Source organism: Massilia sp. IC2-278 (assembly GCF_020708045.1).
Taxonomy (GTDB): Bacteria; Pseudomonadota; Gammaproteobacteria; order Burkholderiales; family Burkholderiaceae_D; genus Telluria.
Window position 1 is genome coordinate 1 of record NZ_JAJFES010000021.1, and the last position, 57,671, is coordinate 57,671.

Annotated in this window: 44 protein-coding genes, 1 pseudogene and 2 riboswitches (1 of these 47 running past the window's edge); of the genes and pseudogenes, 30 read left to right on the top strand and 15 right to left on the bottom strand. The window is 66.0% G+C overall.

The window, feature by feature from the left end:
* Window positions 1-357 (bottom strand): annotated as a pseudogene (locus LK540_RS23240) (hypothetical protein); the annotation flags it as partial.
* 234 nt (window positions 358-591) lie between these two features.
* Here LK540_RS23240 and LK540_RS23245 point away from each other — a divergent pair.
* On the top strand, window positions 592-2,310 hold the full coding sequence (locus LK540_RS23245; RefSeq protein WP_229439777.1) for a methyl-accepting chemotaxis protein: 1,719 nt from the start codon (window positions 592-594) through the stop codon (window positions 2,308-2,310).
* A gap of 558 nt (window positions 2,311-2,868) precedes the next feature.
* Here the strand turns inward: LK540_RS23245 and gcvP are convergent.
* The 3 genes from gcvP to gcvT all read right to left on the bottom strand — a co-directional run bounded on the left by gcvP (window position 2,869) and on the right by gcvT (window position 7,450).
* Window positions 2,869-5,751, bottom strand: coding sequence for an aminomethyl-transferring glycine dehydrogenase (gene gcvP, locus LK540_RS23250; RefSeq protein ID WP_229439778.1), 2,883 nt, complete (start codon window positions 5,749-5,751; stop codon window positions 2,869-2,871).
* Between the two features lie 120 nt (window positions 5,752-5,871).
* The gene (gene gcvH, locus LK540_RS23255) at window positions 5,872-6,252 is read right to left on the bottom strand and encodes a glycine cleavage system protein GcvH (RefSeq protein WP_229439779.1); all 381 of its coding nucleotides are present in this window, start codon (window positions 6,250-6,252) and stop codon (window positions 5,872-5,874) included.
* 55 nt (window positions 6,253-6,307) lie between these two features.
* On the bottom strand, window positions 6,308-7,450 hold the full coding sequence (gcvT, locus tag LK540_RS23260; RefSeq protein WP_229439780.1) for a glycine cleavage system aminomethyltransferase GcvT: 1,143 nt from the start codon (window positions 7,448-7,450) through the stop codon (window positions 6,308-6,310).
* A 63-nt stretch (window positions 7,451-7,513) separates the two neighbouring features.
* Window positions 7,514-7,608: riboswitch (glycine riboswitch) on the bottom strand.
* A gap of 16 nt (window positions 7,609-7,624) precedes the next feature.
* A riboswitch (glycine riboswitch) is annotated at window positions 7,625-7,712 on the bottom strand.
* 126 nt (window positions 7,713-7,838) lie between these two features.
* On the opposite strand from gcvT, the gene LK540_RS23265 reads away from it, so the two are divergent.
* Complete coding sequence (locus LK540_RS23265; RefSeq protein WP_229439781.1) at window positions 7,839-8,399, top strand: ATP-dependent Clp protease proteolytic subunit; 561 nt, start codon at window positions 7,839-7,841, stop codon at window positions 8,397-8,399.
* Between the two features lie 328 nt (window positions 8,400-8,727).
* Here LK540_RS23265 and LK540_RS23270 read toward each other — a convergent pair whose 3' ends face one another.
* Together LK540_RS23270 and LK540_RS23275 are read right to left on the bottom strand one after the other, a co-directional pair.
* Complete coding sequence (locus tag LK540_RS23270) at window positions 8,728-9,051, bottom strand: hypothetical protein (protein ID WP_229439782.1); 324 nt, start codon at window positions 9,049-9,051, stop codon at window positions 8,728-8,730.
* Between the two features lie 200 nt (window positions 9,052-9,251).
* Window positions 9,252-10,553: a methyl-accepting chemotaxis protein gene (locus LK540_RS23275; protein ID WP_307729201.1), complete on the bottom strand. Its 1,302-nt coding sequence runs from the start codon at window positions 10,551-10,553 to the stop codon at window positions 9,252-9,254.
* A gap of 245 nt (window positions 10,554-10,798) precedes the next feature.
* Between LK540_RS23275 and LK540_RS23280 the strand changes: the two genes are divergently transcribed.
* Window positions 10,799-13,612 (top strand): DUF1631 family protein, encoded by a 2,814-nt coding sequence (locus LK540_RS23280; RefSeq protein WP_229439783.1) that lies wholly within the window; start codon window positions 10,799-10,801, stop codon window positions 13,610-13,612.
* A 52-nt stretch (window positions 13,613-13,664) separates the two neighbouring features.
* Here LK540_RS23280 and LK540_RS23285 read toward each other — a convergent pair whose 3' ends face one another.
* On the bottom strand, window positions 13,665-14,597 hold the full coding sequence (locus LK540_RS23285; RefSeq protein WP_229439784.1) for a hypothetical protein: 933 nt from the start codon (window positions 14,595-14,597) through the stop codon (window positions 13,665-13,667).
* 183 nt (window positions 14,598-14,780) lie between these two features.
* Between LK540_RS23285 and LK540_RS23290 the strand changes: the two genes are divergently transcribed.
* The 7 genes from LK540_RS23290 to LK540_RS23320 all read left to right on the top strand — a co-directional run bounded on the left by LK540_RS23290 (window position 14,781) and on the right by LK540_RS23320 (window position 24,390).
* Window positions 14,781-15,251, top strand: coding sequence for a hypothetical protein (locus tag LK540_RS23290; protein WP_229439785.1), 471 nt, complete (start codon window positions 14,781-14,783; stop codon window positions 15,249-15,251).
* Window positions 15,252-15,373: 122 nt separating this feature from the next.
* Entirely contained in the window at window positions 15,374-18,898 is a 3,525-nt protein-coding gene (smc, locus tag LK540_RS23295) for a chromosome segregation protein SMC (RefSeq protein WP_229439786.1), read from the top strand.
* The gene (locus LK540_RS23300; protein ID WP_229439787.1) at window positions 18,895-20,094 is read left to right on the top strand and encodes a cell division protein ZipA C-terminal FtsZ-binding domain-containing protein; all 1,200 of its coding nucleotides are present in this window, start codon (window positions 18,895-18,897) and stop codon (window positions 20,092-20,094) included. Before smc ends, LK540_RS23300 begins: the two co-directional genes overlap by 4 nt.
* Window positions 20,095-20,101: 7 nt before the next feature.
* Window positions 20,102-22,456 carry an NAD-dependent DNA ligase LigA gene (ligA, locus tag LK540_RS23305; protein ID WP_229439788.1) on the top strand — a complete coding sequence of 785 codons (2,355 nt, stop codon included), beginning with the start codon at window positions 20,102-20,104 and terminating at the stop codon, window positions 22,454-22,456.
* A 16-nt stretch (window positions 22,457-22,472) separates the two neighbouring features.
* The gene (gene galU, locus LK540_RS23310; RefSeq protein WP_229439789.1) at window positions 22,473-23,360 is read left to right on the top strand and encodes a UTP--glucose-1-phosphate uridylyltransferase GalU; all 888 of its coding nucleotides are present in this window, start codon (window positions 22,473-22,475) and stop codon (window positions 23,358-23,360) included.
* 2 nt (window positions 23,361-23,362) lie between these two features.
* Window positions 23,363-23,899 (top strand): peptide deformylase, encoded by a 537-nt coding sequence (gene def, locus LK540_RS23315; RefSeq protein ID WP_229439790.1) that lies wholly within the window; start codon window positions 23,363-23,365, stop codon window positions 23,897-23,899.
* Complete coding sequence (locus tag LK540_RS23320; RefSeq protein ID WP_229439791.1) at window positions 23,896-24,390, top strand: hypothetical protein; 495 nt, start codon at window positions 23,896-23,898, stop codon at window positions 24,388-24,390. The genes def and LK540_RS23320 overlap by 4 nt, the downstream gene beginning before the upstream one ends.
* A 173-nt stretch (window positions 24,391-24,563) precedes the next feature.
* Here the strand turns inward: LK540_RS23320 and LK540_RS23325 are convergent, their stop codons facing one another.
* Window positions 24,564-26,324, bottom strand: coding sequence for a DUF885 family protein (locus LK540_RS23325; RefSeq protein WP_229439792.1), 1,761 nt, complete (start codon window positions 26,322-26,324; stop codon window positions 24,564-24,566).
* Between the two features lie 324 nt (window positions 26,325-26,648).
* Between LK540_RS23325 and LK540_RS23330 the strand changes: the two genes are divergently transcribed.
* From LK540_RS23330 to LK540_RS23340, 3 genes are read left to right on the top strand one after another with little or no spacing between them, the layout of a single operon-like run.
* Complete coding sequence (locus tag LK540_RS23330) at window positions 26,649-27,026, top strand: hypothetical protein (RefSeq protein WP_229439793.1); 378 nt, start codon at window positions 26,649-26,651, stop codon at window positions 27,024-27,026.
* Window positions 27,027-28,496 (top strand): ATPase domain-containing protein, encoded by a 1,470-nt coding sequence (locus LK540_RS23335; protein ID WP_229439794.1) that lies wholly within the window; start codon window positions 27,027-27,029, stop codon window positions 28,494-28,496. It abuts the gene before it with no gap.
* 12 nt (window positions 28,497-28,508) lie between these two features.
* Window positions 28,509-29,858 carry an ATP-binding protein gene (locus tag LK540_RS23340; RefSeq protein WP_229439795.1) on the top strand — a complete coding sequence of 450 codons (1,350 nt, stop codon included), beginning with the start codon at window positions 28,509-28,511 and terminating at the stop codon, window positions 29,856-29,858.
* On the opposite strand, the gene LK540_RS23345 is transcribed toward LK540_RS23340, so the two are convergent.
* From LK540_RS23345 to map, 7 genes are all read right to left on the bottom strand, one after another.
* The gene (locus LK540_RS23345) at window positions 29,855-30,385 is read right to left on the bottom strand and encodes a GNAT family N-acetyltransferase (RefSeq protein ID WP_229439796.1); all 531 of its coding nucleotides are present in this window, start codon (window positions 30,383-30,385) and stop codon (window positions 29,855-29,857) included. The two genes, LK540_RS23340 and LK540_RS23345, sit on opposite strands and share 4 nt — an antisense overlap.
* A 58-nt stretch (window positions 30,386-30,443) precedes the next feature.
* On the bottom strand, window positions 30,444-31,943 hold the full coding sequence (locus tag LK540_RS23350; protein WP_229439797.1) for a peptide MFS transporter: 1,500 nt from the start codon (window positions 31,941-31,943) through the stop codon (window positions 30,444-30,446).
* Window positions 31,944-32,275: 332 nt separating this feature from the next.
* Complete coding sequence (locus LK540_RS23355; RefSeq protein ID WP_229439798.1) at window positions 32,276-35,158, bottom strand: EAL domain-containing protein; 2,883 nt, start codon at window positions 35,156-35,158, stop codon at window positions 32,276-32,278.
* 13 nt (window positions 35,159-35,171) lie between these two features.
* Window positions 35,172-36,050: a phosphate/phosphite/phosphonate ABC transporter substrate-binding protein gene (locus tag LK540_RS23360; RefSeq protein ID WP_229439799.1), complete on the bottom strand. Its 879-nt coding sequence runs from the start codon at window positions 36,048-36,050 to the stop codon at window positions 35,172-35,174.
* A gap of 198 nt (window positions 36,051-36,248) precedes the next feature.
* Window positions 36,249-36,995: a pseudouridine synthase gene (locus LK540_RS23365; protein ID WP_229439800.1), complete on the bottom strand. Its 747-nt coding sequence runs from the start codon at window positions 36,993-36,995 to the stop codon at window positions 36,249-36,251.
* Window positions 36,996-37,016: 21 nt separating this feature from the next.
* A complete protein-coding gene (locus tag LK540_RS23370; protein WP_229439801.1) occupies window positions 37,017-39,620 on the bottom strand; it encodes a [protein-PII] uridylyltransferase in 2,604 nt (867 codons plus the stop codon).
* A 23-nt stretch (window positions 39,621-39,643) separates the two neighbouring features.
* The gene (gene map, locus LK540_RS23375) at window positions 39,644-40,468 is read right to left on the bottom strand and encodes a type I methionyl aminopeptidase (protein ID WP_229439802.1); all 825 of its coding nucleotides are present in this window, start codon (window positions 40,466-40,468) and stop codon (window positions 39,644-39,646) included.
* Between the two features lie 385 nt (window positions 40,469-40,853).
* On the opposite strand from map, the gene rpsB reads away from it, so the two are divergent.
* The 17 genes from rpsB to LK540_RS23460 form a co-directional block, all read left to right on the top strand.
* Entirely contained in the window at window positions 40,854-41,603 is a 750-nt protein-coding gene (rpsB, locus tag LK540_RS23380; protein ID WP_229439803.1) for a 30S ribosomal protein S2, read from the top strand.
* Window positions 41,604-41,763: 160 nt separating this feature from the next.
* Window positions 41,764-42,672: a translation elongation factor Ts gene (gene tsf / locus LK540_RS23385; protein ID WP_229439804.1), complete on the top strand. Its 909-nt coding sequence runs from the start codon at window positions 41,764-41,766 to the stop codon at window positions 42,670-42,672.
* Between the two features lie 417 nt (window positions 42,673-43,089).
* Window positions 43,090-43,806: a UMP kinase gene (pyrH, locus tag LK540_RS23390; protein WP_229439805.1), complete on the top strand. Its 717-nt coding sequence runs from the start codon at window positions 43,090-43,092 to the stop codon at window positions 43,804-43,806.
* A gap of 35 nt (window positions 43,807-43,841) precedes the next feature.
* Window positions 43,842-44,402: a ribosome recycling factor gene (frr, locus tag LK540_RS23395; RefSeq protein WP_229439806.1), complete on the top strand. Its 561-nt coding sequence runs from the start codon at window positions 43,842-43,844 to the stop codon at window positions 44,400-44,402.
* Window positions 44,403-44,526: 124 nt separating this feature from the next.
* Window positions 44,527-45,276 (top strand): polyprenyl diphosphate synthase, encoded by a 750-nt coding sequence (uppS, locus tag LK540_RS23400; RefSeq protein WP_229439807.1) that lies wholly within the window; start codon window positions 44,527-44,529, stop codon window positions 45,274-45,276.
* On the top strand, window positions 45,276-46,106 hold the full coding sequence (locus LK540_RS23405) for a phosphatidate cytidylyltransferase (RefSeq protein ID WP_229439808.1): 831 nt from the start codon (window positions 45,276-45,278) through the stop codon (window positions 46,104-46,106). The genes uppS and LK540_RS23405 overlap by 1 nt, the downstream gene beginning before the upstream one ends.
* Before the next feature lie 64 nt (window positions 46,107-46,170).
* A complete protein-coding gene (gene ispC / locus LK540_RS23410) occupies window positions 46,171-47,361 on the top strand; it encodes a 1-deoxy-D-xylulose-5-phosphate reductoisomerase (protein WP_229439809.1) in 1,191 nt (396 codons plus the stop codon).
* 4 nt (window positions 47,362-47,365) lie between these two features.
* On the top strand, window positions 47,366-48,730 hold the full coding sequence (gene rseP / locus LK540_RS23415) for an RIP metalloprotease RseP (protein ID WP_229439810.1): 1,365 nt from the start codon (window positions 47,366-47,368) through the stop codon (window positions 48,728-48,730).
* 65 nt (window positions 48,731-48,795) lie between these two features.
* Window positions 48,796-51,144 carry an outer membrane protein assembly factor BamA gene (gene bamA, locus LK540_RS23420; RefSeq protein ID WP_229439811.1) on the top strand — a complete coding sequence of 783 codons (2,349 nt, stop codon included), beginning with the start codon at window positions 48,796-48,798 and terminating at the stop codon, window positions 51,142-51,144.
* Between the two features lie 52 nt (window positions 51,145-51,196).
* On the top strand, window positions 51,197-51,709 hold the full coding sequence (locus LK540_RS23425) for an OmpH family outer membrane protein (protein ID WP_229439812.1): 513 nt from the start codon (window positions 51,197-51,199) through the stop codon (window positions 51,707-51,709).
* A 4-nt stretch (window positions 51,710-51,713) separates the two neighbouring features.
* The gene (gene lpxD / locus LK540_RS23430; RefSeq protein ID WP_229439813.1) at window positions 51,714-52,802 is read left to right on the top strand and encodes a UDP-3-O-(3-hydroxymyristoyl)glucosamine N-acyltransferase; all 1,089 of its coding nucleotides are present in this window, start codon (window positions 51,714-51,716) and stop codon (window positions 52,800-52,802) included.
* The gene (fabZ, locus tag LK540_RS23435; RefSeq protein WP_229439814.1) at window positions 52,799-53,311 is read left to right on the top strand and encodes a 3-hydroxyacyl-ACP dehydratase FabZ; all 513 of its coding nucleotides are present in this window, start codon (window positions 52,799-52,801) and stop codon (window positions 53,309-53,311) included. Before lpxD ends, fabZ begins: the two co-directional genes overlap by 4 nt.
* Window positions 53,312-54,100 carry an acyl-ACP--UDP-N-acetylglucosamine O-acyltransferase gene (gene lpxA, locus LK540_RS23440; RefSeq protein WP_229439815.1) on the top strand — a complete coding sequence of 263 codons (789 nt, stop codon included), beginning with the start codon at window positions 53,312-53,314 and terminating at the stop codon, window positions 54,098-54,100.
* Window positions 54,084-55,259, top strand: coding sequence for a lipid-A-disaccharide synthase (gene lpxB / locus LK540_RS23445; protein ID WP_229439816.1), 1,176 nt, complete (start codon window positions 54,084-54,086; stop codon window positions 55,257-55,259). The genes lpxA and lpxB overlap by 17 nt, the downstream gene beginning before the upstream one ends.
* Before the next feature lie 331 nt (window positions 55,260-55,590).
* Window positions 55,591-56,256, top strand: a complete 666-nt coding sequence (gene rnhB, locus LK540_RS23450) for a ribonuclease HII (protein WP_229439817.1) — start codon at window positions 55,591-55,593, stop codon at window positions 56,254-56,256.
* Entirely contained in the window at window positions 56,253-57,044 is a 792-nt protein-coding gene (locus tag LK540_RS23455; RefSeq protein ID WP_229439818.1) for an RNA methyltransferase, read from the top strand. The genes rnhB and LK540_RS23455 overlap by 4 nt, the downstream gene beginning before the upstream one ends.
* Window positions 57,045-57,096: 52 nt before the next feature.
* A protein-coding gene (locus LK540_RS23460) for an EAL domain-containing protein (RefSeq protein ID WP_229439819.1) crosses the window boundary here: on the top strand, window positions 57,097-57,671 show its 5' portion. 622 nt of this gene lie beyond the right edge of the window; only the first 575 of its 1,197 coding nucleotides appear in the window; its start codon is at window positions 57,097-57,099; the stop codon falls past the right edge of the window.

The window sequence follows — 57,671 nt, forward strand, 5'->3', positions numbered from 1 at the left end:
GACAGGGGTGGGGGACCCGGAAGCGGAACTGACTTGCGCATCGGCCGGCGCCAGAGATTGCAGCTGCGGCAGGGCCGGCGCCGGGGCGGCAGGCGCCGAGTTGGCCTGGGCTGGCGGCCTTGTCGTTGCCTGGGGCGCGGCTGCGCGCGCCGCCGGCTGCGGCTGCAGCTGCGGTTGCGCCGCAACCGTGGCCGAGCGCTCCAGGCGCAGGGCGAGCGGCATGCCCTGCGTCTGGCGCGGCGCGGCGTCGGGACGGCTGCCGATCCAGGCCAGGACCAGCAGGTGCAGCAGCAGGGACAGCCCGCCCAGCGCCAGCAGGCGCCGGTGCCGGACCAGGTGGACGGCGAATGTCTTCATGGCGTTAGTTTAACTGTGGCGCCGGAATTGTCCACGGCGCCACAGCCGGGATGCGCGGCGCGGAGGGTCTTGATTTTGCGCAAGAGCGCGCCCGGACGGATGACTTAGATTGGTCAAATGCGCTGAAGAAATTTTGCGTGTTGATCACATCGAGGGCCTCATGATGACTCTTCCGTTTTCCCCCGTTGCGGCCGGCCCGGCCGTGCCGTCCTTCTCCTCTTTCCCTGCCCGCCCATGCTAGCCCGCCTGAAGATCGGCCCCAAGCTGCTGCTCGCGCCGGCCGTCGTGCTGGTCCTACTGGTGCTGCTGTCCACCGGCGGCTACTACGCGATGGTGCGCCAGAACGCGTCGCTGGAAGTGATCGTCAACCAGCGCGCCAGTCACATGCGCGCCGCCAGCGAGCTGGTGGCGGGCGCCCAGCGCGGCCACGCCCAGGTGTACCAGTTGCAGACCTGGATCGCCGGCAGCTTCCCGAAAACCCGGATCGAACCGCTGATGCGCGATATCGACCGCCAGCACGCCCAGACCAGGGGCGGCTTGGCCGCGCTAGCGCGCCAGACCGAAGCAGGCAACGCCGAGCGCCGCTACGTCGAGCAGGCGCTGGAGGCCTACCGCATCTACACGGCCGCGGTGCGCGACGTGCTCGAGATCGTGCGCGACGACCAGTCGATCGGCGCGAACGCCATGAGCAAGGCCGACAGCGCCTTTGCCGTGGTGGCCCGGCGCCTGGCCGAATTGTCGGCACACGAGCAGGCGCTGTCGCGCGCCGCCTCGGACAGCGCCGCCAGCGACTTCCGCGCCATGGCCCTGGCCACGCCCTGCGTGATCCTGCTGGCGGTGCTGGTGTCCTTGCGCATCACGATGGCGGTGCGGCGCGCGCTGCTGGCGGAAATCCGCGGCATCGGCGCGGCGGCGGTCGACCTGGCCAGCGGCGACCTGACGGTCAAGGACCGGGTATATGGCAACGACGAGATCGCCGACACCTCGCGCGCACTCGACGCCAGCATCCGCAACCTGAACGGCACGCTGCGCACCATCCTGGAGTCGGCGCGCTCGATCGGCAGCGCCTCGCGCGAGATCGCGCTGCGCGACCTGAACCTCACCACGCGCGCCGTGTTCCGCGCCAGTTCTCTGGAGCATACGGCGTCGTCGATGCAGGAACTGGCCGCCACCGTGCACCAGACCGTCGACAGCGCCCAGGCCGCGAACCGCCTGGCCGCATCGGCGTCAAGCGCGGCGCTGCAGGGCGAGAGCGTGGTCGACCGCCTGGTGACGACCATGGAAACGGTGAAGGGCAGTGCACGCCGGGTCGGCGACATCGTCGGCCAGATCGACGCCATCGCCAACGAGACCGGCACGCTGGCCCTGAATGCGGCGCTGGAAGCGGCACGCGTGGGCGAAGGCGGGCGTGAGTTCGCATTGGTGGCGGGCGAGGTGCGCTCGCTGGCGCTGCGCGTGGGCGGTGCGGCGCGCGAGATACGCGAATTGGTGGCGCAGTCGGTGGCCGAGATCGAGGGCGGCACCGCCTGCGCGGCGCAGGCCGGCAGCAGCATGGCGACGCTGGCCATGTCGGTGCAGCAGGTGGGGGACATCGTCAGCCAGATCAGTTCGGCCAGCCTGGAGCAGGCCAGCGGGCTGGACGAAGTGAACCAGGCCATCGTACAGATGGACCAGGTCACGCAGCGCAATTCGACGCTGGTGGAAGAAGCGGCGGACGCGGCGCGCACCTTGCAGATGCAGGCGTTGACGCTGTCGCGGGCGGTGTCGGCGTTCCGGCTGGACGAGGTGGCGGCGGGCGAGCCGGGTACGGCGCCGGCGCAGCCCGCGCAGGCGCAGCAGGGGGCGGTGAAGACCTGGTCGCGGCTGGTGACGCAGGAGGGGGCGCTGGAAGTGGCGGCAGAGAGGAGGCGGCATCCGCGGCCGCATTTGCATCTGGCCTCGCGGCGGGATTGAGGCCGGCGGCGTATCCCGTATGGTGGGCCGGGCCGCGCTAGGCACGCTGTGCCCACGCGGAATGGCGGTCATTGTTGGCAGCGCTCGGGTCGAGAAAGCTGCGGCCCCGCGGTTCCTCCAAAAGCATCTCGCTAACGTTCGCATTGATGGTTGAGCCGCGGAGCGAATAGTCGCGGCAGTGGGCAAAAGGACACGCACGTAAGCGCGTGGGCACGGAGTGCCTTGCGCGGCCCGGCCCACCCTACGTTGACGTCCCGGGTCCTGGTCACGTTGCAACGCGACTACCGTAGGGTGGGCACCCCGTGCCCACGCGGAACGATGATCATTGTTGGCGTTCGTATGATCGAAACCGCCGCGTGGCTGCGGCGCTTGCAAGAGCGTCACGCCAACGCTTGCAGTGCTCGCCAAGCCGCGGAGCGAACCATCCCCCTTAGCAGGCAAAAGGATGCGCACGTACCCGCGTGGGCACGGAGTGCCCACCGTACGATTGACGTCTCTACTCCGGAAACGAAAAAGCCCCGCACGCGGCGGGGCTTCGGTTACCAACCCAGAATCACATCATTCGTAATCGCTGATCGGTGCGCAGCCGCAGAACAGATTGCGGTCGCCGTACACGTTGTCCGCACGCCCCACCGGCGGCCAGTACTTCTTCTTGCGCAGCGACGCCACTGGGAACGCCGCCACTTCACGCGTATAGGTGTGCTGCCAGTCATCCGCAGTCACCACCTCGGCCGTGTGCGGAGCGCCTTTCAGCGGGTTGTCCATCTTGTCGTACTCGCCGCGCTCGACCTTCACGATCTCGGCGTGGATGGTGATCATCGCCTCGATGAAGCGATCCAGTTCCGCCTTCGATTCCGACTCGGTCGGCTCGATCATCAGCGTGCCCGGCACCGGGAAGCTCATGGTCGGGGCGTGGAAGCCGAAGTCCATCAGGCGCTTGGCCACGTCTTCGTTGCTGATGCCGGTCTTGTCCTGCAGCGGACGCAGGTCGATGATGCACTCGTGCGCAACCAGGCCGTCGTGGCCGGTGTACAGCACCGGGTAGTGCGGGGCCAGGCGGCGCGCGATATAGTTGGCGTTCAGGATCGCCACTTCGGTCGCGGCGGTCAGGCCTTCGGCGCCCATCATCGCGATGTACATCCACGAGATCGGCAGGATCGAGGCCGAGCCGTAGGCCGCCGCGCTCACCGCGCCGATGCCCGCTTCGTTGCGGACGTAGCCGGTCGACAGCTGGTTCGGCAGGAACGGAGCCAGGTGGGCGCCGACGCCGATCGGGCCGACGCCCGGGCCGCCGCCGCCGTGCGGGATGCAGAAGGTCTTGTGCAGGTTCAGGTGGCTGACGTCGCCGCCGAAGGCGCCCGGCGCGGCCACGCCGACCAGGGCGTTCATGTTGGCGCCGTCGATGTAGACCTGGCCGCCGTGCGCGTGCACGATGTCGCACAGCTCGCGGATGCCTTCCTCGAACACGCCGTGGGTCGACGGGTAGGTAACCATGACGCAGGCCAGGTCCTTCGAGTACTGCTCGGCCTTGGCCTTCAGGTCGGCCAGGTCGACGTTGCCGTTCTCGTCGCAGGCGGTGACCACGACCTTCATGCCGACCATGCTGGCCGATGCCGGGTTGGTGCCGTGCGCCGACGATGGGATCAGGCAGACGTTGCGGTGGCCTTCGCCGCGCGACTGGTGGTACTTCTGGATGACGAGCAGGCCCGCGTATTCGCCCTGCGAACCCGCGTTCGGCTGCAGCGAAATCGCGGCGTAGCCGGTGGCGGCGCACAGCATCGCTTCCAATTGGGCGATCATCTCGCGGTAGCCGACCGACTGGTCTTCCGGCGCCAGCGGGTGCATGTTCGAGAACTCGGGCCAGGTGACCGGGATCATTTCCGAGGTCGCGTTCAGCTTCATCGTGCACGAACCGAGCGGGATCATGGTGCGGTCCAGCGCCAGGTCCTTGTCGGCCAGCGAGCGCAGGTAGCGCAGCATCTCGTGCTCGGCGTGGTAGCGGTTGAAGGTCGGGTGGGTCAGGTAGGCGGTCGTGCGCTGCAGGGCGGCCGGGTAGGCGTCCTGGGCGTCGGCGTCGAGCGCGTCGAGATCAACCGAGGCGCCGTTGCCGAACACCGAGAACAGTGCCGCCAGGTCGTCGCGGGTAGTGGTTTCGTCGAGCGAGATGCCGACGTGGGTGCCGTCGACGCGGCGCAGGTTGATGCCCTGGGCGGCAGCGTTCGCCAGCAGCGCTTCGGCGTCGCTCGTGCGCACGGTCAGGGTGTCGAAGTAGGTGTGGTTGACGACGTCGTGGCCGAGCGACTTCAGGCCGGCGGCCAGGATGCTCGTCTGGCGGTGCACGCGCTGGGCGATGCGCTTCAGGCCTTGCGGGCCGTGGTACACCGCGTACATGCCGGCCATGACGGCCAGCAGCACCTGGGCGGTGCAGATGTTCGAGGTCGCCTTTTCGCGGCGGATGTGCTGTTCGCGGGTCTGCAGGGCCAGGCGGTAGGCCTGGTTGCCTTGCGCGTCGACGGTCACGCCCACCAGGCGGCCGGCCATCGAGCGCTTGTATTCGTCGCGGGTGGCCAGGTAGCCGGCGTGCGGGCCGCCGAAACCGAGCGGCACGCCGAAGCGCTGGCTGTTACCGACGACCACGTCGGCGCCCCATTCGCCAGGCGCGGCCAGCAGGGTCAGGGCCAGCAAATCGGCAGCGACGACGACCATCGCGCCCATCGCGTGCAGGTGTTCGCAGGCGGCGCGGTAGTCGCGCACTTCGCCGTTCACGCCCGGGTATTGCAGCAGCACGCCGAAGCAGGTGTCTTCCAGCTTCTCGATGTCGGCGGGGGCGATGCTGCGTACTTCGACGCCGATCGGCAGGGCGCGCGTGCGGATCACTTCCAGGGTCTGCGGCAGCACGTCCTCGGCTACGTAGAACACCTTCGAGCTCGACTTGCCGACGCGCTGGATCAGGGTCATGGCTTCGGCGGCGGCGGTGCCTTCGTCGAGCATCGACGAGTTGGCGATGCCCATGCCGGTGAGGTCGGTGATCATCTGCTGGAAGTTCAGGATGGCTTCCAGGCGGCCCTGCGAGATCTCCGGCTGGTAAGGCGTGTAGGCGGTGTACCAGGCCGGGTTTTCGAAGATGTTGCGCAGGATGACCTTCGGCGTGAAGGTGCCGTAGTAGCCCTGGCCGATCATCGACTTCATGACCTTGTTCTTCGAGGCCAGCGCCTTCAGGGTGGCCAGCGCTTCTTCTTCGCTGCGCGGTTCGACGAACTGGCCCAGGTCCAGGGTGTCCTTGCGGCGGATGTTGGCGGGAACGACGGCATCGATCAGCGCTTCGCGCGTGTCGTAGCCGAGGGTCGACAGCATGGCTGCCTGTTCGGATTCCGATGGGCCGATGTGGCGCGGGATGAAGGAATCGCGTGCTTCGAGGTCAAGGAGGCTGGTGCGGGTCATGGTAAAGGCCGAGAGAAGGTGCTGGCGCGGTGGCGCCGGGGAAGTGGAGATGGGTGCGGCGAAGTGCGAATGCAAGTGCTCATGCAAAAAGGGACGGCCGAGCCGTCCCCATGCGGTGCATCAGTTGTCGGTGGTCTTGCCGTAAGCGTCGGCGTCCAGCAGGCCGTTGATCGCATTCGCGTCCTGCGGCTGCAGCTTGAACAACCAGGCGCCGTAGGCGTCGCTGTTGATCGAGTCCGGGGCGTCGGCAACCGGCTGGTTGACGGCGGTGACGGTGCCCGAGACCGGCGCGTAGATGTCGCTGGCGGCTTTCACCGATTCCACGACGGCGGCGTCGTCGCCGGCGGTGAAGGTCTTGCCGACCTGCGGCAGTTCGACGAACACGATGTCGCCCAGTGCGTCCTGCGCGTACTCGGTGATGCCGACGGTCAGGGTGCCGTCGGTTTCGAGGCGGACCCACTCATGGGACTCGGTGTATTTCAGGTCGGCTGGGATGTTCATGTAAAAGACTCCTGGTTTGGGATGGTGCGTGATTATAAATCGGGTATCGCGTGTATTAAACAGCCAGCACTTTGCCGTTGCGCACGAACGGCAGCTTGACCACGCTGGCGGCCAGCTTCTTGTCGCGGATCTCGACGTGGACGGTGTCGCCGACCTGCACGTCCATCGGCACGCGCGCCAGGGCGATCGCCTGCTGCATGCTCGGGCTAAAGGTGCCGCTGGTGATTTCGCCGAATTTCTCCGAACCTTCGCCGGATGCGGCGATCACCTTCTGGTGCGCGCGCAGGATGCCGCCTTTTTCGCGCAGGATCAGGCCGACGAACTGGGCATTCTGGCCCTTGGCTTGCAGGGCCGCCTTGCCGATGAAGTCGCGCTCCGACACCAGGTCGATGGTCCAGCCCAGGCCGGCGTCGAGCGGATTCACGCTGTCGTCCATGTCCTGGCCGTAGAGGTTCATGCCGGCTTCCAGGCGCAACGTGTCGCGCGCGCCCAGGCCGGCCGGCTTCACACCGGCGGCAATCAGGGCATTCCACAGCGCTTCGACCTGGGTTGCCGGCACGCCGATCTCGAAGCCGTCTTCGCCGGTGTAGCCAGTGCGCGCGACCATGGCTTCGCCGAAGGCGGTATCCGGCACGATCACGACGTTGAAAGGCTTCATGGCTTCCGATGCCGCCTTCGTTTGCGGCAGCACTTCCCACACCTTGGCGCGGGCGTTCGGGCCCTGCACGGCGACCAGGGCGATGGCGTTCGTGGTGTCGGTCAGGCCGTCGCGGCGCGGGGTAATGGTCAGGCCGCTGTTCGTGGCGTCGTTCTGCTGGCGCATCCAGGCGACGTCCTTCTCGGCGGTGCCGGCGTTCACGACCAGGCGGAACCAGTCTTCGCGGAAGAAGTAGACGATCAAATCGTCGATCACGCCGCCTTCGGGGTTCAGCATGGCCGAGTACAGGGCCTTGCCCGGCACCTGGAGTTTATCGACGTTATTCGCCAGCAGGCCGCGCAGGAAAGCGCGCACATTCGCGCCCTCGAGGTCGACCACGCACATGTGCGAGACGTCGAACATGCCGGCATCGGTGCGCACGGCGTGGTGCTCTTCGATTTGCGAACCGTAGTTGACCGGCATGTCCCAGCCGCCGAAGTCGACCATCTTGGCGCCGGCGGCGCGGTGTGCGGAATTGAGCGGGGTCGCTTGGAGCGTCATGGAATCCTCTGGGCAGATTGAATAAGGGAGCGGCCGCGCCGGCCCTGTGGCCTGGCGTCGGCTGCGCGCCCCTCTGTCCTTGGTACCTGAGAGATAGCGGAAATCCGCCTGCCCCTTCGGTGGGCCAGGGTTGCTGGCCGCTCTCCAGAGTTGGTCCGGTGCGCCGTGCGCGCCGTCCCCTGACCGGTCCTTTTGCCTGAGAGTTTTTGGGTGATGCCCCTTCGGCGGCAGCGTGGAATCTGCCCTCTCCCGATCAAGACTGTGGAGAATATGTTACTCGTGCAGCCGTGTCAATGAAAGGAGAGGGCGCGCACCGTTGGCGAGCATGCGCGCGGGCTTTTTCCTCCATTTGTTACACTGGGGTTGTCACTTTGCGGGTAGAAAAACGATGAGCGAAGATCAAACCAAACACGACAAGGAAGCCTGGTTCACGCTGTCTGGCGACGTCAACAGCGACATGGTGCACCGGGTATTCGAGGCGGTCGGCCACATGACCGAGGACGGGATCGAAACGGCCCACGTGCTGGTGCAGTCGAATGGCGGCTACGTCAGCGACGGCTTGTGCCTGTACAACTTCATGTCGAAGTCGCCGATCGAATTCGTGATGTACAACGGCGGGGCGGTGGCCTCGATCGCGGTCATCATGTACCTGGCCGGTTCGCGGCGCTATGCCAGCGACACGGCGCGCTTCATGGTGCATAAATCGCACGCCACGGCCTCGCCGGGCTCGCGCCCGGATGCGCTGAACATCATCGTCGAGGGCTTGCGCGCCGACGACGCGCGTACCGAGTCCATCCTGCGCAAGCACATCGAATTGACGCCGGACCAGTGGGCGATCCACCAGTATTCCGATTTGCACCTGAATTCGCGCGATGCGAAAACGGCGCGCATGATCGACGACGTGGCCGATTTCGCGCCGCCGAAAGGCGCGATCCTGCGCAATATCTGAAGCATTTGCGCATACAGGCCGGCAGGGAAATGCATCAGGATACGATGCGGTCCTCGCCGGCTTTTTCTTTTTATTGCTGAGCATATTGCCGATGCGGCCCCGGCGTAAATAGGCCGCACCGTATTGCATTAATCGATCGGGCGCCAAATGCAAATAGTATTTGCACTCGGGTTAACTCGACAATAAAACATTTGCCTGCAAGGCAATGATTGCAAATAGTTGAATATTGCAGTCATCCGGATAATCGAATCGAAATAAAAAAAGCCTGGCTGCTCGGTGCGCCAGGCTTTTTATTTAGCGCCTTTTCATCAGGCGGCGTGCAGGCGCATCAGCGCTTGCGCTTGCTGCTTTGACGGCCGAGTTCGAGGTTCTGCTCGGATGCGTCATCGCGCATGCTGTTGCCCGAGCTGGAGCCCGAACGCGAGCCGGAACCCGAGCCCGACTGCTTGTTGCCGTCGTTCTTGTGGCTCTGGCGGCCGGCTGCGGCATGCTGCTCGGGCGTGCCGCCGCGGGTGCCCGCGCCTGATCCCGAACGCGAACCCGAGCCCGAACCGGACTGCTTGTTTGCGTCGTTCTTGTGGCTCTGGCGGCCGGCTGCCGCGTGTTGCTCAGGGGTGCCGCCTTGCGTACCTTTGTTTTGATTCGAGGCCATGATTATTTCCTTTCAATGTAGAGAAATACGTCACTCGCCGAACTACTGCGTTTCGATAGGCAGTCAATTCGGTAGCGCCATCATGCGACCCACGCAGTGGAAGAGGTATCGGATGACCGCCTGAGCCCGTGTAGGGGAAACTCCTACATATTCAAAATAAGCGCATCCTCAAATACGTCAATGTAATTCGTGCGTTTTATTTAAAACTCTTCCCAATCCGTGTCGGTCTTGGCCGCTGCGCGTGCTGCGGCGGGCGCCGATTTGCTGGTTTTGGGTTTGGCGCCCGGGGCGGGGCGGGGCGTTGCCGGCGCCTGGCGCGGCTTGCCGGCCAGCCTGGCTGGGGCAGGCGTTACGGATTTGTCCGACAGCTTTTCCCTGGCCGGAGCAAGCGCGGACGCATCGTTGGCCAGCACGAAGCCGCTCGTTGCGCGCGCCAGCGCCGCCGCCTGCTCGCGCACCGCCGTGGCCGCCGCCGCCGATTCCTCGACCAGGGCCGCGTTCTGCTGGGTGGCCTGGTCCATCGCCGCGATCGCCCCGTTCACCTGCTCGATGCCGGCGGTCTGCTCCATGCTCGCATCCGCAATCTCGGCAATGATGTCGGTCACGCGCTTCACGCTGCTCACCACTTCCTCCATGGTCTTGCCGGCCTTGTCGACCAACTGGGTGCCGGCATCGACCTTGGCCACCGAATCGTCGATCAGGGCCTTGATTTCCTTGGCCGCCGCCGCCGAGCGCTGCGCCAGGCTGCGCACTTCCGAGGCGACCACGGCGAAGCCGCGCCCCTGCTCGCCGGCGCGCGCCGCCTCCACCGCCGCGTTCAGGGCCAGGATATTCGTCTGGAAGGCGATGCCGTCGATCACGCCGATGATTTCGCTGATCTGCTTCGAGGAATCGTTGATCGAGGCCATGGTGCCGACCACGTCCGCCACCACCTGGCCACCCTTGACCGCCACTTCCGATGCCGACACCGCCAGCCGGCTGGCTTCGTGCGCGTGGTCGGCGTTCTGGCGCACGGTCGCCGTCAATTCCTCCATCGACGACGCCGTTTCTTCCAGCGAGGCGGCCTGCTGCTCGGTACGCGCCGACAGGTCCATATTGCCGGTTGCAATTTCTCCGGTGCCCGTGCCGATGCCTTCGGCCCCGGCGCGCACCTCTTTCACCACGGCCGCCAGCTTTGTCGCCAGTGCGGCGATGGCCGCCATCAGCTTGCCGGCTTCGCCGTGTTGCGGGGTGTCGACGCGCACGCGCAGGTCGCCGTCGGCCAGGCGCTGCGCCAGGGCGCCGGCCTCGCGCAGGGCACGCTGCGTGTCGCCTGCCAGCCAGCTGGCAAAGCCGAGCGCCAGGACCAGGCCCAGGGCCAGCGGGCCCAGCACGCCCAGGTGCAGGAGCGGGCGCCCGTCCTGCGCACCCAGCTGCACGACTTCGAGCGCATACAACAGGAAGAAGAGGGCAAAGGCGAGGTGGATCTTGATTCTGCTGTCGAGCCGGCGGATGGTCTTCATGGGGCGCTCCTGGACAAATGGGGAGAAGGCGGAAGGAGGAACCTAGCAATGTTATGGAAAGGAAATGCGCCGAATTTGTTCAAGCTCAACAGAAAACCTGCCGTTAAGTTATTCTCGGCCGCAAGCAGCGCAGGGCGCCACAGTCGGCATGCGCACGGCCGGGAAATATGTAAATGGGCTATTGCCACATGGCAATAATGTGCAACAATGGCAGGAGCGGCGCCCCCACGCCGAAGGAATTCACCATGGCTCAAGCTAACACCGAGACATCCAGCAAGCCCCAGCCCGCGACGCCGGCGCGCGAGGTTGTGGCAGAACTCGCCCGCAATGCGGCGCGCGGCGCCGGCGAACAGCTGGGCGGCATGGTCACGCGCCTGGTGAGCGTCCTGCTCGACCTGACCACGGCCGGCGACGACGCCCAGTCCGCCTACCGCCGCACCCGTGCCGGTAACCTGCTGAAGACCAATTCCTACGCCTTCATTCACCTGGCGGGCGAAGCCCTGGCGCGCCATCTCGACGCCGCGGCCGAGGAGCTGGCGCCGGCCAGCAAGCCCGATGCCGATCTCGATTCGCTGAGCCTGGTGCCGATCGAGGTCATGGACAGCAAGGTCGCCTTTGGCGCGCTGTGCCGGCCCTTCGAGATCGCCCATTCGGAAGTGCTGGCCAGCCTCTGCGTGCGCCTCGGCCTGCTGCTCGGGCGCGACGTGCTGCGCCCCGCGCAGAATCCGCTGCGCCCGGACCTGTTCCTGACCGCCATCCACGAAGCCTGGTGCGCCTTCGAGCCAGACACCGGTTCCCACGATCTGCTGCTGCCCCTGCTGAGGCCGGATATCTTCCTCGACCTGGGTGAGCTGCTGGACGCGGCCGACAAGGAACTGCGTGCCCGCAACAAGCAGGCGCGTGAGCGCTTCCATATCAGCAAGTCCAGCGACACCGCGCGCGCCAGGCGCTCGGGCATGGATGCCGCGCTGGCCCAGCAATTGCGCAATCTGCTGGGCGGCGCCGACGGCGAGCCGGCAGTGCCGCTGATTCCCGAGTTGCCGAACATGCCCCAGGGCAGCGGCTGGCGCCCGAGTTCGGCGCTGGGGTTCGCGGTGGCAGCGCCGGCTGTGGCTGCGGCGCCGCAGGACGCCAGCGCCTCGGTGCCGGCGCAGGCCGGTGTCAATGCTGGCGCCACTGCCGGGACCGACCTCGGGACCCATGCCGGTATCAGTGCGGGGATCATCCCCGGACACTTCGCCGGAAACCTTGTCGGCAACAGTACCGGGACCGTTGCCGCGACCACGGGCACACAGGTGGGGGCACCTTTTGGCGTACAAACTGGCCCAGCAACGGGCCAGGCGCAAGCCGGCGTGCCGGCGCTCGGGCAAGGCACAGCGCCAATGGCGCCAGCCGGCACCGTGGCTGGCGTGCAGCTAATCCCGGCCGGACCAAGCGTGTCCACCGCCAACGGCGCCGCCGCCGTTCCGGGCTTCGTAGTCCAGCTTGCCGCCCCAGGCATGCCGGCGGCGCCGGGCTTCGTATCCGCACTGGCCGGCGTGCACGCCGCAAGCATGCAGGGCGCCGCGCCGGCCAGGATGCCGGCTGCCGTGGGCGCGCCGGCTTCGCTGCTCGACCTGCTCGCTTCCATGCAGCTGGCCCAGCCAGGCTTGCCCACGGCGGGCAGGATGGACGCGGCGAATGCGCCGAGTGCGTCGCATGCAGGCCACGCCGCCGGCGCCAGCGTCCCGCACCAAGTGTTCTACCTGCCGCGCCTGAAGCAGAGCCTGCCACAGGGCAGCCTGTCGCGCGGCGAGGAAAACACACTCGATTTGCTGTCGCGCATTTTCGAAACGGTTCTACTCGACGACAACATCCCGCTCGAAACCCGCGAACTGATCCGCTTCCTGCAAGTGCCGGTGCTGAAAGCGGCCTTGCTCGACCAGAATTTCTTCTTCGAAGAAACGCACCCGGCACGGCGCATGATCGACTTGCTGTCGCGCATGGGCTGGGAGCAGCGCCAGGCGCCCGACGATCCGGTGCTGCAGGCCATGCGCCGCGGCGTCGACCGCATCGGCCGCACTGGCGGCGAAGCCGGCGCCGAGCCGCAAGCATTTGCCGAAGCGGTGGCCGAGGTCGAAGCCCAGCTGGCTGCCGAGGAGCGTGCCGCCGAAGCCGCCATTGCTCAGCCGATCGCCCGCGCGACGAAACTGGAAAAGCAGACCGTGGCCGGCCGCTCGGCACGCAAGGCGGTGGCGTTGCGCCTGGGCGACGCCGAACTGGTGGCCACGGTGTCGGCCTTCCTCGACAAGCGCTGGGTCGACGTGCTGACCTTTGCCTACCTGATCGACGAGGAGCGCCCCGGCGCCGTGGAAAACGCCACCCAGACCATGGACGAACTGATCTGGACCGTGAAGCCGAAGGCGACCCAGGAGCAACGCAAGGCCCTGATCGCCAAGCTCCCGCCCTTGCTGACCGCCCTGAACAAGTGGCTGGACGCCATCAAGTGGCAGGATGCGGACCGCCTGCAATTCTTTGCCGAACTGGCCGAATGCCATCTGCAGATCGTGCGCGCGCCGATCGAGCTCTCACCCGAGCGCCAGCTGGAACTCGCGGTGGAGGCGGCCCAGCAGGACGCACTGCGCCGCATCGCGCTGGAGCAGGCGAGCATCGAGCAAGAGCGCGAGCAGGAGCAAGGCGCGCTCGCCGGGCCGGCAGGCGAGGGACGGACAAGCGGCCAGCGGACACACGACGAAATGACACCTGATAACGCAGCGCCGAAAGACGCGGCAATCAGCACTGTCGATGAGTTGGAGCGCGGCATGCGCCTCGAGTTCAGGGAGCGCGACGGCAGTGTGCGCAAGGTCAAGCTGGCCTGGGTCAGCCCGCTGCGCACGCTCTTCATCTTCTCGGGCGCGGCGCGCCAGGAATCGTTTTCGCTGCCAGCGGAAAAGCTGGTCGAGGCCGTGCGCTGCGGCAGCATCCGGGTGCTGGCCGTCGAAGGCGTGGTCGGCCGGGTGCTGACCGAAGCGATGCAGGAAGCCGTCAACGATCCGGGGCCGAAGCGCGCGGCCGGCTAGCGGACGTAAGACCAGGCCGGCCCGGAGCACGTTCCAGGCGGCCACAGCATGGCTATCGATGGTCGATCAAGAAGCCCATACCCAGATGCACCTTGGCGTCGGGCGAAATGCCGGGCGGCTGCGGATAGCGCGCAAGGGCGCGCTTGGCAACATCGTTGACCGCTTTCTCGAAGCCGCCTGTCTTGTCCTTCCTGTTCCGATAGCGCAAGGCATCGCCGTCGATGACGCCGAGCATGGCGTATTCCTGCGTCTCGCTCTTCTCGATCTCGACCGCAGGTTTGCCAGGATAAAAGATGTATCTGACCTCGGCACCAATGTTGAAAGCGGCGGCAAGCTCGGGATAGGCCAGCTCGGCCGTCATCATGCTGGATACAGCAAACACATAATTGCATGTCGCCAGGCGCGCCGGTTCCCAGGTGCCGATTTCGGCGACGAAGCGGTCCGGGTCCTTCAGGGCTTCATCGCTGATCGGGCAGTAGGGGATGACGAGCCTGCTCATCCCGCGCTGCGCCCACCACAGGGCGGCGGCAATGTCGGGACCGTTGACGGGGTCGGCATAGCCTGCCGCGAGCCGGTCGGCGCCCTGGTTCAGGCCGCCATCGGCAGCCAGGGCATAGAAGCTGACGGCGGTGTCCCAATCGCGTTTCACGCACAAGCCCTGCTCATACATCGATCCGGCCAGCAAGGATACCTTCGGGCGTCCGGATTTCAAGCCACTCTTCAGGAGGTTCACCGCCGCATCGCAGTTGCCGGCGCCGATGGCGGTGCGCACGCTGTTGATGATCTCGTCGGCAATGCTGTCGCGCTGCGGATCGACAGGGCCAGGTGCGGCGCTGGCCGGGGTAGAGCACAGTGCTGCCAGCAAGGCAGCCATGCCCAGGGTGGAGAAAAGCGTCGAGGTGTTCACGCGGATCTTTCGGAAACAGTCAGGTCGGAGGGCGGGATCGACGTGATGAAGGGCTGGCGGCGCGACGTCGACCAGCAAGCATGTCTTGTCAATCTCACAGCATTATAGCTGCGTATATTGCACAAAGGAACTTGCTGTTGCTTATAAATGGCCGACGTTTTTTAGCGAGGGCGGCCTGGGTCGCGCTGCATCTTCGCAGGCAGCGCAATCGTCCGTTTGCGCTCTTGCTACAATCGCCGTCCGATTCCAACCAGGAAGACCATGGGCTATCACGTTCGCATCCTGCGCACCCACTCCGGCAAGGCCATGCCGATCCACCGCCCGGAGATCGAGCGTGCGCTCGCCGGCATGGGCGGCAAGCTGGCCTTCCTGTCCGGCAGCGAAGGCGAGCACATCGTCATGCCCGCCCTGGGCGACGAACGCGAACGCATCGTGTGCGAAGCCGACGAGCTGTGGGCGCGCAATCCCGACGATCGCCTGCTGGAAGCGATGATCGAACTGGCGCGGCTGCTCGGCGCGCGCGTGCGCAACGACGACTTCGAGACCTTCCGCAGCCTCGACGAATGCTACCTGCACCCGGACGACCGCGCCGCGCGCGAAGCGGCCCTGGTCTCGAGCGGCCCGGGGCGTTCCGCGCTGCGGCGCGCCAGGGTGATCACCTGCCTGAAACTGCTCTTGCTGGCGCTTGTTGCTGCCACCGCCTTGTACCGCAATTTCCAGGGGCCGGGCTGATCCGGCAGCAGCGTCCGGGCGGGGCGCTTTCCAGCGTTTCGCACATGCCGCAAACTTGGCCGAAAAGCAAGCAACAAATGGTATGATGCGGCTTTCATCGATTCCCGAATAGCCGAAGCAAGGTGCGACTATCTTCCATTAAATTGTCGGGATTCAAGTCTTTCGTCGATCCCACCAATTTCCAGATACCTGGGCAACTGGTCGGCGTGGTTGGCCCGAATGGATGCGGCAAGTCGAACATCATCGATGCCGTACGCTGGGTGCTGGGCGAATCGAAAGCGTCGGAACTGCGCGGCGAATCGATGCAGGACGTGATCTTCAACGGCTCTACCCACCGCAAGCCTTCGGGCCGGGCCTCGGTCGAACTGGTGTTCGACAACAGCCTGGGCAAGGCCGCCGGCCAGTGGGGCCAGTACGCCGAGATCGCCGTCAAGCGCACGCTCACGCGCGACGGTACCTCGACCTATTACATCAACAGCCAGCCGGTGCGCCGGCGCGACATCCAGGACATCTTCCTCGGCACCGGGCTCGGCCCGCGCGCCTACGCCATCATCGGCCAGGGCATGATCGCACGCATCATCGAGTCGCGCCCGGAAGAGCTGCGCGTCTTCCTGGAAGAAGCGGCGGGCGTGTCGAAGTACAAGGAACGCCGCCGCGAAACCGAGAACCGCCTGTCCGATACACGCGAAAACCTGCTGCGCGTGGAAGACATCCTGCGCGAACTGAACGCCAACCTGGAAAAGCTCGAAGCCCAGGCGGCTGTGGCCAACCGCTTCCATCAGCTGCAGGCCGACCAGGAAGAAAAGCAGAAGCTGCTCTGGCTGCTGCGCAAGAACGAAGCCGAAGCCGAGCAGAAGCGCTGGTTCCGCGAGATGGAAGAAGCGCAGACCAGCCTGGAAGAGCAGACGGCGAAGCTGCGCAACGTCGAGCTCGAACTCGAACACCTGCGCCAGCACCACTTCGCCGTCGGCGACCGCCTGCACACGGCGCAGGGCGCGCTGTACGCGACCAATTCCGAGATCGGCAGCCTGGAAGCGCAAATCAAGTTCGTGATCGAGTCGCGCACGCGCCTGCAGAACCAGCTCGGCACCCTGAGCGCCCAGCGCGACGGCTGGCTGGCGCAGGCCGCGGAATACGAAGAGCAGATCGAGGAAGCCAGCTTCAACGTCGAGGAACTGGCCGCGCGCGCGGAAGGCGCGCAGATTGCGGTGGAAGCGGCCGGCGAACGCCTGCCCGGACTCGACGCCGCCTGGCGCGAAGCCCAGCGCAAGGCCGAGGAATCGCGCGCGCGCATCATGCAGATCCAGCAGCGCATCGAACTGGCCGCTGCGCATGGCCGCAACGCTTCGAACATCCTCACCGGCCTGGCCACGCGCCGCGAACGCCTGCAGGGCGAAAAGAATGCCCTCAGCCCGCCCGACAGCAGCCACCTGGCCAACCTGCGCATGCAGCTGGAAGAAAAGCAGCAGGCGCTGGAAGAGCAGACCATGCTGCAGGAAGAAGCGAGCGAGCGCCAGGAAGCGGTGGAAACCGAGCGCCGCGAAGCCCACGCCCAGGTGCAGCAGGAGTCCGGCGCGAACGCCAAGCTGGAAGCGCGCCTGTCCGCGCTGAAGGCGATGCAGGAACGCGTGCAAACCCAGGGCAAGGTCGCGCCCTGGTTGCAGAAGCACGAGCTGGGCGGCCTGCCGCGCCTGTGGCAGCAGGTGCAGGTGGAAGAGGGCTGGGAGACCGCCCTGGAAGCCGTGCTGCGCGAACGCACCGGCGCGCTGGAAGTATCGAACATCGACTGGGCCAGGGCTTTTCTCGCCGATGCGCCACCGGCACGCCTGGCCCTGTATTCGCCGGCGCCGGGTGCGCCAGCCGCTGCCGAAGCGCCCGGCCTGAAGCCCTTCGCGAATTTGTTGAAACTGAACGACCCCGGCCTGCGCGGCGTGCTGAACGACTGGCTGCACCTGGTGTTCGTGGCCGAGGATGCGGCCACCGCCTTTGCCGAGCGTTCGCGTCTGCCGCAGGGCGGCGCCTTCGTCACGCGCCAGGGCCACATGGTGTCCCAATCGAGCGTGCGCTTCTTCGCGCCCGACGCCGAACAGGATGGCATGCTCGGCCGCCAGCACGACATCGACAACACGGCCAAGCAGCTGCGCGCGCAGGCTCTGCTACTCGACGAAGCACGAAGCCGCGCCACCCGTGCCGATGCCGCCGTCACCGACCTGCAGCGCCGCTTGCAGGATGCGCGCACCCGCGTCGGCACCCTCACGCGCGAAGTGCACGCGCTGCAGATCGAGGTGGTGCGCCAGAGCGAAGTCGAGGCGCGCTTCAACCAGCGCAGCCACCAGATCGACCTCGACCTGAACGAGATCGGCGCCCAGGAAGCCGAGCAGCAGCAGGTCAAGGCCGAAGCCGAGGAACAGTTCGAAGTGCTGGACATGGAACTGGCCGAACTGCAGGGCAATCACGAGGACGGCCAGACTTTGTTCCTGCAGCGCGAAGCGGCCCTCGCCGAAGCACGCGACAAGCTGCGCGAGCTGGAACGCGGCGCCCAGGAAACCCTGTTCGCGGAGAAGACCGGCCGCGCGAAGATCGAGGAACTGCGGCGCAGCATCGCCACCGCGCGTCAGCAGGCGGCCCAGGTGGCGGAAAGCCTGGCCTCCGGCCAGTCCGAACTGACGGCGCTGGAATCGGGCACCGCCCACGAAGGCTTGCAGGAACTGCTGGAGCGCCGCACCGCCCAGGAACGCGCGTTGGCCGATGCCCGCCATGAACTCGACCAGGTGGCCCAGCAGTTGCGCCACGCGGAAGAGTCGCGCATGGGCAACGAGCGCGGCCTGCAGCCGCAGCGCGACCGCATCACGGAAATGCAGCTCAAGGAGCAGGCCGCGCGCCTGAATCAGGAGCAGTTTGCCGAGGCCCTGGCCGCCACCGGCGCCGACGTGGCGCAGTTGGGCGAAAAGCTGAACCCGGAACTGAAACCCCAGTATTTGCAGGGCGAGGTCACGCGCCTGACGAATGCGATCGCGGCGCTGGGCGCGGTGAACCTGGCGGCCGTGGACGAACTGGCCACGGCCACCGAACGCAAGCGCTTCCTCGATGCGCAGAACGCCGACCTGAACGAGGCCATCGCCACGCTCGAAGACGCGATCCGCCGCATCGACAAGGAAACGCGCGAGCTGCTGCAGGATACGTTCGACCGCGTGAACAACCACTTCTCGGAACTGTTCCCTATCCTGTTCGGCGGCGGCCAGGCGCGCCTGGTGATGACCGGCGACGAGATCCTCGACGCCGGCGTGCAGGTGATGGCCCAGCCGCCGGGCAAGAAGAACGCGACGATTCATTTGCTGTCGGGCGGCGAGAAGGCGTTGACCGCGACGGCGCTGGTGTTTTCGATGTTCCGTCTGAATCCGGCGCCGTTCTGCCTGCTGGACGAGGTCGACGCGCCGCTGGACGACGCGAATACCGAGCGCTTCTGCCGCATGGTGAAGCGCATGTCGGAACATACCCAATTTCTTTTCATCTCCCATAACAAGATCGCCATGGAGATGGCCAATCAACTGATCGGTGTGACGATGCAGGAGCAGGGCGTATCGCGCATCGTGGCGGTGGACATGGAGTCCGCCGCCCACTTCGCACAAGAGGCACAAGCAGCATGACAGACTTCCAAATGAGCCTGATCGCGGCTGGCGGCGTATTCGTCGTCGGCGTCATCACCTACAACAAGTGGCAGGAGTACAAGGCGAGAAAAACCGTCGAACGCGCCTTTGCCTCCGACCATGACGACGTCCTGATGCGTAGCGGTTCGGTCGGCGTCGACCGCCAGGAACCGGTGCTCGACGTCGGCATGCCCGGCGCCGAGGCGATGGAGCCGAGCTTCGGCGCGCCCTCGAATGCGGCGCCGGACCTGGGCGCCACGGGTGGCAGCGTGGCCGGCGCCGCCGGTACGGTCGCCGCGGCCTCCGCTGCCTCCTTGACGGCCGATCCGCTGGCGCCTGCTGCGCCGCTGCCCAGCGTCGCCCCGCCCGGCGTGACCGCCGGGCCGCCGCCGGCCGAAGTGGCCGAGAGCCTGGTCGACCCGCTGATCGACTGCATGATCCCGCTGGCGCTGGAAGGCGCGGCGCGCGGCGACAAGATCCTGCCCTCGCTGCTGAAACTGCGCCGGGTCGGCAACAAGCCGATCCACTTCATCGGCCTGGCCGTCAGCGGCGACTGGGAGCCGATCGTCCATGGCGGCGTCTACACCGAGCTGCAGGCCGGCGTGCAGATGGCGACCCGCACCACGGCCCTGAACGAACTCGAATACTCGGAACTGGTCACGCGCCTGCGCGCCGTGGCCGACGAGATCGGCGCCGAGCCGGCCGTGCCCGACATGATCGAGGTGATGAGCGAAGCGCGCACCCTGCACAAGTTCGTCGCCGGCCACGACGCCCAGCTGGGCGTGAACCTGAAGTCGAACGGCCCGGCCTGGCCGATGAGCACCCTGATCGGCGCGCTGGAAAAGGCCGGCTTCGACGTGCGCCCCGATGGCCGCTTCGCCATGCCCGACGGCCATGGCGGCGTGCTGTTCACGCTCTCGACCAACGTCAACATGGGCGCCGAAACGACCGACCGCTTGACCCTGCTGCTCGACGTGCCTTGCGTGGCGCCTAGCCGAGACGGCTTCGGCGCCATGGTCCGGTGCGCGAAAGACCTGGTGGGGCGCCTGGACGCGACGGTTGTCGATGACTTCGATCAGCCGCTGCTCGACGCCAGCCTGGAAGAAATCGCCGGCCAGGTAAAGGAGTTCTATGCGGAGATGGAAGCCTCGGACATCCCGGCCGGCTCCACCCGCGCGCTGCGCCTGTTCAGCTGAGGTGGGCATGAGCGAAGCGCAGGATCATATCGAACGCATGGCCTGGCTGGTCGAGGAACTGAACCGCCACATCTATAACTACCACGTGCTCGACGCGCCGACGATTCCCGACGCCGAGTACGACAAGCTGTTCCGCGAACTGCAGGACCTGGAAGCCGCGCACCCGGAAGCGGTGTCGAACGACACCCCGACCTCGCGCGTGGGCGGCGCCCCGATCCCCGAGTTCAAGCAGGTGACCCATGCGGTGCCGATGCTCTCGCTGAACAACGGCTTCCAGGACGAGGACGTCGACAACTTCGACCGCCGCGTACGCGAAGGCCTCGACCTGAGCGCGGCCGCTGGCGCGGTCGAGTATGCGGCCGAACTGAAGTTCGACGGCCTGGCCATGAGCCTGCGCTACGAGAACGGCGTCTTCGTGCAGGCCGCCACGCGCGGCGACGGCTACACCGGCGAAGACGTCACCGCCAACATCCGCACCGTGCGCGTGATTCCGCTGCGCCTGCATGGCGACGATATTCCCGCCGTGCTCGAAGTGCGCGGCGAAGTGCTGATGTTCAAGGCCGACTTCGAGAAGCTGAACGAACGCCAGCGCGAGGCCGGCCAGAAGGAATTCGCCAATCCGCGCAATGCCGCCGCCGGCAGCCTGCGCCAGCTCGATGCGCGCATCACCGCCCAGCGTAAACTCCGCTTCTTCGCCTATGGGATCGGCCTGCTGGAAGGGGCCGAGATGCCGGCATCGCACTCGCAGGTGCTGGACTGGTTCGACCGTCTGGGCTTGCCGGTGTCGAAGGAACGGGCGGTCGTGAAAGGCAGCGCCGGCCTGCTCGATTACTACCGCGGCATCGGGGAAAAGCGTCCCACGCTGCCTTACGAAATCGACGGCGTCGTGTACAAGGTCGACCGCCTGGAAGACCAGCGCGCGCTCGGCTTCGTGTCGCGCGCGCCGCGCTTCGCGCTGGCCCATAAGTTCCCGGCCGAGGAAGCGCTGACCGTGGTCTCGGCCATCGACGTGCAGGTCGGCCGCACCGGCGCGATTACCCCGGTGGCGCGCCTGGTGCCGGTGTCGGTGGGCGGCGTTACCGTCACGAATGCCACCCTGCACAACGAAGACGAAGTGCGCCGCAAGGACGTGCGCATTGGTGACACCGTGATCGTGCGCCGCGCCGGCGACGTGATTCCGGAAGTCCTGTCGGTGGTGCTGGAGCGCCGCCCGACGCCGGAACCGATGGTGTACACGCTGCCGACCAACTGCCCGGTGTGCGGCTCGCACGTGGTGCGCGAGGAGGGCGAGGCCGTGGCGCGCTGCTCGGGCGGGCTGACCTGCGCGGCCCAGCGCAAGGAAGCGATCCGCCACTTTGCCGGCCGCCGCATGATGGACATCGAGGGCCTTGGCGACCGCTACATCGACAGCCTGGTCGAGTGCAATTTGATCCACGGCGTGGCCGACCTCTACACGCTGACGCTGGACGATCTGCTGCAGATGAAGCGTGCGGCCGACGAGCGCGATGGCACCACGCCGGAGACCGTCAAACAGGGCAAAGTAGCAACCAAGTGGGCCGACAACCTGCTGGCCGCGATTGCCGCCAGCAAGCATCCGCCGCTGGAGCGCCTGCTGTTCGCGCTCGGCATCCGCCACGTGGGCGAGTCCACGGCCAAGACCCTGGCCGACTGGCTCGGTTCGCTGGCCCTGGTGCGCCGCGCCCCGGCCGCGCTGCTGCGCGTGCTGCCCGACATCGGCGGCACCGTGGCCGAGTCGATTGCCGACTTCTTTGCCGAAGAAAAAAACCAGATCGCCCTGAACGCGCTGCTGGCCACCGGCGTCGCGCCCACCGGCGAACACGCGCCGAAGGCGGCGCTGCGCGAACGCCTGGACGAAGTCGGCTTGCTGGCCGCCCTCGGCATCCCGAAACTGACCGAGCCGCGCGCGCGCCAGCTGCTCGATGGCCGTACGCTGGAAGACCTGGCCTTCCTGAAGGTGTTCGGCGTATTCGGCCTGCCCGAAGCGCTGGTCGCCTCGCTGGAATCGTGGATGGCGGTCGAGGCGAACCGCGAGGCGCTGATGAACCTGTCGGCGCTGCGGCGCGAGCTGCTGGACTCCTTGCCCGAGGAAGCCGAGGCGCCGCAAGGGATCCTGGTAGGCAAGACCTTCGTCCTGACCGGGACGCTGCCGACCATGTCGCGCGATGCGGCCGGCGCGCTGATCGAGGCGGCCGGTGGCAAGGTCTCCGGTTCGGTCTCGAAGAAGACCTCGTACGTGGTCGCGGGCGCCGAGGCCGGCAGCAAGCTGGAAAAAGCCGAGGCGCTGGGCGTGACCGTGCTCGACGAAGCAGGCCTGCTGGCGCTGCTGGGCAATCCAACCTGAACAAAGGAAGCACCGCATGACGCAGCGCACTTCGCAGATTCGCAAGGCAGTCTTTCCGGTGGCCGGACTCGGCAGCCGCTTCCTTCCCGCCACCAAGGCGCAGCCGAAGGAGATGCTGCCCATCGTCGACAAGCCGCTGATCCAGTACGCGGTGGAAGAGGCGGTGGCGGCCGGTATTACCGAGATGATCTTCATCACCGGCCGCAACAAGCGCGCCATCGAGGACCATTTCGACAAGGCCTACGAGCTCGAATCCGAGCTCGAGGCGCACAACAAGCAGGAGCTGCTGGACGTGGTACGCAAGGTGATCCCGAAGAACGTCACCTGCATCTACATCCGCCAGTCGGCCCCGCTCGGCCTGGGCCACGCGGTGCTGTGCGCGCGCCCGGTGGTCGGCAACGAGCCGTTTGCCGTGCTGCTGGCCGACGACTTCATGGATGCCGACGGCGGCAAGCCGGTGCTGGCCCAGATGACCGAGCTCTACGAATACGAAAAGTGCAGCCTGCTGGCGGTGCAGGACGTGCCGCGTGCGAACACGCGCCAGTACGGCATCGTCAGCGCCACGCCGTATCGCAGCGACCTGGAACTGGTGTCGGGCATCGTCGAGAAACCGAAGCCGGAGGAGGCGCCGTCGACCCTGGCCGTGGTCGGGCGCTACGTGCTGAGCGGCGCCATCTTCGATCACCTGGAAAACCTGGGCGTGGGCAGCGGCGGCGAAATCCAGCTCACCGACGGCATCGCCGCGCTGATGAACGCCGAGCGCGTGCTGGCCTACCGCTACGCCGGCCAGCGCTACGACTGCGGCTCCAAGCTCGGCTATCTGCAGGCCACTGCCGCCATCGGCCTGAAGCACCCGGAAACCGCCGCCGGCTTCCGGGAATTTTTGGACCAGTTGAAGGGGTAATCATGGCCGTGCGCGAGATATTGAAGATGGGCGACCCGCGCCTCTTGCGCGTGGCCGAACCCGTGCGTGAGTTTGGTACGCCCGAACTCGAAGCCCTGATCGCCGACATGTTCGACACCATGCATGCGGCAAACGGCGCCGGCCTGGCTGCGCCGCAGATCGGCGTCAACCTGCAGCTGGTAATCTTCGGCTTCAAGAGCAATCCGCGCTACCCGGACGCGCCGCAGGTGCCCGAGACCGTGCTCCTGAATCCCGTGCTCACGCCCTTGTCGGACGAGATGGAAGAGGGCTTCGAGGGCTGCTTGTCGGTGCCCGGCCTGCGCGGCAGCGTGCCGCGCCATACGCGCCTGCGTTACGAGGGCGTCGACCAGTACGGCAATGCCATCCGGCGCGAAGTCGACGGCTTCCATGCGCGCGTGGTGCAGCATGAAGTCGACCACCTGCTCGGCATCCTGTATCCGATGCGGATCACCGATTTTTCGCGCTTCGGCTTTACCGAAGTGATGTTCCCCGACCTCGATCCTGGAGCGGACGATTGATTTCCAAGGTATTCAACACATTCCCGCTGCTGCTGGTGCTGGCCGCACCCCTGGCCCAGGCCGATGACTTCTTCACCAAGATCGAGGCCGAACCGAAAAGCGAAGTCTGGATCGACTCCGGCTTCTGGACCGCCCACTTCGACAGCGGCAAGGGCCTGAACGGCAACAACAAGGGCCTGGGCGCCGAATACCGCTTTTCCGGCACGATGGCCGCCGTCGGCGGGCGCTTCTACAACAGCGACCGCGAATGGTCGAACTATGCCGGCGTGATCTGGCAGCCGTATGCGGTCGGCCCGGTACGCGTGGGCGCTGCGCTGGCGGCGTTCGACGGCTACCCGAGGATGCGCAACGGCGGCTGGTTCCCAGCTGTCATTCCGACCCTGACGTATGACTACCAGCGCGTGGGCGTCAACATCGGCATCATCCCCAGCTACAAGGACCGCCTCTACGGCGGCATTTCGCTGCAGCTGAAGCTGAAGGTCTTCGAGTGACCTTGTAGGGTGGGTACTCGTACCCACGCGGTCTCACCGTTCGCATGCTGGCTGCGTCTGGTCATGGCTGCTTTTGTAGGGTGGACACCTGTGTCCACGCTGTCTCACCGCCTGCAAGCCGCCTCACATATCAACCGCCGTACCGCGTGGACACAGGTGTCCACCCTACGCGCTTACGCCTCCTTCGGATACGGGCTCTTGCCACCTTCGGCAATGAAGCGGTCGATCCGCTCCTGCAGCACCGGCAGCGGCACCGACCCCAGCTGCAGCACCGTATCGTGGAAGTTGCGGATGTCGAACTTCGCGCCCAACGCTTTCTCCGCCCTGGCGCGCGCCTCCATGATCGCCATCTGCCCCAGGTAGTAGGACAACGCCTGGCCCGGCCACGAGATATACCGGTCCACCTCGGTCGTGATCTCGTGCTCCGACAGCGCCGTGTTCTCGCGCAAATAGGCCTGGGCCTGCTCGCGCGTCCAGCCCTTGGCGTGGATGCCGGTATCGACCACCAGGCGCGAGGCGCGCCAGGCCTGGTAGCTCAGCATGCCGAAGACTTCGTAGGGCGTCTCGTAAATGCCCATCTCGGTCCCCAGGCGCTCGGTATACAGCGCCCAGCCCTCGCCGAAGGCGGAGATGTAGGCGCGGCGGAAGCGCGGCAAGCCTTTCTGTTCCAGCGCCACCGGCATCTGGAAGGCGTGGCCCGGCGCCGATTCGTGCAGGGTCAGGGCCGGCAGGCTGTACAGGGCGCGCGCCGGCAGGTTATAGGTGTTGACCAGGTAGACGCCGGGGCCGCCGCGGCCGGCCGTGTAGTAGGGCGCCTGGTCGTCAGGCACCGGCAGGATGGCGAAGCGCTGGCGCGGCAGGTAGCCGAAATACTGGCCGGCCTTGGCGTCGAACTTCTTCGCCACCCAGGCCGCGCGCATCAGCAGTTCTTCCGGCGTCTTGGCGTAGAAGCGCGGGTCGGTGCGGAGGAATTGCAAAAAGGCCGGGAAGTCGCCCTTGAAGCCGGTCTGGGCAATGGTCGTCGCCATCTCGGCGCGGATTTTCGCCATCTCGGCCAGGCCGATCCGGTGGATATCGTCGGCAGTCAGGTTCGTGGTGGTGTACTCGACGATCTTCGACTGGTAATAGGCCTTGCCGTCCGGCAGGCGCTCGGCGGCCAGCACCTCGCGCGCACCCGGCATGTATTCCTCGCGCATGAAGGCCAGGACGCGCGCATACGCCGGCTGCACCTGGCTGCGGATGGCCTCCACCGCCCGCGTGCGCAGCTCGGCCTGCTCGGCGGCCGGCATCGATGGCGGCATGGTCTTGAACGGCGTGTAGAACACCGTGTCCTCGGGCGCGGCCTCGGCCACCGAGGCCAGCGAGGCGTCGCGCCCGCTGAGGGTGACCTTCGGCGGCGTGAAGCCGCGCGCCAGGCCGGCGCGCATGTTGTCGAGCTGCTCGCCGAAGTAGCGCGGGTAGCTGGCCAGCTGGTGCAGGTAGTTGTCGTAGTCCTCGCGGCTGGCCAGGCCCTGGCGCGCGCCGTAGGTGACGTCGGTCCAGAAGGCGCTGTCGGCGTTCAGCGGCTGCTCGTATTCGCGGAAACGCAGTTCCTCGACGAAGGCGGCGACCTGGGCGCGGTAGACCTGGTAGTCGAGCCGCGCTGCCGGCGACAGGCCGGCCTGGGGCAGGGCGTCGAGCTGGCGCAGCACGCCCTGGAAGTAGGCCAGGCGCGCCTGCTGGGTTTTGGCGTCGACGTGCGGCAGTTCCGCGCGCACCCGGCCGCGCGTGTTTTCTTCGCTGGCCAGGCGTTCCTTGACGCGCCAGTCCCATTCGGCCTGGTAGATCCTTTCGAAACGGGCGTCCGCCGCCGATGGCCCGGCATGCGCCGCGCCGGCCTGGGTTGCCATCAACATTCCTGCAGCGGCCAGGGCCGCGACCAAGGTGTGCTTCATCTTGCTCCTCGTTATAAACCGAAACCAGCGTGTCGAATACGGCGCGTCACTTTAAAAATTGTCAATTGGCATTATGTCGCACACGGGATGAATGCGCACTTTTTTCGCGGTGCAGCAACGCGGCCAAATGTTTTTGCACACGGGGCTGAGCTTTTATAAAAATTGTCGGTATTGCCTCTATAATTGAGGACCAGCCAGCCAGTCGGCGGGCCGTGCACTTACACAATGACAGCTGATCAGCAAGCATGGACCAGAAAAAATGACGCGGGGCTTCCCCCGTCTGACAAAGCCGACATGACGAACAGGACAGATACAAGCACACCCATGCCAACGCATGAGCAGGCAGATGCGGGCGCGCAGGCGCCCGGGATCAAGCCCTGGCTGCGCCTGGGCGAGCAGCTGACGCCGCTGATCGGCGACAGCGGCTTTTGTGTGCTGTTCGGGCGCGCCGTCCGGCTGACGACGGTGCGTTTCGGTGGCCTGCACGGGTGCGACCCGTCCAAGCCCACTTCCCACCTGTTCGCGTCCCTGACCAGAACCCTGAACGAGCTAGGACCGGAGCAGGCAGCGCTGGCGAATGCCGCGCTGCTCGATACTTTCACCACGCTGCTGGGAACCTTGATCGGCGAAGCGTTAACAAAGCAGCTGTTACAAGACGCAATGGGCGGAGACGGGCAGAAGCATGTACAGGAGCAGAAGTAAATGAGCGACAAAGTAGCCTTGGGACTGCTGAACACGGGCGTACCGGGACTGGACACGCTGCTGGGTGGCGGCTTGCCGGAGTTTTCGTTCAATCTCGTTGCCGGTCCGCCGGGCAGCGGCAAGACCACGCTTGCGCACCAGATCATGTTCTCGCTGGCCACCGCGGAGCGCCGCGCCCTGTTCTTCACCGTGCTGGGCGAGCCGCCGCTGAAGATGCTGCGCTACCAGCAGCAGTTCTCCTTCTTCGACGTGGCCAAGGTCGGCCCGGCGATCCGCTACGTCAACCTCGGCGAAAACCTGCGCACCGGCGACTTTTCCGGCGTGCTCGAACGCATCATGGCCGAGGTCGAGGCCTTCCAGCCCTCGCTGGTCTTTGTCGACTCCTTCCGCTCCGTGGTACAGACCGCCAAGGGCGGCAACGAAGGCGTGGCCGATTTGCAGTTCTTCATCCAGGAACTCGGCACCCGCATGACCACCTGGCAGGCCACCACCTTCCTGATCGGCGAATACATGCACACCGACCCGGAAGCGAACCCGATCATGACCGTGGCCGACGGCATGCTGTCGCTGACCCAGGCCCACGAGCACAGCACCGTGGTGCGCAAGATGCGCGTGGTCAAGATGCGCGGTCGCGCCCACCTGGCCGGCTCGCACAATTTCCGCATCACCGACGACGGCCTGCGCGCCTATCCGCGCATCCTGCCGCCGCTGGCCGCCGACCGCCACCCAGGCGTGGCGGTCGACCGCGAGCCGCGCCGGGTTCCCACCGGCACGCCGGGGCTGGACAAGATGCTCAACGGCGGCCTGCCGCAGGGCCACACGGTGCTGGTGGCGGGGCCGACGGGCTCGGGCAAGACCATCCTCGCCACCGCCTTCCTGCAGGAGGGCGTGGCGCGCGGCGAGAAGGGCGTGGCCATGTTCTTCGAAAAGGGCACGCCGCGCCTGCGCAACGCCGAACTGGCGGAGATGGTGCAGGCCGGGCAGGTGACGGTGGTCGAAAGCCGCCTGCTCGACCTCACCGTGGACGAACTGATCGACGAACTCGAACATACCCTGCGCAGCACCGGCGCGCGCCGCCTGGTGATCGATTCGCTGTCGGAGTTCGGCCTCTACATGGCGCCGGAATTCCACGCCGATTTGCGCCTGTCGGTGTTTCGCATGCTGTCGGTGGTGGCCAAGCATGGCGTCACGGCGCTGGTCACGATCGGCCTCGACGACGTGTTTACCGAGCTGCGCTTCAGCCAGGCGAATATCTCTTATCTCACCGACGCGGTGGTGGCGCTGCGCTACGCCGAGGTCGAGGGGCGCCTGCACAAGTTCATGTCGGTCATCAAGGTGCGCGGCAGCGACCACAGCCGCGACGTGCGCGGCTACGAGATCACGGATAACGGCATCGAGGTCGACGAATTGCCGACCGGTGTCGAAGGGACGCTCACCGGCGGCGCGGTATCGCGCGCGCCAGGACGCTAAGGAGAACAGGGAATGTTTCACGAAGACGACAGCAATTCGATGCAGCGTTCCCTCCAGTCCGGCTCGGAGCAGCTGAGTCCCGACCCGCTCAGCGCTACCCTGCTGCGTCACATCGGCACCCTCGAGGACGAGCTGGCGCGCCTGCGCGAATCGCTGCGCGAGAAGGAAGCGCTGGAAGCGACGGTGGAGCGCCTGCGCGAGGCCAACGAACACCTGGTGGTGGCCGCCATCAATGCCCAGGGCTCGCGCGACGATGCCGAAGCCACCAACCGGCGCCAGAACGAATTCCTGGCCATGCTGGCCCACGAACTGCGCAACCCGCTGGTCCCGATCAGCATGTCGGCGATGCTGCTGGAGCGCTCGTCCGACGCCTCGCCCCAGCTGCTGAATTTCTCGAAAGTCATCCGGCGCCAGGTCGACCACATGGCGCGCCTGCTCGACGACCTGCTCGACGCCGCGCGCATCAGCAGCGGCAAGATCACCCTCAGCCTGGAACCGATGCCGGTCTCGAACGCCATCGACCAGGCCCTGGAAACCGTGCTCCCGCGCATCCGCGAGCGCGGCCAGCACCTGTACCTGAACATGCCGTCCGAGCCGGCCGGCACCCGCGGCGACCGCGTGCGCCTGACCCAGGTGTTCACCAACCTGATCGGCAACGCCTCGAAGTACACCGGCGACGGCGGCAACGTCTACGTCGACGTCACGGTGGAAACGGGCGAAGTGGTGGTCTCGGTGCGCGACAACGGCACCGGCATCGCGCCCGAGGTGCTGCCCCACATCTTCGATCTGTTCACCCAGGGCCCGCGCTCGCTGGCGCGCTCCGAGGGCGGCCTGGGGGTGGGGCTGAACGTGGTGCGCAACCTGGTGTCGATGCACGGCGGGACGGTGCGGGCCGACAGCGACGGGCTCGGCCAGGGCAGCCGCTTCGTGGTGCGCCTGCCGCTGTGCCCGCTCACAAACAGCGCGCCGCCGCTCGAAGCCACGGCGGCGCAGCCATCGGGCCGCTGCCGCGTGCTGCTGGTCGAGGACAACATCGACGCCTGCGAAACCCTGAAGGCCTTCCTGGAACTGGAAGCGCACGACGTGACCATGGCGCACGACGGCCAGACCGGGCTCGACGCCATGCTGGCGCATGACTACGACGTGATCGTCTGCGACATCGGCCTGCCCGGCATGGACGGGCTGGAAGTGCTGGCGCGCCTGCGCGCCTCGAGCAAGGGCGCGCAGCCTCTGGCGATCGGCCTGTCGGGCTACGGCCAGGCCGAAGACCGCTCGCGCGCACTGGCCGCCGGCTTCGACCACTACCTGGTCAAGCCGGTCAGCCCGGATGCGCTGCTGGCGCTGGTGGCGCCGCGGCGCTAGGCGCACTGGCGCGCCAGCCAGGCCGCGCGCGTGATCTCCCAGGCCGCGTGCGGGCTGCCGTACCAGGTTTCCTCACCGCGGTAGCGCATGCCCAGGCGCGCCATCACCTTCTCGGAATCGCGGTTCTCCGGCTTGCAGACCGCTACCAGCAGCGGCGCCTCCAGGGTGTCGAAGGCCCAGGCCGCCATTGCGCGCGCCGCCTCCGAGGCCAGGCCCTGGCCCCACTTGTCCGGTACCAGGCGCCAGCCGATCTCGTGCGGGTTGGCCGGGTCGCGGCCCAGGTACTGGATGCAGCCGGCGCCGGCCACGCGCCCGCTTTCCTTGTCGATGAAGGCCCACCAGGAAAAGCCGTATTCCGCCCAGCGGCCTTTCACCAGGTCGATCCCGGCGCGGGTCTGCTCGGGCGTTTCGGGCTGGCCCGACAGGTAGCGCATCACCTCGGGCTGGCGGTTCATGGCCTGCAGGCCCTCGAAGTGATGGTCGTCGAAAGGTTCCAGGCGCAGGCGGTCGGTGATCAAGGTGGTCATGGTGTCGCTCGCATAAAAAAAGGCCGGTTGATCAACCGGCCTTCGTGACATCAAGTGCTTACTGGTGCGCGTGGTGCGTCGCGGTCAGGCGCCGCATCAGCGGCAGCACGGCCAGCGCGATCAGGGTACACAGCACGGCGGCGATGCCCAGCTTGTTGAACAGGCTGGTGTAGATCGGCAGGGTCTGCAGCGGATCGGTCATGCCGGAAGGGACGCTGGCCAGGTTGGCGACCACGCCGCCCAGGTATTGCGAGATCCCGGTGGCGACGAAGTAGGCGCCCATCATGAAGCCGCCCATGCGCGCCGGCACGTAGCGCGCCACCATCGCCAGGCCCAGGCCCGACACCAGCAGCTCGCCCAGCGAATACAGGCCGTAGCCGGCGATCATGATCCACGACGAGGTCAGGCCGTTCACGGCAAAGGCGCCCGCGAAGCCATAGGTGAAGAAGCCCAGGGCCACCACCGAGAAGCCGAGCGCGAACTTGCCGGCGATCGAGAGGTCGGAGCCGGTACGGCCGGCGCGGGTGTACCAGAAGGCCAGGACCGGGCTCAGGACCATGATCCAGATCGCGTTCAGGGCCTGGAACTGGGCCGGCGACCAGGTCCACAGGTGGGAACCGAACAAGGTGAAGTCGAGGTCGACGTTACGCAGCGCGAACAGCGACAGCGAGGTCGACATCTGCTGGTAGAAGATGAAGAAGAACACGGTCTGCAGCGTGAGGATCAGCGCGGCGATCAGGCCGGCGCGCTCGCTGGCTTCGCTCTTGCGGATCAAGTGGACAAAAATGCCCAGTACCACGATGCCGGCCAGGTAGACGAAGATGCGGGCCAGGCTCTGGTACTGCAGGATGACGGCCGAGACGCCGACGGCGACCACGCCGCCCGCCAGCACCATCGCCAGCTTGGCTTTGTCCAGCGGCAGTTCGTCCGGCAGCGAGCCGACGTGGCGGATGGTGGCGCGCATCATCATCACGGTGAGCAGACCGACCACCAGGCCGACCGAGCACACTGCGAATGCCACGTGCCAGCCGAGTTCGTTGCCGTAGGTGGCGTTCACGTAGTCCTTGATGGCGGGCGTGGCCAGCATCGAGATGGTCGAGCCGACGTTCACGGCCATGTAGTAGATGGTGAAGGCCGAGTCGATCTTCGAGTCGTCGCCTTCGTAGATCTTGCGCACCAGGTTTGCGGTGTTCGGCTTGAACAGGCCGTTGCCGACCACGATCACGCCCAGGGCCGAGAACAGGAACCAGGTGTTTTCGGTCGGGACCGCCATCAGGGCGTAGCCCAGGGTCAGGATGATGCCGCCGAGGACCATGCAGCGGCGGGTGCCGAGCACCTTGTCGCCGATCCAGCCACCGATGGCGGGGGCGACGTAGATCAGGGCCGCGGCGGCGCCCCAGACCAGGTTGGCGCGGCTGTCTTCGAAGCCGATGCGCTGCACCATGAAGTACACGATCAGCGCCTGCATGCCGTAGTAGCCGAAGCGTTCCCAGAGTTCGATCAGGGCGACCGTCATGAACGAGCGGGTCTGGCTGTACGGGAGGATTTCCGTTTTCATTTAATTCCCTTCTTGGATGGACTTTCACCGCTGGCTCGTGACCAGAGGCAAGCGTTGCATGCTACGCCAGGGAATCGGAAGTTGCAATGGTGGTAGGTGTGCTTACAGGCGGTGTGTTGGCGCTATCGGGGCTGTTGCCTGTTGGCGGTATTGGTGTGCATGATCCGCGTGGGCACAGGTGCCCACCCTACGGATGAAGCCGGTGGTTCGGCGCTGGGCGCCTCGGCGGCAAACCCCAGCTGGGCGGTGTTCTTGTAGGGTGGACACCTGTGTCCACGCGGTCTCACCGCCTGAATAACCGCGAACGGTGCAAGCGGACTGGCCGCGCGCCATCACGCCAGCGCCGCCACCGCCCGCTCCGCCAACAAGGCCGCGGCAGCCGCCGGCGGCAGCGGCCTGCTGATGTAATACCCCTGGATCTCGTCGCACTGGTAAGCCTCCAGCGCCCGCACGTGCCCGATGGTCTCGACCCCTTCGGCCACCACCTTCAGGTTCAAACTGTGCGCCAGGCTGATCACCGCCTTGGTGATGGCCGCGTCGTCGCCGTCGGTCGGCAGGTCGCGCACGAACGTGCGGTCGATCTTCAGCGCGTCCAGCGGGAAGCGCTTCAAATAGGCCAGGCTCGAATACCCGGTCCCGAAATCGTCCACCGACAGCCGCATGCCCTGCGCCTTCAGGTTCGACAAGATCGCCACCGCCGCTTCCGGGTCGGCCATCAGCATCGACTCGGTCAGTTCGAATTCCAGCAGGCGCGGATCGATCCCCGCCGCCGCCACGATCGCGCGCACGGTCTCGGACAGGCCGGCATGCGCCAGCTGGCGTGCCGACAGGTTGATCGCCACCGGGGGCACGTTCTCCAGCGTCTCGCTCCAGGCGCCGAGTTGGCGGCAGACCTCGGCGATCACCCATTCGCCGACCGGCAGGATCAGGCCGGTGTCCTCGAGGATGGCGATGAATTCCAGCGGCGAGACCAGGCCGCGCTCGGGATGGCGCCAGCGCAGCAGGGCCTCGAAGCCGCTCACCGCGCCGCTGTCCAGGCGCAGCTTGGGCTGGTAGTGCAGCTCGAATTCGCCGCGCTCGAGCGCCAGGTGCAAATCGGTCTCGGTCTGCAGGCGCCGCGCCGCGGTGGCGTGCATCGCGGCTTCGAAGAAGCGGAAGTTGTTGCGGCCGCTGTTCTTGGCGCTGTACATCGCCGTGTCCGCGCTTTTCAGCAGGGTGGCGGCATCCAGGCCGTCGTGCGGGTAGCCGGCGATGCCGACGCTGGCCGACACGAAGATCTGTTGGCCCTGCAGCAGGAAGGGGCGCGCCAGGCCGTCGACGATGCAGCGTGCGATGGTTTCGGCCTCGAGGTTGCTGGCCAGGTGAGGCAGCACCACGGCGAACTCGTCGCCGCCGAGGCGCGCCACCACGTCGCCGGGACGCACGCAGTCCTGCAGGCGGCGGCTGGCCTGGGCCAGCAGTTCGTCGCCGACGCTGTGGCCCATCATGTCGTTGACGCTCTTGAAGCGGTCGAGGTCGATGAACATCACGCCGGCGCAGTGGGCGCCGCTTGCCGAACCGGCGATGGCTTCTTCCAGGCAGCTTGACAGGCGGTGCCGGTTCGGCAGGCCGGTGAGGGCGTCGTACTGGGCCAGGTAGGTCAGGCGGCTCTTCGCGTCGGCGCGCTCGATGGCGGTGGCGAGGATGTTGGCCAGGCCGTTCAGGAAACCGTCCTCGTCTTCCTGGAAGGTGCGCTCGACCGGCGCATACACGGCGAGCGCGCCGTACAGCCGGTCGTGGCAAACGATGAAGACCTCGATGCTGCTGCCGGCATCGATCGCGCCGAGCAGGCCGCGGCCCCAGCGCGCCAGGTAGTCCGAAGAATCGGGACCGGGCACGTGCGGGAATTCCGCGCCCGCGGCGGCATGCGGCGGGAAGCCGTGGCCGGCCTGCAGCGCGGCCGTGCCGCGATCGGGGGCGAAGCCGAACACCGCCGCGTGGCGTACCTGCAGGCCCTCGCAGGCGATCTGGGTCGCCATGGCGAACAGTTCCGGCAGCGGACCCGCTTCGAGGGCCTTGCGCCCGAGGCGGGCGAGCAGGCCCTGGCGCTTGGCGTTCTGGATGATGGCGTCTTCGAATTCCTTGCGTTCGGTGATGTCGAAATCGATGCAGATGTATTTTTCCACCAGCCCGGCGCCGTCGAAGATCGGCACCACGGTGCGGCGCCACTGGCGCTCGCCGTCGCGCGAGGACACCACGACTTCGCCGTTCCAGACGCTGTCCGAGGGCGCCCAGGCGCGGCCGCTGCCGGGCAGTGGGGCGCCGACGCGCGCCAGTTCGGCGCCGATCAGTTCCTCGCGCGTATAGCCGGCATGGCGCACGAACTGCTCGTTGACGCCGGTGATGCGGCCTTCGCGGTCGACTTCGCAGACGATCGCCGCCTGGTCGAGCGCGCTCTTGTGCTGGACCAGGGAACTCATCAGCGCGGCGATGCGCTGGCCGTACTGGTCGCGCATGCTGGCGGCGCTGCGGTTGACGGCCTGGATCGCTTCGCGGATTTCCAGCGGCGCGTCGTTGTCCAGGGCTTCCTCGAGACCGGCGCTGGCCGCGCCTTCGTCGCCATAGAAGCGCAGTCGTCCCAGGTTCTCCAGCCAGCGCGCCAGCAGGGTGCGCGCCAGCACCAGGCTGACGAACAGCGCGACCGCCGCCAGCCCGGCCGACTGCAGCAGCAGCGACCAGAGCTGGGCGGCCAGCTTGCGCTCGTTGAATGAGAGGCGCAGCACGCCGTAGTCCTTGCCGCCGACCGTCACCACGCGGTTGACGTCGAACAGGGCGCCCGCCACGCGGTGGGTCATCCAGTCCGGGGCCGGCGCCTGGTAGGTCTCGTCGGGCGCCTCGACGCGGATCACGCCGCCGTCGAGGTCGATGAAGGTGGCACTGTGGAAGGGCGACTGCACGATCATCGTCGACAGGGTGCGCTTGACGGTGTCGTAGTCGCCGATCACGGCACTGTCCTCGACCGCCTGCGACGCCACCTCGACCAGCGTGCTGGCGGCGTCCTGGGTTTCCTCGACGTGCTGCAGGAACTGGTGGCGGTAGAACATGCCCAGGCCGGCCGTCACGAACAGCAGCATGCTCAGTGCGAACAGCGTGAACACGCGGCCGACCAGGGAGCGCGGCAGCAGGAGCTGGTGCAGGCGTGCGAAGAACGCCGGCAGGGCGGGCAGGGTGGACATGGAAGGCACGGCCCTAGCGCAGTTCGGCCGGGGCGGCCTGGTAGAAGGTGCGGTAGGCGGCGTAGTCGGCCTCGCTGGCGGCGACAAACGACAGCGGCTCCGGCGCGTGGATCAGTTCCGCGGCGTTATCGAGGATGCGCCGGCCTTCGGGATCGCGGTGCATGTTGAGGAAGGCGGCGGCGACCGCGCGCACCTGGGCGGCCGGCACGCGCGGCGAGGCCATCAGGGCCAGGTCGTTGAACGGGGCCGAGCTCCACAGCACGCGGAAGCGCTGGTCCTCGCGCCCGGCGTAGTTGGCCACCAGCTGCGAGTTGGCGCCGGCGGCGCGGGCGCGGCCGCTGAACATCTGGGTGAACGCGGCGTCCATGTTGCCGCCGAAGGCGACCGTCACCGGCACCCCCTGGCGCAGCAGCTGGGCATAGCTCACCTTGTAGGCGATCAGCGCTTCCGGGCCGGGGAACACGACGGTGCTGTTGGCCAGCTGCGACAGGCGCCGCACCGGCGAATCGGCCGGCACCACGATCTGGGCCCGCACTGGCTCGGCGTTGCGGCGCCCGAACACGGTCCAGCCCATCTTGGCGCGCTCGGGGCTGAACAGGTGGTTGGTAAAGGCGAAATCGACTTCCTTGGCCAGCACGTAGCTGGTAGTGTCGGCCGAGGTGCGGCCCAGTTTCAGGTTCAGGCGCACGCCGCTTTTGCTTGATACGTAGCGCACGATCGGGTTCCAGAAGCTGGCCGAGACCTGCAGGTTGTACTGGTTCACCGGCGAGAAGTTGTAGACGGGCGGTGCGGCGTGGGCGGCGGGTTTGGCCGGAACAGGTGCGGCAATGGCGCGCGCGGCGAGCGACGAACAAAGGAGCAGCGCGAGGCCTGCCCGGAAAAGGGTACGCATGGAGTCGAGGGGAGTCAGGGAGTCGAACGGCGATGTCCTTACGCCGGCCGGCAAATATAACACAATTCCACACGACAATGTTTATGATCGTTTTTGCAAGATGCTTGGCGTAGGGTGGGTTCTTGAACCCACCATTTGCATCTGTGCTTACCACATGCACGGTGGGTTCGAGAACCCACCCTACCTGATCACTCAGGCTCAGAACGCCTCGTCCGCCCCCAGGTAGCGCCACTGGCCCACCGGCAGATCGCCCAGCTTGACGCGCCCTATGCGCACCCGTTTCAGGCCGACCACCTTCAGGCCCACCATGTCGCACATGCGGCGGATCTGGCGCTTCTTGCCTTCCTTCAGGGTAAAGCTGAGCTGGTCGTCGTTCTGCCAGCGCACCTTGGCTGGCAGCAGCGGTTTGCCATCCATCCACAGGCCGTGGTTCAGCTTCTTCAGGTCGCTGTCGGGCAGCTTGCCCGGTTTCGTGTACTGCACCCGCACCAGGTATTCCTTGTCGATGCTGGTGTCCTGGCCGATCAGCTGCTTGGCGATGCGGCCGTCCTGGGTCAGCACCAGCAGGCCGACGGAATCGATGTCGAGGCGCCCGGCCGGCACCAGCGAGCGCAGCTGGGTAGGGTGGAAGTTCTCGGGAGACGGATCGTCGGCCCAGCGGTTCTCCGCCTTGATCAGGGCCACCGCCGGCGTATAGCCGTCCTCGGCCTGGCCGCTGACGTAGCCGACCGGCTTGTTGATCAATACGGTCACGCGTTTCGACTGCTCGGCGGCGGCCTGGCGTTCGACCGTGATGCGCTGGGTCGGCAGCACCTTGCTGCCCAATTCGGACACCACCTTGCCGTCGACCCGCACCCAGCCGCGGGCGATCCATTCATCGGCTTCGCGGCGCGAGCACAGGCCGAGTTCGGACATACGTTTGGAAAGGCGGAGCGGTTCGGTCATGAGGCAAATACAAAAAAAAGATTAATTGGACAGCGCGTCCAGCAGCTCGGTTTCGAGCTGGACCTGCACGCGCGGGTTGTTCAGGTTCGGGCCGTCGATCAGGAACACGTCCTCGACGCGTTCGCCCAGGGTCATGATCTTGGCGGTGTGCAAATTGATGCGGTAGCGCGTCAGCACATTCGCAATCGCATACAGCAAACCGGTGCGGTCGTGGGCCGCGATCGACAGCAGGTAGTTCTGGCCGCGCTCGTCCGGGCGCATGTCCACGGTCGGCGTGATCGGGAAGTGGCGCGACAGGCGCGACAGGCGAGCACGCGTCGGCGCACCCAGCGGCGCCTGGGACACCAGCAATTCGCACAGCTCGTGCTCGATCAGGCTGATGATGTCGCGGTAGTGCTTGGCGAAGTTGGCGTCGGTGACCAGGAAGGTGTCGAGTGCATAGCCGTCGCGCGTGGTGTGGATCTTGGCGTCGAGGATGCTGAAGTTCTTGCGGTCGAAGTAGCTGCAGATGCGCGCGAACAGATCGGGCTGGTCCTTCACGTACACCGTCACCTGCAGGCCTTCGCCGATCGGCGCCAGGCGCGCTTTCACCACCGGCCGCCCGCTGCCCAGCTTGTCGTGCAGGCAGCGCGTCTGCCAGGCGATGTCCGAGGCGTCGTGGCGCAGGAAATACACCACGTCGAGCTGGTCCCACAGCGCCTCGTGCGCATTCGCCGGCAGCCCGAACAAACGCAGCGTGGCCAGGGCTTCCTGCTGGCGCATGCGCAGCTCGCGGTCGGCCGAATGCGGCTCGCCGCCCAGCACGCGCAGGGTGATGCGGTACAGGTCTTCCAGCAGCTTGGCCTTCCAGGCGTTCCACACCTTGGGGCTGGTGCCGCGGATGTCGGCCACGGTCAGCAGGTAGAGGGCGGTCAGGTGGCGCTCGTCCTTCACCACGCCGGCAAAGGCCTGGACCACGTCCGGGTCCGACAAATCCTGCTTCTGCGCGACCTGCGACATGGTCAGGTGCTGCTCGACCAGGAACACCACCAGTTCGGTGTCTTCTTCAGACAAGCCGTGGTCGCGGCAGAACTCGAAGGCGTCGGTCTTGCCGAGTTCCGAATGGTCGCCGCCGCGGCCCTTGGCGATGTCGTGGAACAGGGCCGCCACGTACAGCAGCCAGCGGTCGCGGAAGTTGGCAATCAGGGCGCTGCAGAACGGGTATTCGTGGGCATGCTCGCTCATCGTGAAGCGGCGCAGGTTACGCACCACCATCATGATGTGCTGGTCCACGGTGTACACGTGGAAGAGGTCGTGCTGCATCTGGCCGACGATGTTGCGGAAGTTGGGCAGGTAGCGTCCCAGCACGCCGAACTCGTTCATGCGCCGCAGCGCATGCACCAGGCCGACCGGCGCCCTCAATATGCGCAGGAAGCGCGCCTTGTTGGCCGGGTCGGCGCGGAAGTCGTCGTCGATCAGGTTGCGCGCGTGCCAGAGCGCGCGCGTGGTGCGCGCCGTCATGCCCTTGATGTCGGGCCGCTCCGTCATGGCGACGAAAATCTCCAGCACCGCCGACGGCGTGGTCTCGAAGGTATCGTCGCGCACGATGTCGATGAAACCGTTCACCTCGTTGAAGCAGTCGCCGCACGAGGAGCTGAGCGGGCGCGGCACCGAGGGCTGCGGGAACAGCCGCGCCTCGATGTTCTGCAGCAAGATGGTATTGAGCTGGGTGACGGTCTTCGCCGCCCAGTAGTAACGCTGCATCAGGTATTCGGACGCGCGCCGCGCGCCCGGTCCCGGCGGGTCGGAGGCGAGCCCGAACGATTCGGCGATCGCCGTCTGCACGTCGAACAGCAGGCGGTCTTCGCGCCGGTTGGTCTGCAGGTGCAGGCGCACGCGGATGTCCTTGAAGGCGCGCTCCTTTTCCATCAGCTGGCGCGCCTCGACGCGCGTGATCAGGCCGCGCGTGGCCAGCTGGCCCCAGGAATTGGCCAGTCCCGCCGCCTTCGCCACCCACAGGATCACCTGCAAGTCGCGCAGCGCGCCCGGGCTTTCCTTGCAGTTCGGCTCCAGCGCAAAGGCGGTGTACTCGTACTTGGCGTGGCGCAGGCGCATCTCGGCGGTCTTGGCCTGGAAAAAGGCCTGCGGGTCGAGCGCTTCGCGGTAGCGCGCCTGCAGTTGCGCGAACAGGGCGGTGTCGCCGCTGACCAGGCGCGCTTCGAGCAGGCTGGTTTGCACGGTGATGTCGGCGGCCGACTCGCTCAGGCATTCGTCCACGGTGCGGATGCTGTGGCCGATCTCCAGGCCCAGGTCCCAGAGCAGCTGGACCAGGCCTTCGAGCTTGGCTTGCGTGATGGCGTCGGGCGGGGAGCCGAGCAGGATCAGGACATCGACGTCGGAGTAGGGGAAGAGTTCGCCGCGCCCATAGCCGCCGACCGCCACCAGGGCCGTATTGGCCGGCAGGCGCGCCGCGCGCCAGGCTTCGCCCAGGATGCCGTCGACGCAGCGGCGCAGGCTGCGCAGCAGCTTCTCGGGGCGGTCGTCATGGCGGAAGCGTTCGAACAGCGCCTGGCGTTCGGCTTTCAGCTTCTGCCTGAGTTCAGCTCCGGTCCCGGGGTGCGTCTCGTCGCGCTGCGCGGCTGGCATGGTGTGTCCTTTTGGGGCAGGGACTAGGCTGGAACCGATTCGCGCGGCAGCACGATGGCCGGCGGCGGCGGGGTGCCGGCCGATTGGGTCAGGATCTCGTAGCCGGTTTCGGTGACCAGGATCATGTGTTCCCACTGGGCCGACAAACTGCGGTCCTTGGTCTTGATGGTCCAGCCGTCGGGCAGGGCCTTGATTTCACGCTTGCCGGCGTTGATCATCGGCTCGATGGTGAAGATCATGCCCGGTTCCAGCTTTTCCAGCGTGCCCGGTTTGCCGTAGTGGAGCACCTGCGGCTCCTCGTGGAAGACGCGGCCGATGCCGTGGCCGCAGAACTCGCGCACCACGCTGTAGCCGTGCTTTTCGGCGTGCTGCTGGATCACGTGGCCGATGTCGCCCAGGTGGGCGCCCGGCTTGACCTTGCTGATGCCCAGCCACATGCATTCATAGGTGACTTCCGCCAAGCGCTTGGCCATGATCGACGGTTTGCCGATGAAGAACATGCGGCTGTTGTCGCCGTGGAAGCCATCTTTCGTAATCACGGTGACGTCGATGTTCATGACGTCGCCGTCTTTCAGCGGCTTGTCGTTCGGGATGCCGTGGCAGATCACGTCGTTGAGCGAGGTGCAGACCGACTTCGGGTAGGGCGGATAGCCCGGCGGCTGGTAGTTCAGCGGGGCAGGGGTCGTGCCCTGCACGTTGACCATGTACTCGTGGCACAGGCGGTCGAGTTCCGCGGTGGTGACGCCTGGCTTGACGAAGGGCGTAATGTAGTCGAGCACTTCGGCGCCAAGGCGGCCGGCGATGCGCATGCCTTCGATTTCTTCTGGCGTTTTGATGGAGATGGACATAAGAGGATTCTGGGGAAACGGTAAGTATTCGTGTAACAGCGCGTAACAGCCGAGTAAATATTGCGCGCGCTGCAATATCCTCCGCATTATAAGTGATGCGGTATGCCCCTGCCGAGGAGTCGACACAGGGTGGGCACGCTGTGCCCACGCGGTTTCGTGTTTTACCACCCTGCGTTGGCCGTGCCGCAGCTTCCCGAAGCCCCCGTCATGACACGCAAAGCTTGATAAGCAACCGGAATCCCGCTAGAATCTCGGGTTGCTCCGATCCTGATCGAGCAATGTTGTCAAAGTAGTCTATTTTATTTATTCAAATCGCGAATGCGACCGACAAGGGTGCCCTCGAGGTGACTGGTCGTTATTCAAGAATTTAACCCTGGAGAATTACATGTCCGTTACTATGCGCGAAATGCTGGAAGCCGGTATTCACTTCGGCCACCAGACCCGTTTCTGGAACCCAAAGATGGCGCCGTTCATCTTCGGTCATCGCAACAAGATCCACATCATCAACCTGGAAAAAACCATGGCGATGTACCAGGATGCGATGAAAACCATCAAGCAGATCTCGGCCAACCGCGGCACCATCCTGATGGTCGGCACCAAGCGCCAGGCCCGCGACATCATCGCCGCTGAAGCACAGCGCGCCGGCGTGCCTTACGTCGACCAGCGTTGGCTGGGCGGCATGCTGACCAACTTCAAGACCATCAAGACCTCGATCAAGCGCCTGAAAGACATGGAAGCCCAGGTCGAAGACGGTTCGGTCGAGAAGATGTCGAAGAAAGAAGCGCTGATGTTCTCGCGCGAAATGGAAAAGCTGCAGAAGTCGATCGGCGGCATCAAGGACCTGGGCGGCGTGCCTGACGCGATCTTCGTCGTCGACGTCGGCTACCACAAGGGCGCCATCACCGAAGCCGGCAAGCTGGGCATCCCGGTCATCGGCGTGGTCGATACCAACCACTCGCCAGAAGGCGTCACCCACGTGATCCCTGGTAACGACGACTCGTCGAAAGCCATCACCCTGTACGCACGCGGCGTCGCCGATGCGATCCTGGAAGGCCGTGCCAACGCCACCAACGAAGTCGTTGAAATGGTCAAGGCCGGCGGCGACGACTTCGTCGAAGTCTCCGAGCAGGCGTAAGCCCCGGGCAGGCCTGTCCTGCCTGTAGCTTGCAAGGCTCTTAAAAGGGGTGCCGGTTACTGAGCACCCCTTTTTTCAAGCAAAAACGAATTCAGCAATAACGTCGTGGAAGCGCCGTTTGGCGTTTTCACTCTGCGACTCACTATTTAGGAGAATACACATGGCAGCGATTACTGCAGCGATGGTCGGCGAACTGCGCGCGAAAACCGACGCACCGATGATGGAATGCAAAAAGGCACTGACCGAAGCCGAAGGCGACATGGGCCGTGCCGAAGAGATCCTGCGCGTCAAGCTGGGCGGCAAGGCATCGAAAGCGTCGGCACGCGTGACCGCCGAAGGCGTCGTCGCGACCTACATCGCCGGCAACATCGGCGCGCTGGTGGAAATCAACAGCGAAACCGACTTCGTCGCCAAGAACGACGACTTCCTGGCCATGGCCAACCTGGCCGCCAAGCTGATCGCCGAAAACAACCCGGCCGACGTGGCAGCCCTGTCGGCACTCGACGCCGGCGGCCAGACCTTCGACGAACTGCGTTCGGCGCTGATCGGCAAGATCGGTGAAAACATGACCGTGCGCCGCTTCCAGCGTTTCGAAACCACCGGCAAGCTGGCTTCCTACCTGCACGGCACCCGTATCGGCGTCATGGTCGAATACGAAGGCGCGGACGAGCAGGTCGGCAAGGACGTCGCGATGCACATCGCCGCGATGAAGCCAGTCGCTCTGTCGGCTGAGCAAGTGCCTGCTGAAATGATCGAGAAAGAGCGTTCGGTCGCCCAGCTGAAAGCCCAGGAAGATGCGGACAAGGCAGCTGCCGAAGGCAAGCCAGCCCAGTCGCCGGAAATCCTGGCCAAGCGCCTGGAAGGTTCGGTTCAGAAGTACCTGAAAGAAGTGTCGCTGCTGAACCAGGCATTCGTGAAGAACGACAAGCAGTCGATCGAGCAGATGCTGAAGGCCGCCAACACGACCGTCAAGGGCTTCACCATGTACGTCGTCGGCGAAGGCATCGAGAAAAAGGTTGACGACTTCGCAGCAGAAGTCGCGGCCCAGATGGCTGCCAACAAGCAGTAATGAAAAAGCGGGCCGCAAGGCCCGTTTTTTTGACCCGTCGGTTTTAACGACGGGTTGGGCGTCGCGTTGCTCGCATGGTTGCGAGGATGTTGGCGGTAACCGTACGGTGGGCACTCCGTGCCCACGCGGAACGATGCGTCAACGGAACGCCGTTCGTGGCCGTCGGCATGCGTCGCGGAGACATCTCCCGAGGCATTTCGACAGCGCATGCAGCACCATGCATCGCATCGCCAACACCATGCGAGCATCCGCGTGGGCACGGGGTGCCCACCGTACGGGATACGCAGCGGACCATCCAGGCCCGCCACCGTGCGCGCCAGTTTCACCGCCATCTGTACATTTGCAGATGAGGCCGCAAGCCATGTGCCTGCGGCCGGAACCGAATTCGAACCGAACACTACAGGAGAGCGCCTCATCATGACAAAACCAGCCTACCAACGAGTCCTCCTCAAGCTGTCTGGCGAAGCGCTGATGGGCGACGACCCCTTCGGCATCAACCGCGCCACCATCGACCGCATGGTGGCCGATGTGGCGGAAGTGGCCAAGCTGGGTGTCGAGCTGGCGGTCGTGATCGGCGGCGGCAACATCTTCCGCGGCGTCGCACCCGGCGCCCAGGGCATGGACCGCGCCACCGCCGACTACATGGGCATGCTGGCCACCGTCATGAACGCCCTGGCCCTGGCCGACGCCATGCGCCACGTCGGCATCACCGCACGCGTGATGTCGGCCATCGGCATCGAGCAGGTGGTCGAGCCCTACGTGCGCCCGAAAGCCCTGCAATACCTGGAAGAAGGCAAGGTCGTCGTGTTCGCCGCCGGCACCGGCAACCCCTTCTTTACCACCGACACCGCGGCTGCCCTGCGCGGTTCGGAAATCTCGGCCCAGATTGTTTTGAAGGCAACCAAGGTCGATGGCGTATATACTGCCGATCCTAAGAAGGATCCGCACGCAACGCGCTACGAGTCGATCACCTTCGACGAGGCGATCGCCAAGCACCTGCAGGTGATGGACGCGACCGCGTTCGCCCTGTGCCGCGACCAGAAGCTGCCGATCAAGGTGTTCTCCATCGTCAAGCCCGGCGCGCTCAAGCGCGTGATCATGGGCGAAGACGAAGGTACACTGGTACACGTTTGATTTAACTCTGAAATACTGAAGAACAGGAGAGCAGCATGTCCCTAGCTGACGTCAAAAAGAATGCGCAAGAGCGCATGACGAAGTCGATTGAAACCCTGCGTGCCGACCTCGCCAAAGTGCGTACCGGCCGCGCCCACACCGGCATCCTCGACCACGTGATGGTCGATTACTACGGTTCGCCAACGCCGCTCTCCGGCGTGGCCAACCTGACCCTGGCCGATGCGCGCACGATCGCCGTCACGCCTTACGAAAAGAAGATGCTGAGCACCATCGAAAAGGCGATCCGCGACGCCGACCTCGGCCTGAACCCGTCGACCATGGGCGACATGGTGCGCGTGCCGACCCCGCCGCTGACCGAAGAGCGCCGCAAGGAAATGGTCAAGCTGTGCAAGTCGGAAGCCGAAGACGCGAAGATCGCCGTGCGTAACATCCGCCGCGACGCTAACGAGCAGCTGAAGAAAATGGTGAAGGACAAGACCGCGTCGGAAGACGACGAGCGCCGTGCATCCGACGAGATCCAGAAGCTGACCGACAAGTTCGTGGCCGACATCGACAAGCTGGTGGCCGAGAAGGAAAAGGAAGTCCTGACCGTCTGACGCAGGAGCGGACGCCCCTTCGCAACGCTGATGGCGTCCCTGGCCCCGTGCATGCGCGCTTGCCGCGTTCCCCGGGGCCCGTTTGTTTTATTCCTTTCTGTATTGCCGTGATGGCAAAGGATTTATGATTTTCAAGAGTTCGACGACTGCAGTCCCCGATGTGCCGGCCGTGCCGCGCCACGTCGCGATCATCATGGACGGCAATGGCCGCTGGGCGACCAAGCGGCTGCTGCCGCGCGTGGCCGGCCACGTGAAGGGCGTCGAGGCCGTGCGCGGCGTGGTCGAGGCCTGCGTGCTGCGCGGCGTCGAGTACCTGACGCTGTTCGCGTTTTCGTCGGAAAACTGGCGCCGTCCGGCCGAGGAAGTGTCGCTGCTGATGCGCCTCTTCGTCACCGCCCTCGAGCGCGAAGTGGCGAAGATGCACGCCAACGACATCCGCCTGAAAGTCGTGGGCGACCTCTCGCGCTTCGACCCGAAGTTGCAGGAAATGATCGCGAACGCCGAGCGCAAGACCGCCGGCAACAAGCGCCTGACGGTCTCGGTGTGCGCCAACTACGGCGGCCGCTGGGACATCATGCAGGCGACAAGCAAGATGGTTGCCGCTAACCCCGGCGTGCGCGACTACACCGAAGAAATGCTGGCGCCGCACCTGGCGATGGCCTATGCGCCCGAGCCCGACCTGTTCATCCGCACCGGCGGGGAAGAGCGCATCAGCAATTTCCTGTTGTGGCAGCTGGCGTATTCCGAGCTGTACTTTACCGATACCTACTGGCCCGACTTCTCGGCCGATTCCCTGGACGCGGCGATCGCGTCTTACCAACACCGCGAACGGCGCTTCGGCCGTACCGGCGAACAAGTAGCGAACAAAACCTGATGCTGAAAACCCGGATCATCACCGCGCTCGTGCTGCTGGCAGTTTTGCTGCCGGTCCTGTATTCCAACAACTACACAGCCTTCGCGGTGGTGGCGACCGTGTTCTTCGGCGCCGCGATCTGGGAATGCTTCCGCCTGTTCAATCCGAAGTCGACCAAGGCCCCGGTCGTGGCCGCCTTCTGGACGGCGGCCTTTGCCTGGGCCTTCTTCGGCCCGGCCCAGCCGAACCCGGTGTTCTGGTACGCGATCTCGCTGCTGCTGTGGGCGCTGCGCTTCGTGCCTTCGCTGAAGATCGGCCTGCCGGCGCTCGATTCCACGGCCAACACCCTGCTCAGCGTGGTGTATGCCGTGTCGCTGGTCGGCTGCTTCGCCGCCATCGTGGCCCTGTTCGCCTATTCTCCGCTGTACCTGCTGTCGGTGATGGCCATCGTCTGGGCCGCCGACATCTTCGCCTACTTCTCGGGCAAGGCCTTCGGCAAGCGCAAGCTGGCGCCGTCGATCTCGCCCGGTAAATCCTGGGAAGGCGCGATCGGCGGCGGCATCGCCGTGCTGGTCATCGCCACCCTGGTCATCGTGTTCGCCGGCGCGCCGCTTGCCAACACCTTCCCGGTGCGCGTCCAGGCCAGCCTGGGCTGGGTCGCCACCTGGGCCATCCTGGTCCTGATCGTCGCCGCCAGTGTCGTCGGCGACCTGTTCGAATCCCAGCTCAAGCGCCGCGCCGGCATGAAGGACAGCAGCAACCTGCTGCCCGGCCATGGCGGCGTGCTGGACCGGATCGACGCCCTGGTTCCCGTGCTGCCGCTGGCGGCATTGATCGGCAACTGGCTCTAAAAACGGGCTGTAAAAATGGGCTGTAATGCCCGGGCTGTAATACACGGGCTGTAAGGAGCTTCACATGCAACGCATCACCATCCTGGGCGCCACCGGTTCCATCGGCGTCTCGACCCTCGACGTGCTCGCGCGTCATCCCGACCAGTACCAGGTGTACGCACTGAGCGCGCACAGCCGCGTCGAGGAACTGGCTGCGCAATGCCGCCGGTTCAAGCCGCAGCGCGCCGTGGTCGGCAGCCCGGAAGCCGCCGCGCAACTGGCGCGCCTGCTCGAAGGCTTGCCGGTCGACGTCGCCTGGGGCGAAGCGGCCCTGTGCGAGATCGCTTCCAGCGATGACACCGACACCGTGATGGCCGCGATTGTCGGCGCCGCCGGCCTGGCCCCGACCCTGGCCGCCGCCCGTGCCGGCAAGAAGGTGCTGCTGGCGAACAAGGAAGCCCTGGTCATGTCCGGCCAGCTGTTCATGGACGCCGTGCGCGAGCACAAGGCGACCCTGCTGCCCATCGACAGCGAGCACAACGCGATCTTCCAGTCGCTCCCCGGCAATTACGCGCGCCAGCCGGATGCCTCCGGCGTCGCCAAGATTTTGCTCACGGCCTCGGGCGGTCCCTTCCTGAACCGTGCTGTCGAGACGCTGGAAAACGTCACCCCGGAAGAAGCCTGCAAGCATCCGAACTGGTCGATGGGCCGCAAGATCTCGGTCGACTCCGCCACCATGATGAACAAGGGCCTGGAAGTGATCGAGGCCCACTGGCTGTTCGGCGCGCCGGCCGACCGCATCGAGGTGGTGATCCACCCGCAAAGCGTGATCCACTCGATGGTGTCCTACGTCGACGGCTCGGTGCTGGCCCAGCTCGGCAACCCCGACATGCGCACGCCGATCGCGCACGCGCTGGCCTACCCGGAGCGGATCGACTCCGGCGTGGCCCAGCTCGATTTGACGGCGATGGCGGCGCTGCAGTTCTACCAGCCCGACTTCGCGCGCTTCCCTTGCCTGGCGCTCGCCTTTGACGCCCTGCGCGCGGGCGGCACCGCACCGGCACTGCTGAACGCGGCCAATGAAGTGGCGGTCGACGCCTTCCTGGAACGGCGCATCGGCTTTCGCGACATCGACCGCGTGGTGCGCCGCGTGATGGACGAGAACACCCATGGCGCAGCGCATGACATCGCGGCCGTGATGGCGCAAGATGAGCGTGCCCGCGCGGCAGCGAAGCAGATCGTCGCCGCGCTGGCAGGCAACCCGACCCGGACTTGATACCATGAACTTCCTGTATGCAGCCGCGGGCTTCGTCCTCGCGCTGGGGCCGCTGATCGTCTTCCACGAACTCGGCCACTACCTCGTTGCGCGCCTGTGCGGCGTGAAGGTCCTGCGCTTTTCGGTAGGCATGGGCAAGGTCGTGTGGTCGCGCCGCTTCGGCCGCGACAATACCGAATGGGCCATTTCCGCGCTGCCCCTGGGCGGCTACGTGCAGATGCTCGATGCGCGCGACCCGGCCACGGCGCCGAAGGACGAAGCCGACCTGGCGCGCGAATTCACGCGCCAGAACGTATGGAAGCGCATCGCCATCGTCGCCGCCGGTCCGACGGCCAACTTCCTGCTGGCCATTGTCCTCTTCGGTGTGCTGTTCATGCACGGCGCCCAGGAGCCCAGCGCCAAGCTGGCGGCGATGGAAACGAACACGCCGGCCTATGCCGCCGGCCTGCGCGCCGGCGACGTGGTGGTGGCCGTCAACGGCGAACCGGTGCAGTCGTTCTCGGAACTGCGCTGGGCCGTCACCCATCTGGCGGTCGACAGGCAAGCCGCCCACTTCGACGTGAAGAGCGCCAACGGCAGCGGCTACGCGGCCACCATTCCGGCCAGCGCCTTCGGCGCCGTCGACCCTGAAGGCGAACTCGACGGCGACGTGATGGCCGCGCTCGGCATGAACGTCTGGATCGGCATGCCGGTCGTGGAGCAGGCGGTGGCGGGCGGTCCGGGCGAGCGCGCCGGCCTGCGCCGCGGCGACGTGGTCGTGGCGGCCGACGGCAAGCCGCTCCTGGACGCCGGCGATTTCATCCGCACCGTGCGCGCCGCTGCCGGGCGCACGCTGCAGCTGGACGTGCGGCGCGACGGCAATCTCCTGCGCCTGCCGCTCACGCCCGAGCGCGACCCCAAGGTACGCGACCCCAAGGGGCAGGGCGTGGCCCAGGTCCAGCTGGCGCCGGCGGTCGACTTCGTGACCGTGCAGGCCGGCCCGTTCGAGGCGATCGCGAAGGGCGCGCAGCGCACCTGGGAGATGACGGCGCTGACCTTCAAGATGATCGCGAAGATCGTCACGGGGCAGGCTTCGCTGAAGAATGTCACCGGTCCATTGACCATCGCCGACTACGCCGGACAGACCGCACGCATGGGCCTGGCGACGTTTTTGGGCTTCATCGCGGTGGTCAGCGTGAGCCTGGGTGTAATGAATCTGTTACCAATTCCAGTGCTGGATGGTGGCCATTTGCTGTATTATTCGCTGGAAGTTTTGACCGGGCGTCCCCTGTCCGAGCGAATCCAGGCATTCGCTCAGCGCGCAGGGGTAGGCCTGCTGTTCATGCTGATGGCGCTCGCCGTCTTCAATGACCTGGGACGATTGCTCTGATCTTCCCGCGGCACCGGCAAACAAGAATATGTATGTTGTCCAATGACTGACCCGTTATTTAGCCAATGAATTCACAACCAGATCGTTTTGCCCTGCCGTTCATTCGCCGCAGCCTGATCGGCGCGGCCGTGCTGGCGCTGTGCGCCGGCCCTGCGTTTGCCGTCAATCCGTTCGTCGTCAAGGACATCCGGATCGAAGGCATCCAGCGTACCGAAGCCGGCACCGTGTTCACCTATCTGCCGGTGCGCGTGGGCGAGACCTTCGACAACGACAAATCCATCGCCGCCATCAAGGCCCTGTACGCGACCGGCTTCTTCAAGGACATCCGCCTCGAAGAAGAAAACGGCGTGCTGGTGGTGCTGGTCGAGGAACGTCCGGCGATTAACACCGTCGACTTCACCGGCGCCAAGGAATTCGAGAAGGACATGCTGGTCAAGGCCCTGCGCGAAATCGGCGTGGGCGAAGCCAAGATTTACGACAAGTCGGCGGTCGACCGCGCCGAGCAGGAACTCAAGCGCCAGTACCTCTCGCACGGCATGTACGGCGTGAAGATCACGACCACCGTCACCCCGATCGAGCGTAACCGCGTGAACGTGATGTTCAACGTCGACGAAGGCGAGGTCGCGCGCATCAAGCAGATCAACATCGTCGGCAACAAGGTGGTCTCGGACAAGCAGATCCGCGAGATCCTGCAGCTGTCCACCTCGGGCTGGTTCACCTGGTACTCGAAGGCCGACCAGTACTCGAAGACCAAGCTGACCGGCGACCTGGAAGCGATCAAGTCCTACTACCTGGACCGCGGCTACCTGGAGGCGAACGTCGAATCGACGCAGGTGGCGATCACCCCGGACAAGAAGGACATCTACCTCACCATCAACATCACCGAGGGCGAGAAGTACACCGTCTCGAGCGTGAAGCTCGAAGGCGAGACCTTCGGGCGCGAGGAAGAACTGCGCCAGCTGATCGTGCTCGAAGCGGGCAAGCCGTACTCCGGCGCGCTGCAGGAAGCCTCGAGCAAGCGCATCGCCGCGCGCCTGGGCAGCTTCGGCTACGCCTTTGCCAACGTGAATGCCGACCCGGTCCTCGACCGCGAGAAGCGCGAAGTCGCCTTCACCTTTACCGTCGATCCGGGCAAGCGCGCCTACGTCCGCCACATCAACATCTCGGGCAACACCGTGAGCCGCGACGAAGTCATCCGCCGCGAGTTCCGCCAGTTCGAAAGCTCGTGGTACGACGCCGACCGCGTCAAGCTCTCGCGCGACCGCGTCGACCGCCTCGGCTACTTCAAGGACGTGAAGATCGAAACGCCGGAGTCGCCGGGCAGCTCCGACCAGGTCGACGTCAACATGACGGTCGAGGAACGCCCGACCGGCAACTTCACGATCGGCGGCTCGTTCTCGCAGGCCGAGAAGTTCACCTTCACGATGGGCGTGCAGCAGGCGAACTTCGCCGGCAGCGGCCAGACCGTCGGCTTCGACATCAACACCTCGAAGTACAGCCGCACCTTCGCCGTCTCGAACACCAACCCGTACTTCACCGACGACGGCGTGTCGCGCTCGTTCCAGGTCTACCACCGCACCACGCGTCCGCCGCTGTCGAACATCGGTTCGTACACGGTGCGCCAGACCGGCGGCAACATGACCTTCGGCGTGCCGTTCTCGGAAACCGACACCGTCTACTTCGGCGCCGGCCTCGAGCGCACCACGCTGACCACCGACACCACCAGCCCGGAAATCTACAAGCAGTTCGTGCGCCAGAACGGCGGCCCGAACTCGGGACCGTACTCGGGCGTGGGTACCGGCGAAAGCATCGCCATCCCGCTGACCGTGGCCTGGGGCCGCGACAGCCGCGACAGCGCGCTGACCCCGAGCTTCGGCCGCTACCAGCGCGCCAACCTCGAGGTCGACGTGATCGGCGACTCGAAGTACTTCCGCGCCGTCTACGAGCACCAGTGGTACCGTCCGCTGACCTCGTGGATGACGCTGGCCGTGCGCGGCGAGTTCGACTACGGCAAGGGCATCGGCGGCAAGGAATACCCGGTCTTCAAGAACTTCTACGCCGGCGGCATCGGTTCGGTGCGCGGCTACGAAAGCTCGACCCTGGGCGTGGTCGATCCGATCTACGGCGATGCCATCGGCGGCTCGAAGCGCCTGATCGGCAACGCCGAGCTGCAGTTCCCGTTCCCGGGCAGCAGCAAGGACCGCAGCCTGCGCTGGTTCGTCTTCACCGACGGCGGCCAGGTGTTCCAGGAAAAATCGCCGATCCGCCTGCAGGAAATGCGCTACTCGGCCGGTATCGGCCTGTCGTGGATCTCGCCGGTCGGCCCGCTGCGCCTGTCGTTCGCCAAGCCGCTGAACAAGAAAGAGGGCGACCAGATCGAAGGCTTCCAGTTCCAGATGGGGACGGGCTTCTGACGCTGCGTTTGCGCACCCAATCTTTCGTCTTTCCTTTTAACCGCGGAGAACCATGTTGAAAAATCTGAAAGCCTTGCCCGGGACCCTGCTGCTGGCAGCCCTGTGCGCCGCTCCGCTGGCCCAGGCGCAGAACGCGCCGAGCCGCATCGGCTTCGTGTTCACCGAACGCCTGATGACGGAATCGAAGATGGCCAAGGCGGCCGACGCCAAGATCCAGGCCGAATTCTCGAAGCGTCAAAAGACGAACGAAGAGATGGTGACCAAGTTCAAGCAGATGAGCGAGAAGTTCGACGCCGACGCGCCGCGCCTGACCGACATCGAGCGCACCCGCCGCGCGCGCGAACTGTTCGACATGGAAAAAGACGTGCAGCGCATGAACCGCGAGTTCCAGGAAGACCTGATGCAGCGCAAGAGCGAAGAGCGCGCCGCCATCGCCACCAAGGCCTTCAAGCTGATCGAACAGATCGCCGAGCAGGAAAAACTCGACGCCGTGCTGCAGGAAGCCGCGTGGTCGAGCCCGCGCATCGATATCACCGACAAGATCCTGAAACAGCTGGACAAGTAAAGTTTTGGAACAACGCGAACAAACCCCCCGCGGCGTGCGCCTGGGCGACCTGGTCGAGCGCTTCGGCGGCCAGCTCGTCGGCAACGCCGACCTCGTCGTCAGCGCCATCGCTCCCCTCGACAGCGCCGACGCCACCCAGATCAGCTTCCTCAGCAACAGCAAGCTGCGCGCGCTGGCCGCGCAAAGCTCGGCCGCCGCGCTGATCCTGTCGCCGCTGGACGACCCGTCGGTCGCCGCCACCTACGGCGGCAGCCGCATCGTCACCACCAATCCCTACGCCTATTTCGCACGCGCGGCCCAGTACTTCGTGTCGCTGGAAGAAGAAGCCGTCGTACCCGGCATCCACCCGAGCGCGACGGTCGGCGCCGGCGCCGAGATCGATGCCACGGCCCACATCGGCCCGCACGTGACGATCGAAGCCGGCGCCGTGGTCAAGGCCAATGCCATCATCGAGCACGGCTGCTTCGTCGGCCGCAAGGCGGTGGTGGGCGAGGGCACGCGCTTCCACCCGAACGTGACCTTCCACCGCGGCTGCATCATCGGCGCGCGCGGCATCGTGCACTCGGGCGCCGTGATCGGCGGCGACGGCTTCGGCTTCGCGGTCGAGGCGGGCGTGTACATCAAGATTCCGCAGACCGGGCGCGTGGTGATCGGCGACGACGTCGACATCGGCTCGAATACATCGATCGACCGCGGCGCGCTGGCCGACACCGTCATCGAAGACGGCGTCAAGCTCGACAACCAGATCCAGATCGGCCACAACTGCCACATCGGCGCGCACACTGCGATGGCCGGCTGCGTCGGCGTGGCCGGCAGCGCCAAGATCGGCAGCCGCTGCACCTTCGGTGGCGCCGCCATGGTGCTGGGCCACCTGGAAATCGCCGACAACGTGCACATTTCCTCGGGCTCGATGGTCTCGCGTTCGGTACTCGAGCCGGGCCAGTACACCGGCTTCTATCCGCTGGCGAAGAACGCCGAGTGGGAAAAGTCGGCGGCTATCGTGCGCAACCTGAATTCCATGCGCGAGAAGATCCGCACGCTGGAAAAAACCATCAAGACGCTCATCGAGCAGAACCCAAGAACAGAAAAATGACGACTGATACCAAGAAGATCACCCTCGACATCAACGGCATCAAGGAATACCTGCCGCACCGCTACCCGCTGCTGCTGGTCGACCGCGTGCTCGACGTCGAACTCGGCAAGCGCATCACCGCCATCAAGAACGTCACCGTCAACGAAGAATTCTTCAACGGTCACTTCCCGCACAAGCCGGTGATGCCGGGCGTCCTGATGATCGAGGCGCTGGCGCAGACCGCCGCCATCCTGTCGTTCATGACCATGAACGTCAAGCCGGACGAGAACTCGGTGGTCTATTTCGTCGGCATCGACAACGCGCGCTTCAAGCGTCCGGTCGAACCGGGCGACCAGCTGGTGATGGAAGTCGAGATCCTGCGCCAGGCGCGCGGCATCTGGAAGTACAAGGCCACCGCCAGCGTCGACGGAAAAGTGGCCGTCGAGGGCGACCTGATGTGCACCATCCGCGGCGCTGCAGAGGCGACGATGAAGGGTGCCGCACCGGCAGATGGAAGCACGGAGGGGTAAATGAGCAAGATCCACCCGACCGCGATCGTCGATCCGCAGGCCGAGCTCGACAGCTCGGTCGAGGTCGGCCCGTACTCGATCATCGGCCCGCACGTGCGCATCGGCGCACGCACCGTGGTCGGCCCGCACGTGGTCATCGAAGGCCACACGACGATCGGCGAAGACAACAAGTTCTTCCAGTTCGGTTCCATCGGCGCCGCGCCGCAGGACAAGAAGTGGAAGGGCGAACCGACGCGCCTGGAAATCGGCAACGGCAATACCATCCGCGAATTCGTCACCTTCAACCTCGGCACCGCCCAGGACGAAGGCGTGACCCGCCTGGGCGACGACAACTGGATCTCGGCCTACGTCCACCTGGCGCACGACTGCCAGGTCGGCAGCCACACGATCTTCTCGAACAATGCGCAATTGGCGGGCCACGTGCACGTGGGCGACCACGCGATCCTGTCCGGCTACGCCGGCGTGCACCAGTTCTGCAAGATCGGCGCGCATGCCTTCATCGGCATGTACACCAGCCTGACCCAGGACGTGCCGCCCTTCGTGATGGTGTCCGGGAACCCGGCCGCCGCGCGCGGCGTCAACACCGAAGGCCTGAAGCGACGCGGCTTCACGCGCGCCCAGATCGACGGCATCCGCGCCGCCTACAAGCACCTGTACCGCAGCGGCCTGACGCTGGAAGAAGCCAAGGCCGCGCTGGCGCAGGAAGAGGGCGCCTCGCCTGAAGCCGCAGGAGATATCCGCGCCGTGCTCGACTTCCTCGGCACCATCACCCGTGGCATCGTCCGATAAGCTTGCAGGCTCGGACATCTCGCTGGCCCTGGTCGCCGGCGAGGTGTCCGGCGACATGCTCGCCGCACGCCTGCTCGCAGGGCTGCGTCCCCATCTTCCCGACGCCCGCTTCCACGGCATCGGCGGCCCGCGCATGATCGAGCAAGGGCTCGTGTCGGACGTGCCGATCGAGACGCTGACGGTGCGCGGCCTGTTCGAGATCATCCCGCGCTACCGCGAAATCAAGGGCATCCAGAACCGCCTGCGCGACCGCTTGCTTGCCGAACGTCCGGCCGCCTTCATCGGCGCCGACTACCCCGGCTTCAACCTCGGGCTGGAAGAGCAACTGCGCGCGGGCGGCATTCCGACCCTGCACTTCGTCGGCCCGCAGATCTGGGCCTGGCGCGGCGGGCGCATCAAGAAGATCCAGCGCGCGGTGTCGCACATGCTGGTGATCTTCCCGTTCGAGGAACAGATCTACAAGGACGCCGGCGTGCCGGTGACGTATATCGGGCATCCGCTGGCCGAGACCATCCCGCTGGTGCCGGATACCGTGGGCGCGCGCGCCGCGCTGGGACTGCCCGCCGATGCGCGCGTGGTCGCCATCATGCCGGGCTCGCGCATGGGCGAACTGAAGTACCTGGCCGAGACCTTCGTGCGGACCGCCGGCCTGCTGGCCAAGCGCGATCCTGCCTTGCGCTTCGTGGTGCCGATGGCGGGCGACAAGCAGCGCACTTACTTCAATGAGATCGTGGCGAAAGCCGGCCTGGCCGATGTCCCCTTGACACTGCTCGACGGCCAGTCGCATACCGCGATTGCCGCTGCCGATGCGGTGCTGGTGGCCTCCGGCACGGCGACGCTGGAAGTGGCGCTGTTCAAGAAGCCGATGGTGATCGCCTACAAGGTCATGCGCGCGTCGTGGGAAATCATGCGCCACATGGGCTACCTGCCGTGGATCGGTTTGCCTAACATCCTGGCGCGTGAGTGGGTGGTGCCGGAATACCTGCAGCATGCGGCCACGCCGGAGGCCCTGAGCGAGGCCGTGTGGCAGCAGCTGAACGACACGGCGCTGCGTGACAGGCTGGCGGCGCGGTTCACCGACATGCACCATAGCCTGTTGCGAAACAGCGCGCAGGAGAGTGCGCAGGCGGTGTTGCAGGTGATCGGGTCGCGCGCGTAGGGTGGGCACTCCGTGCCCACGCGGAACTGCGCGCCGAGTTGGCGCCGCGTTTTGACGTGACCGCTGCTTTGTGCCGGCGCCTCCAAATGCGTCTCGCTAGCGTGTCATCCACGTTTGGCTGTGCGGAGCGAATCATCGCGGATGCGGACTTCGGATCGACACGTAACCGCGTGGGCACGGAGTGCCCACCCTACGGTGTCGCAGCTAACGGCGCGCGCAGCCCTGCGGCTCTGCTTTCACGCCCCCCCATGTACGCGTACAATACTCGGCATTCAAAATGCGCGAATTCAACCGCATAAAAGACAAGTTCTGAGAGATTCATAAGCAGCAGATGAGTAAAAAGCGCGTCAACTTCTATCCCGGCCTGCCGCCCCGGCTGCGTCCGTTCACCGAGCTCGACATCGTCTGCGGCGTCGACGAGGCCGGGCGCGGCCCGCTGGCTGGGCCGGTATTCGCCGCCGCCGTCATCCTCGACCCGAAGCGCCCGATCGAGGGCCTGCGCGACTCGAAGAAGCTGAGCGAAGCGCGGCGCGACGAACTGGCCCCGCAGATCCGCGAGCACGCGCTGGCCTGGGCCATCGCCCAGGCCTCCTGCGAAGAGATCGACACCCTGAACATCCTGCACGCCACCATGCTGGCCATGCGCCGCGCGGTGGAAGCGCTGCAAACGGTGCCGACCTTTGCCCTGATCGACGGCAACCGCTGCCCGACCATGGACATTCGCGCCCACGCCGTGGTTGAAGGCGACGACAAGTGCCACGCGATTTCCGCCGCCTCGATCCTGGCCAAGACCGCGCGCGACGCCGAACTGGTGCGCCTGCACGCGCTGTACCCGGACTACTGCTTCGACCAGCACAAGGGCTATGGCACGGCCCTGCACCTGGAACGCTTGCGCCTGCACGGCCCGTCGCCGGCGCACCGCCGTTCGTTCGCACCGGTGCGCAATTTGTTGCAGGTGGATTTGTTCGCGGCGCCCGAAGAAGTGGCCGTCGCATGAAGACCATCAGCTCGCGCGACAACGCCTTTTATAAAGAACTCAAGGCCCTGGCATCGAGCTCGCAGGCGCGCCGCAAGGCCGGCCGCACCCTGCTCGACGGCGTGCACCTGTGCCAGTCCTGGCTAGACCTGCGCGGCGCCCCGCTGCACTGCGTGGTGTCGGAAGAAGCGCTGCACAATCCGGAAGTCGGCAACATCGTCGCCCGCGTCGAACAGCTGCGCGGCCACGTGACGGCGCTGCCCGATGCGCTGTTCGGGGCGCTGAGCCAGGTCGAGCATGGCGTGAACCTGATGTTCCTGGTCGAGACCCCGCATCCGCAGGCGCCTTCGGCCATGCTGGTCTCCGCCGTGCTGCTCGATGGCGTGCAGGACCCGGGCAATGCCGGCTCCATCCTGCGCAGTGCAGCAGCGGCCGGTATCACCCAGGTATTCTGCAGCCCGGGCACGGCCTTCTGCTGGTCGCCGAAGGTGCTGCGCGCCGCGATGGGCGCCCACTTCGTGGTGGAGATTTTCGAGAACGTCGACCTGGCCGAATTGATCCGCGCATCGAAGATCGCGGTGCTGGCCATGAGCGGCTATGCCGAGCAGCAGCTGTACGATGTCGATTTGCGCCAGCCGACCGCCTGGCTGCTCGGGCACGAAGGGCAGGGCGTGGCCGACGAATTGATGGCGCTGGCCTCGCACCAGGTGGTGATCCCGCATGCGGGCCAGGTCGAGTCGCTGAACGTGGCGGCGGCGGCGGCGGTATGCTTCTTCGAGCAGCTGCGCCAGCAGCAGGCAGCACGCTAGCGCACCGTCGCGCATTGTAGAATTAACCCGGCGTTTCAACCCTGGAGTAGACATGGACATCGCGCATCTGCACTTCCTGGTCGCCGAGGCCGACAACGGCCAGCGCGCCGCCCTGGTCGAGATGCTGGGCCGGCTCGGCGCCAGCCGCGTTACCGACGTGCCCGACGGGCACATGGCGCTGCGCACCTTCCAGGCCAGCTTCACGCCGCGCCTGCACGTCGCCATCATCGACCTCGGCCTGCCGGGCATGGACGGGCTAGAACTGATCCGCAACCTGGCCACCCTCGACACCGGCATCAGCCTGGTCGTCACCGGCGCCCAGCCAGCCAACCTGCTGTTCTCGGTCGAGACCCTGGCCCAGGTGTATGGCATCGACCTGCTCGGCTCCATCGCCAAGCCGGTCACCGCCGCCAAGCTCAAACCCCTGCTCGACAACTACCTGCCGCCGGCGCTGCCCGCTGCGGGCGAGGCGTCGCCGCGCTTTTCCTTTGCCGAAGTGGGCGTGGGCCTGCAGAAGCGCCAGTTCGAACCCTTCTTCCAGCCGAAGATCGAGCTGGCCACCGGCCAGGTGAAAGGGCTGGAAGTGTTTGCGCGCTGGCGCCACCCCGAGCACGGCATCCTCGGCCC

Bases quoted from the DNA above. Each gene is read 5' to 3' on its own strand.
- LK540_RS23425 (WP_229439812.1), top strand. From the start codon at position 51,197: ATGTTGAAAAATCTGAAAGCCTTGCCCGGGACCCTGCTGCTGGCAGCC.
- LK540_RS23300 (WP_229439787.1), top strand. From the start codon at position 18,895: ATGACAGACTTCCAAATGAGCCTGATCGCGGCTGGCGGCGTATTCGTC.
- LK540_RS23265 (WP_229439781.1), top strand. From the start codon at position 7,839: ATGAGCGAAGATCAAACCAAACACGACAAGGAAGCCTGGTTCACGCTG.
- lpxA (WP_229439815.1), top strand. From the start codon at position 53,312: ATGAGCAAGATCCACCCGACCGCGATCGTCGATCCGCAGGCCGAGCTC.
- ligA (WP_229439788.1), top strand. From the start codon at position 20,102: ATGAGCGAAGCGCAGGATCATATCGAACGCATGGCCTGGCTGGTCGAG.
- def (WP_229439790.1), top strand. From the start codon at position 23,363: ATGGCCGTGCGCGAGATATTGAAGATGGGCGACCCGCGCCTCTTGCGC.
- LK540_RS23455 (WP_229439818.1), top strand. From the start codon at position 56,253: ATGAAGACCATCAGCTCGCGCGACAACGCCTTTTATAAAGAACTCAAG.
- LK540_RS23335 (WP_229439794.1), top strand. From the start codon at position 27,027: ATGAGCGACAAAGTAGCCTTGGGACTGCTGAACACGGGCGTACCGGGA.
- ispC (WP_229439809.1), top strand. From the start codon at position 46,171: ATGCAACGCATCACCATCCTGGGCGCCACCGGTTCCATCGGCGTCTCG.
- pyrH (WP_229439805.1), top strand. From the start codon at position 43,090: ATGACAAAACCAGCCTACCAACGAGTCCTCCTCAAGCTGTCTGGCGAA.
- LK540_RS23355 (WP_229439798.1), bottom strand. From the start codon at position 35,158: ATGTCCACCCTGCCCGCCCTGCCGGCGTTCTTCGCACGCCTGCACCAG.
- LK540_RS23245 (WP_229439777.1), top strand. From the start codon at position 592: ATGCTAGCCCGCCTGAAGATCGGCCCCAAGCTGCTGCTCGCGCCGGCC.
- rnhB (WP_229439817.1), top strand. From the start codon at position 55,591: ATGAGTAAAAAGCGCGTCAACTTCTATCCCGGCCTGCCGCCCCGGCTG.
- uppS (WP_229439807.1), top strand. From the start codon at position 44,527: ATGATTTTCAAGAGTTCGACGACTGCAGTCCCCGATGTGCCGGCCGTG.
- LK540_RS23365 (WP_229439800.1), bottom strand. From the start codon at position 36,995: ATGACCGAACCGCTCCGCCTTTCCAAACGTATGTCCGAACTCGGCCTG.
- LK540_RS23405 (WP_229439808.1), top strand. From the start codon at position 45,276: ATGCTGAAAACCCGGATCATCACCGCGCTCGTGCTGCTGGCAGTTTTG.
- bamA (WP_229439811.1), top strand. From the start codon at position 48,796: ATGAATTCACAACCAGATCGTTTTGCCCTGCCGTTCATTCGCCGCAGC.
- LK540_RS23325 (WP_229439792.1), bottom strand. From the start codon at position 26,324: ATGAAGCACACCTTGGTCGCGGCCCTGGCCGCTGCAGGAATGTTGATG.
- LK540_RS23360 (WP_229439799.1), bottom strand. From the start codon at position 36,050: ATGCGTACCCTTTTCCGGGCAGGCCTCGCGCTGCTCCTTTGTTCGTCG.
- rpsB (WP_229439803.1), top strand. From the start codon at position 40,854: ATGTCCGTTACTATGCGCGAAATGCTGGAAGCCGGTATTCACTTCGGC.
- tsf (WP_229439804.1), top strand. From the start codon at position 41,764: ATGGCAGCGATTACTGCAGCGATGGTCGGCGAACTGCGCGCGAAAACC.
- LK540_RS23275 (WP_307729201.1), bottom strand. From the start codon at position 10,553: ATGAAGACCATCCGCCGGCTCGACAGCAGAATCAAGATCCACCTCGCC.
- rseP (WP_229439810.1), top strand. From the start codon at position 47,366: ATGAACTTCCTGTATGCAGCCGCGGGCTTCGTCCTCGCGCTGGGGCCG.
- galU (WP_229439789.1), top strand. From the start codon at position 22,473: ATGACGCAGCGCACTTCGCAGATTCGCAAGGCAGTCTTTCCGGTGGCC.
- LK540_RS23345 (WP_229439796.1), bottom strand. From the start codon at position 30,385: ATGACCACCTTGATCACCGACCGCCTGCGCCTGGAACCTTTCGACGAC.
- LK540_RS23340 (WP_229439795.1), top strand. From the start codon at position 28,509: ATGTTTCACGAAGACGACAGCAATTCGATGCAGCGTTCCCTCCAGTCC.
- frr (WP_229439806.1), top strand. From the start codon at position 43,842: ATGTCCCTAGCTGACGTCAAAAAGAATGCGCAAGAGCGCATGACGAAG.
- LK540_RS23270 (WP_229439782.1), bottom strand. From the start codon at position 9,051: ATGGCCTCGAATCAAAACAAAGGTACGCAAGGCGGCACCCCTGAGCAA.
- LK540_RS23370 (WP_229439801.1), bottom strand. From the start codon at position 39,620: ATGCCAGCCGCGCAGCGCGACGAGACGCACCCCGGGACCGGAGCTGAA.
- LK540_RS23330 (WP_229439793.1), top strand. From the start codon at position 26,649: ATGCCAACGCATGAGCAGGCAGATGCGGGCGCGCAGGCGCCCGGGATC.
- gcvP (WP_229439778.1), bottom strand. From the start codon at position 5,751: ATGACCCGCACCAGCCTCCTTGACCTCGAAGCACGCGATTCCTTCATC.
- fabZ (WP_229439814.1), top strand. From the start codon at position 52,799: ATGACGACTGATACCAAGAAGATCACCCTCGACATCAACGGCATCAAG.
- gcvH (WP_229439779.1), bottom strand. From the start codon at position 6,252: ATGAACATCCCAGCCGACCTGAAATACACCGAGTCCCATGAGTGGGTC.
- gcvT (WP_229439780.1), bottom strand. From the start codon at position 7,450: ATGACGCTCCAAGCGACCCCGCTCAATTCCGCACACCGCGCCGCCGGC.
- LK540_RS23280 (WP_229439783.1), top strand. From the start codon at position 10,799: ATGGCTCAAGCTAACACCGAGACATCCAGCAAGCCCCAGCCCGCGACG.
- LK540_RS23350 (WP_229439797.1), bottom strand. From the start codon at position 31,943: ATGAAAACGGAAATCCTCCCGTACAGCCAGACCCGCTCGTTCATGACG.
- LK540_RS23290 (WP_229439785.1), top strand. From the start codon at position 14,781: ATGGGCTATCACGTTCGCATCCTGCGCACCCACTCCGGCAAGGCCATG.
- map (WP_229439802.1), bottom strand. From the start codon at position 40,468: ATGTCCATCTCCATCAAAACGCCAGAAGAAATCGAAGGCATGCGCATC.